Genomic DNA, 56,332 nt, shown 5'->3' on the forward strand with positions numbered 1-56,332 from the left:
CGCCTGGAAGAGGCCATCGGGCTGTCCCGTGGCGCGATCTTCCACCACTTCCGCGACAAGGACGCGCTGTTCTTCGCCCTGGCCAAGGACGACGCCGAGCGCATGGCCGAGGTCGCCGCCAACCAGGGCATCGTCCAGGTGATGCGCGATATGCTCGCGCGCCCCGAGGAATTCAACTGGTTGGGCACCCGCCTCGAGATCGCCCGGCGCGTGCGCACCGACCCCGAGTTCCGGGCCGGCTGGACCCAGCGCTCCGCCGAACTCACCGCCGCCACCCTGGCCCGCCTCGAGCGCCGCAAGGCCGCGGGCGCCCTGCGCGACGACGTCCCCACCGACGTGCTCCTCGGCTATCTCGACCTGGTCCTCGACGGCCTCATCGCCCGCATCGCCTCGGGCCACACCAACGAAAACCTTTCCGCCGTATTGGATCTGGTGGAAGCATCCGTGCGGCGCAAGGAATCCTGAGCCGCTCGACGTGGCCGGTCAGTCGGCCCATCCGCTGAGCAGGGTGCGTGAGATCCGGTCCAGGGCGGCGCGATCGGCGGGGTCGAGGACCGACAACATCGCCGTCTCGTTCTCGGTGTGCGCGACGACGACCCGGTCGACGAGTGCGCGACCTTCCTCGGTGAGCGCCACCCGCACCGCGCGTCGATCCTGACGGTCGGCGATGCGGTGGACCAGGCCCGCCGCCTCGAGGCGGTCGATCCGGCCGGTCATGCCCGCACGCGAGAGCATCAGTGTATCGGCGAGCACCGAGGGGTTGAGTTCGAACGGTGCGCCCGAACGGCGAAGGGCCGCAAGCACATCGAACTCGCCGCGCTGCAAACCGTGTGCGGCGAAGACGGATTCGACGCGCGCGGTGCCCAGGGCCATCAGTCGGGCGAGCCTGCCGAAGACCCCCATCGCCTCGAGGTCGAGGTCGGGTCGTTCGCGCTGCCACTGCGCGGTGATCGCATCGACGACATCCGGTTCGCGTTCATCCATGGACACGATTCTATTCGCTGAGATATAGTTCGGTGACGAATTATCAACCGGCGAATGGAATCAGTCATGACCGACACCCGCGAGATCGCCCTGTGCCTGCCCGATGACGCCGAGACCCTCGGCACCGAGAACGTGCGCCTGCGCCTGCTCACCGACGCCGACGTCACCGACGGCGCGGTCAGCACCCTGGAAGTCACCATGGCGCGCGGCGCCGACGGCGCCGCGCCGCACTTCCACACCCGCTCCGACGAGCTGTTCTATGTCGCCGACGGCGAACTCCAGGTCATGGCCGGTGACCGCCTCCTCACCGTCGGCGCGGGCGGATCGCTGGTGGTGCCGCGCCACATGCCGCACGCCTTCGGCGCCACCCCCGACAGCGGCGCGCGGATCCTCATCGCCCTGATGCCCGGCGTGCGGCGCTTCGAGTACTTCCGCCTGCTCGATCGACTCCTGCGCGGCGAGGCGGGACACGCCGAATTCGTCGCCGCCCAGGAGGAATTCGACAATCACTTCGTCGACGCGCCCGCGTGGTGGGCCGAACGCGAGGCCGGGCGCCGCTGAGATCGGTCATACGCGCGGGCCGCGGCTGTGGTCGAGATTGCACCCGCATCGGGAACAATCGGCCCGAAGCCGCCAGTTGTACAGCGTATGACGTTCTCCGTACCGGTCCTCGTCCGCGGCTACGAGCTCGACACCCAGGGCCACCTCAACCACGCCGTCTACCACCAGTACGGCGAGCACGCCCGCTGGGAGCTGCTGCGTGCGGCGGGGATCGCCCAGGACAAGTTCATCGCCAGCGGCGTCGGCGCGGTGGTGCTCGAGTCGACCATCAAGTACCGGCGTGAACTGCGCGGCGGTGACGAAGTGACCGTGACCTGCGCGTTCGACTGGAACGACGGCGCCAAGGTGTTCCGCTTCCACCACGAGATCATCAAGCTCGACGGCACCGTCGCCGCCGAGATCACCGTGGTGGCGGGCGCGATGGACCTGACCACCCGCAAACTCGTCGCGAACCCGGCCGAGCACTTCCGCGAGCTCGCCGACAACCCCGAGCTGCTCGGACTCTAGAACTCCCGCACGGCGCGGTGGACATCGCTCGAGATGCCCGCCGCGCCGTTGCCGTCCGCGTTAGCTGCCGGATTGCCGGTGCCTGGGTCGTCTTCGCATCCGAGTTGTCCGAAATTCTCGGTCCTCGAGGCGATCACGCGCCGCTCGGCGGTTCGCCCGGCACTCCGCAAATCTCGCGAACCCACTCGGATGCGCGTCGCGTCACGTTATGATCCGAAGCACCTCGAGGGGTCCTGGCAAATCGCGAGCAGACGAGCAGATCGGAGTGAGTGCCCATGACCGACGCCATCCACCTCCCCGCTACCGCGTCGCGGGAGGACAGGGGTCCCGCACTGCGCGGACTACTGGTGGCCGAGTCCGATCACGACATCTCGGTGCGTGTCGACGGGGGTACCTGGACTTTCGATCGCCGTGACGTCCTTCGCCTCACCGAGGACCGCGCGAGCGCGGGCGAACGGCAGGTGCGCGTCGACATCCGCCCCGGCGCCACCGCCGATTTCACCCGCCGCATGCGCGTGGAACTCGTCGACCGGCCGATCACCCTGGCCCCGCAGCCGTCCGAAGCCCTCGGCGACGACCAGCTCGCCGCGGCCACCCGGCACTGGGCCAGCACACTGCGCATCGCCGAACGAGGTGGTGTCACGGGAGCGACGTTCACCTTCCACGACGGCATCAACTGCGACAGCCTCGACTGAAAGCGGCCCGCGGTCATGGAAGGCGCTACCGACGCCGTGCTCATCGTCTCCGAGACCGACGATCTGCACGCCGACGCGCTGGCATCCACCCTGCGAGAACACCACCGGCTCGACCCGATTCGCCTCGACCTGCGCGACTTCCCCACGCAGACAGGCAGTTTCCGACTCGACAAGACCGGGACCAATCGCGCGATGTCGCATATCCACGGTCTCGACGACGTGCGGGCGGTGTGGTGGCGCAGGCCGCACCCGTGTCGGGTGCCGCACGGGGTGCGCGCCGCCGACGACGCGTTCCGCCAGGCCGAATGCGACGGGTTCCTGCAGGGCATGCTGTGGTCGATCCCGGCGTACTGGGTCAACGATCCGGCGGCCGAGCGCACCGCCAGCCGCAAGATCGTGCAGCTGGAAACCGCGCAACGCGCCGGGTTCGTCATCCCGGAGACGCTGATCACCAACGACCCGGACGAGGCCCGCAGTTTCGTCGAATCCCGTTCCGGCCCAGTGGTATACAAGCGCACCGGCACCGGGCGTGGCGAGTTCTCCGAGACCCGGATCGTCACCGGGTCCGACCTGCACCGGCTCGACTCGATCCGCTCCACCCCCACCACGTTCCAGGACTACGTGGAGGCCAGTTGCGATCTGCGGGTGGTGTGGGTCGACGGGGTCGAGTGGAGCGTGCGCATCGACTCCCAGGCCGGGGTGGGGCGCATCGACTCGCGCCTGGACACCTCGGTGGGGTTCACCCGCGAACGGTTGCCCGCCTCGGTGAGCAAGTCGTTGTCGACCCTGATGGGCGCGCTGGGACTGAGCTTCGGCGTGGTCGATCTACGCCTCGGCGTCGACGGCGAGTACTACTTCCTCGAGGTGAACCCGCAGGGACAGTTCGCCTACCTGGAGATCAAGACGGGGCTGCCGCTGTTCACCAGCCTGGCGAATCTGCTCGTGCGCGGCGACGGCGCGGTCCCCGGCTGGTAGCCCTAGTCGGCGGCCGGATTCTTGCGCCGGTTCGCGCCACCGCGCCCGCGCAGTTCGACGTGTGATTCGACGAGCACATTGTGGATGAAGCCGTACGAGCGGCCGGTGGAGCGGGCCAGGGTGCGAATACTCGCGCCCGCCTCGTACTGCTTCTTCAACTGGGTCTGCAACCGGTCGCGGGACTTGCCCGTGACGCGCGTGCCCTTACCCAACGTGGTCGATTTACCCTTGGCCGACCTAGCGGCCTGTCTGGCAGTGTCGCTCATGGCTTCCTCCGAGTCGCCGAGCACTGCTTCCAGGCTAGACACTCCGCCCCCGGTGATCAACGAAAACAGTGATCGAACTCACCCGATCCGCGCGAGTTCCACCCCGACACAGCGTTTCACGCCGCGACACACCGGGCCCGGGGCCGGATCAGGCGAGATCGATCAGCTCCGCGTACTCGGCCGACCAGTGATCCTCGGTGCCGTCGGGCAGCAGGATGACCCGCTCGGGGTTCAGCGCCTCGGCCGCGCCCGGGTCGTGGGTCACCAGCACGACCGCGCCCGCGTAGGTGCGCAGCGCCTCGAGGACCTGCTCGCGCGAGACCGGGTCGAGGTTGTTGGTCGGCTCGTCGAGCAGCAGCACGTTCGCCGCCGAGGACACCAGCCCGGCCAGCGCCAGGCGGGTCTTCTCACCGCCGGACAGGGTGCCGGCCGGCTGGTCGAGCTGCGGGCCGGTGAACATGAACGCGCCCAGCAGGCTGCGCAGTTCCTGTTCGCCGGCGTCGGGCGAGGCGTGGCGGATGTTCTCCCACACCGAGGCCTGATCGTCGAGGGTGTCGTGTTCCTGGGCGAAGTAGCCGACCTTGAGCCCGCGACCCTGCTCGACGCCACCGGCGGTGGGCGTCTCCACCCCGGCCAGCAGTTTGAGCATGGTGGTCTTACCGGCGCCGTTGAGGCCGAGCACGACCACGCGGCTGCCCTTGTCGACGGCGAAGTTCACACCGGTGAAGATCTCGAGCGAGCCGTAGAGCTTGGTCAGGTCCTTGACCATCAGCGGGGTCTTGCTGCACGGGGCGGGCTCGGGGAAGCGGATCTTGGCGACCTTGTCGCTCACGCGCACTTCGTCGAGATCGTTGATCAGGCGTTCGGCGCGTCGCACCATCTGGTGTGCCGCAGCGGCTTTGGTGGCCTTGGCGCCGAGCTTGGCGGCCTGCTGACGCAGCGCGCCGGCCTTCTTCTCGGCGTTGGCGCGTTCGCGCACGCGACGCTGTTCGTCGGTGGCGCGAGCGTCGAGGTACTTCTTCCAGCCCATGTTGTAGACGTCGGGCTCGCCGCGCACCGCGTCGAGGAACCACACCTTGTTCACCACGTCACCGAGCAGTTCGACATCGTGGCTGATCACGATCAGGCCGCCGTCGTGGTTCTGCAGGAACCCGCGCAGCCAGGTGATGGAGTCGGCGTCGAGGTGGTTGGTCGGCTCGTCGAGTAGCAGGATGCGATCGGAGCGACCGCCGGAGCCGTCGGAGGCGGAGAACAGGATGCGCGCGAGTTCGATGCGGCGACGCTGACCACCGGACAGGGTGCGCAGCTGCTGGCCGAGCACCCGGTCGGGTAGGCCGAGGCTGTTGCAGATGCGGGCCGCCTCGCTCTCGGCCACGTAGCCGCCGAGCGAGGAGAACTGGTCCTCGAGGCGCCCGTAGCGGCGGATCGCCTTGTCGCGGGCGGCGTCGTCGGCGACCTCGGCCATCTCGAGCTGGGCCTTCTCCATGTCGCGCAGCAGCACGTCGAGGCCGCGCGCGGACAGGACCCGGTCCTTGGCGATCACATCGAGATCGCCTTCCTTGGGGTCCTGGGGCAGGTAGCCGATCTCGGTGGAGCGGGTGATCTTGCCGGCGTAGGGCTCACCCTCACCCGCGAGAATGCGCAGGGTGGTGGTTTTACCCGCACCGTTGCGCCCGACCAGACCGATCCGGTCGCCCGCCTGCACGCGCAGCGCGGGTCCAGGGGCGGAGAGCAGGGTGCGGACTCCGGCCCGGACCTCCAGGTCGGTCGCCGTGATCACAGAGTTCTCCTCAGAGTAAGACAATCGGAAAGGGCATATCGGCAAGAACCACTTATTTTACCGCCGCCGAATCAGGAAGCCGAACTCGGCGCCGTCGGATGTGAGCGTGGTTACTCTCGTGCCATGACTACCGATCTTCTCGGCCGCACTGCCCTCGTCACCGGAGCAAGTCGCGGCATCGGCCTTGCCACCGCCGCCGAACTGATGCGCCGCGGCGCGAACGTCGTGATCACCGCGCGCAAACCCGAACCGCTCGAGGCCGCCGCGGACGAGTTGCGCGCGCTGGGCCACAAGGGTCAGGTGAGCGCCTTCGCGGGCAACGCCGGCGATGCCGAGGCGCGCGCCGGAGCCGTGGCCAGGGCTGTCACCGAGTTCGGATCGCTGGACATCCTGATCAACAACACCGGCATCAACCCGGTCTACGGCGCGCTCATGGACGCCGATCTGGGCGGGGTGAGCAAGATCTTCGACGTGAACGTGGTGGCCTCGCTGGGCTATGTGCAGCAGGCGTACCGGGCGTGGATGGCCGAGCACGGCGGCGCCGTGGTGAACGTGGCCAGTGTGGCGGGCATCCGCTCGTCGGGGGTGATCTCGGCCTATGGCGCGTCGAAGGCGGCGCTGATCCGGCTCACCGAGGAACTGGCGTGGCAGCTCGGCCCGAAGATCCGGGTGAACGCGGTGGCGCCGGGCGTGATCAAGACCAAGTTCGCCGACGCGCTGTACTCCCACGACGAGGAGGCCGCCGCGAGCGTGTACCCGATGAAGCGGCTCGGGGAGCCCGCGGATGTGGCGCGGTTGATCGCGTTCCTGGTCTCCGACGAGGCCGCGTGGATCACCGGTGATTGCGTGCGGGTCGACGGCGGGTTGCTGGCCACCGGCGGTCTCTGACCGGTGTCGGGCGGCACCGGATCACCCGGTGCCGCCGCGACTTGTCACCTGGCGGTCGCGGTGTCCTCGACGCGCGCGGACTCGGTCTGTGCCGATGTCGCTCGTGGGCCTTCGGCCTTGCGCCGGGCGCCCTCGGCCCGCGCTGATTCCGTCCGCTTGCCGTCGCGCGTGCTGGTGCCTTCCGCCTGCGTGCCCTCCGCCTCGGCGCGCGCCGCTTCGGCACGGGCGGCTTCGGCGCGGGCGAGCGGGTCAACGACGACGATCTCCTCGGCGCGGGTGACGCCGAGCGGGTCACGCACCGGGCGATCGCGTGATCGGCCCTCGTCCAGGCCCCACCGGTCGTGCAGGCGGTGCAGGAATTCCGGTGCGTACCAACTGGTTTCGCCGAGCAGCTTCATCGCGGCGGGCAGCAGCACCCCGCGCACCAGGGTGGCGTCGACGAGCACGGCCAGCGGCAGGCCGATGCCGAAGGCCTTCATGAAGGTGATGTCGGAGGCGAGGAAGCCGAGGAACACCAGCGAGATCAGGATCGCGGCGGCGGTGACGATGCGTCCGACCCGTTCCAGGCCGAGCGCGACGGCGGTCTCGTTCTTGCCGGTGCGGTCGTATTCCTCGCGGATGCGGGCCAGCAGGAACACCTGGTAGTCCATCGCGAGCCCGAAGGCGACGGCGAACAGCATCACCGGGACCGTCGCGGCCAGATCGCCGGTGACGGAGAAACCGAGCACGCCGGACAGGTGGCCGTCCTGGAAGATCCACACCAGCGCGCCGAAGGTGGCGGTCAGGCTCAACGCGCTGAGGATCACCGCGAGCACCGGGAGTACCACACTGCCGGTGAGCGCGAACAGCACGATCAGCATCAGGATCACCACGAACCCGAGCGCCCACGGGACCCGGTGTTCGATGGCGGTGATCGAATCCACCTGTGCCGCGGCGACGCCGCCGACGAGCAGTTCGCTCGGGGTCGGCACCGCGCGCACCTGCTCGACCAGGCCGGTCAGGGCGTCGGTGTCGCCGGTGGCGGGCACGATCGACAGGTAGACCGCGCGGTCGACCCGGAATCGGCTGTTGGCCGCGGTGGGTTCGACCAGCAGGCCGCCCTGGGCGTAGCTGCCGGTGGCGGTGTCGACGCGGCGCACGTCGGGCAGGTCGGAGAATCGCCGGGCGATGGTGTCCAGGCCCGCCGCGCTGTAGGCGCTCTCGGGCAGCACGGCCACGAGGGTGTGCTGGTCGACCATGCTGAAATCGCGGGCCACGATCTCGGTGACCTGGCGTGAACTCAACGATTCGGGCAGGGCGCGCTCGTCCGGGAAGCCGAGTTTCACGCCGAGGAACGGTGCGCCGAGCAGCAGCAGGATCGCGGTGACGGCCAGGCCGATCGGGATGGGTTTGCGCATCACGGCGGTGGCCAGGTCGTGCCAGAAACCCTCGCCGGGGGCGGGGCGGGGCGCGCGCAGGAACCACCAGCCGAGCTGGCCCTTGTCGATGCGGGTGCCGATCAACAGCAGCGCGGCGGGCAGCACGGTGAGCGCGACCAGCGCGGCCAGGGCCGCGACGGCGATACCCGCGTAGCCCATCGACCGGATCGCGGGCAGCGGGAAGAACAGCAGTCCGGCCAGTGCCACCGCGACGGTGAGCGCGGAGAACGCGACGGTGCGACCGGCGGTGCGCAGGGTGGTGGCCACCGCGCCTGCCGGGGCGCGGCCCTCGGCGAGTTCGTCGCGGTAGCGGTTGACGATCAGCAGGCTGTAGTCGATCGCCAGGCCAAGGCCCAGCAGCGACGCCACGTTCGCGGCGGTGACCGCGAGCGGGGTGAACAGCGTGACCGCCCACAGCACGCCCATCGTGGTGATCACCGTGACGGCCGCGACGAGCAGCGGCAGACTCGCGGCGACCAGGCCGCCGAAGACGAACATCAGCGCGATCAGGGTGAGCGGGAAGGCGATGAGTTCGCCCTTGGCGATGTCGGTCTTGCTCTGCTCGACAGTCTCGTGCATGAGCATGGCGTAACCGCCGACACGGACCTGGATGACACCGCGATCACCGGCGAGGTCCTCGGCGATGGCGGCGACGCGCTGGTCGATCTCGCGTTCGCTGCCGAGCAGACTCGCCACGATCAGGCCCTGCTTGCCGTCGACGCTGCGCAGCGCGGGCTGGTGGGTCGTCCAGTACGACGCCACCTCGGCGACGCCGTCGCGCTCACGCAGATTGGCGACCAATCCCGTTGCGGCGGCGGTGGATTCGGGGTCCTCGACCGTGGTCTGGGTCTCGACGAGCAGCACCAGGTTCGGCGGGGCCTGACCGAATTCCTCGCGCAGCACCGTCAGCGCGCGACTGGACTCGCTGCCGGGGTCGGAGTATCCGCCGCCCTCCACCCGCTCGAACAGCGTGGCGCCCAGTGCACCGAGCACCACCGTCAACGCCGCGAAAACGCCGAGCACCCAGCGACTGCGCCGCCTGGTGAATTCGAACACCGGATATTCCCCTAACTAGTCACGCCACTGCGCGCGCACATCGACGCGCGGGGGTCCCGGCTCGTCTCACCCGATCCTGTTGTCGGGTCGGCGCGTTCGCCCGGCGATGGTAGCAACTCCGTGGCGGTACCGCCGGGCCTCGGACAGAGGATCTTCGGACCCGATCAGCTACCGGTCTCGACGGTGTTCGGGTCGGTGCTGGAAGCGGTTCGTCCGGGCCCGGCGGGACCGGCTCGACGCGCACGGGCACGCGGTGGGCGGATCAGGGGATGTCCGCGATCGCCCGCACGATGGCCGAGGAACTCGCGGTCGTCATGGCCGGTATGCGCCCGGCGGTCACGGTGATCGGGTGAGGCCCAGGACCGCGGTGGCGAGGGTTCGGCGGATCGATGGTGGGGCGGCGGTGAACAGGGTGCGCATGGCGGTGGCGGTGCCGCGCAGGTCGTCGTGGCCCGACAGGTACGACTTCTGCAGGGCGGCAGGCACAGTGAAGAAGGTGTCGAAGAAGACGGGGACCTCCCGGGGTGGCAGTGCCAGCAGCGCGCGCAGGCCCGCGCGGCGCAGGGCGGCGACGGCGCGGGTGCGCGGGGTCGACCACGGGGCGCCCGCGGCGACGGTGTCGGCGGNNNNCGCGGCGGCGACGCTGTAGCCGGTGGCGGGGTGCGTCATCCCGCCTGCCGCGCCGAAGCGGCCGTGGCCGGGTGTGCCGCCCTCGACCGGAAACCGCACGCGCTCAACAGGTTCGGCGCCGGTGAGCGCGATTCCGCGTTCGCGCAGTCGATATTCCAGTCTGCGGCGCAGGACGTCCGGGGTGAGCGCGGGTCGCCCGGCCAGGCAGGTCTCCTCGAACAACATGGTGTCGGGGCCCAGCGGAACCGCGTAGAGGAACGAGGGCGCCTCGTCCGGTCCGGCACCGTTGTCGCGCCGCCAGTCCATGAACAGGGTCGGTTCGTCCGCGCGCGCGAGCACCACCCCGTACGCGGTCTGCTCGGCCCGTCGCGCCGAACGCCCCAGCCCGCGCGCGTCCACCACCCGACCGACACACTCGAGCCCACTCGCCGTCCGCACCCGACCCGCCCGCGCGTCCACCGCCACCGCCCGCTGCGCGATCACCGTCACCCCGTCGAGCGTCAACGACGCCTGCAACCGCGCACTGTCGAACACCTGATACGTCCGCTCCACCCGATGCTCCCCCACCGCCCACGCCACCGGCCGATCAACCGACGCGGCCACCACCGCACCATCCACCCACCCCGGCAACTCATCACTCCACGCCCCATACGTCGCCCCCCACCCCCGCCCCGGCGCCGGATCGATCCCGATCACCGAAAGCCCCGCCCCCACCGCCCGATGCGCCACCGCCCGCCCCGCCGGCCCCAACCCACACACGATCACATCCGCACGCATTCCACGATTGGATCAGAAGCGGCAGCCCGCGACCTCACCGGACAGCCACACATCACGTCACGACTGTCTGTCGTCGACCACACTCGAAGCCGTGAATCGCGGTCATGTCACCGGCGACCAGCCCGCCCTGCCTTCGCACTCGCGTCGACGGTGGAGATACTGGGCGACATGAATGATGTTGTGCGACAGCTAGCCCGCGACGTGGACCGCACCTGCCGACTGTCGGGCACGTTCACCCTCCGGTCAGGGGTAGTCGCGACGGAGTACTTCGACAAATACCTGTTCGAATCCGATCCGCTCCTGCTTCGTCGAGTGGTCGATCTGATGGTTCCACTCGTTCCCGAGGACACTGAGGTGTTGGGCGGACTCGAGATGGGCGGCATACCCCTGGTCACCGTGCTGAGCCAGGCAACCGGTCTTCCTGCGGTGTACGTGCGTAAGGACGCGAAACAGTACGGGACGACCAAACTCGCGGAAGGCGTGAGCGTCGAAGGGAAGTCGGTCACTCTCATCGAGGATGTGATCACCACGGGTGGCGCGGTGCGCAACGCGGCTCTTGCGCTCCGCGCGCTCAACGCGCACGTTTCGGTCGTGCTGTGCGCGATCGACAGGTCGAACTCGGACGGCACGGCACTGGCCGATACTCAGCTGACGATTCGGTCGGTCCTTACGAAATCGCTACTGGACGCGTCCCTCGTCGACTGAAAGAACGGCCGACTACCGGTCCAGTGGTTGCCGCTGTTTCAAGCTCTGCGCGATTACGGACCGGATTCGATTCGGGCGCGCATTCTCGCCCCCGCGCGGCCTATCGATCATGATGGGTGGCATGAGGTCGATCTGGAAGGGCTCGATCGCTTTCGGGCTGGTGAATGTGCCGGTCAAGGTCTATACGGCGACCGAGGATCATGATATTCGGTTCCATCAGGTCCATGCCGCGGACGGTGGGCGGATCAAGTATGACCGGGTGTGTCAGGTGTGTGGGAATTCGGTGCAGTTCGCCGATATCGACAAGGCCTATACCTCGCCCGACGGGGATCAGGTGGTGTTGACCGATCAGGATTTCTCGAAGTTGCCCGCGGCGGAGAAACACGAGATTCCGGTGTTGGAATTCGTGCCGTCCGAGCAGATCGACCCGGTGCTGTTCGACAAGAGCTATTACCTGGAACCGGATTCGGCCACGCCCAAGGCCTACCAGTTGTTGGCGGCCACGCTCGAGCGCATCGACAAGACCGCGCTCGTGCACTTCACGCTGCGGCAGAAGACCCGGTTGGCGGCGTTGCGGGTGCGCGACGGGGTGCTGGTGTTGCAGACGCTGCTGTGGCCCGACGAGGTGCGGGCGGTGGAGTTCCCGGCGCTCGAGGACGCGGCGACTCCGCGCCCGCAGGAGTTGAAGATGGCCGAGACGCTGGTGGAGTCGATGTCGGGCGATTTCGACCCGTCCGAATACACCGACGAGTATCAGATCGAGCTGCAGAAACTGCTCGACGAGGCGATCGCGGCCGGCGACGGCAAGGTCGTGCCCGCCGCCGAGACCGAGCCCGTCGAACAGGCCGACGCCGAGGTGGTCGACCTGGTCGCGGCACTGCAACGCAGCCTCGAGGCCAGCGGCAAACGCGAGGCGGCCCCGGCGAAACCGGCGAAGAAGGCCGCGAAGAAGGCCGCCCCCCGCAAGGCGGCGAGCAAATCCACCACCGCCAAGACCCAGACCCGCAAGGGCGCCTAGTGCCGTCGACCGTGGCGATCGTGCCGATGGGCTTGGGACACCTGCGTCAAGTCCTCGACCTGGGCCATCAGGTCTTCGACACCACCATCAAGCCGTATACGTCCTGGTCGCTCACCGCGGTCGCCGAGCACCTCGACAGCCCGGACAACGCCTGCTGGGTGGCCCTGGACTCCGACCGGGTGGTCGGGTTCGTGCTCGGTTCGATGGAGTTCGAGAATCGCGACGACTGGGCGTATCTGGAGTGGATCGCGGTCGCGCCGGACATGCAGGGGCACGGGATCGCCCGGCGCCTGGTCGACGCGTGTTCGGAGGCGCTGTTCACGCGCGGGGCGCGCCATATCGTCACCGATGTCGAGGACCGCAACAGCGCCTCGGCCGCGCTGATGACCAGCAGCGGTTTCGTGCCCGCCGCGACCGTGACCCTGCTGGTGCGGGCCAATCCGGCCGAAGCGAGCGAGGAACCCGCGCTGCCGCCGATGACCAAACGCGATCTGGTGCGCCGCGGCAGGCTCTCGGTCGAGCATCCACTGCCCTGATCCCCGGAGCGCCTCGGCCACATCGTCGCAGGTCGGGCCTATTGTCGACGGGTGGCTGCCACTGCGCGAGACGAGCACGACAACACCGAACTGACCGTAGTCGCCGATATGTGGTCACCGGCGTGCACCGCGATCCGAACCTTCCTGGCCCGCAACGAGATAGCGTGCCGCTGGCTGCAACCCACCGAGGCGGCCGGGCGCGAACTGCTCGACGCGCACGGGTTCGGCGTCGAGGACACCCCCGTGCTGTTCGAGGGCAAGCGCGCGCTCAAACCCACCGGCGAGGAGGAACTCGCCCAGTGGGTGGGCCTGCACGCCCAACCCAGCACCGACCACTACGACCTGCTCATCGTCGGCGGTGGACCGGCGGGCATGGCGGCGGCCGTCTACGGCGCGTCGGAGGGTCTGCACACGGTGCTGCTCGAGCGGTGGGCGATCGGCGGACAGGCGGGCCTGAGCTCCAATATCCAGAACTACCTGGGTTTCCCCGACGGCATCACCGGCTCCGACCTCACCGACCGGGCCCGCAGGCAGGCCCGCAAGTTCGGCGCGGAACTGGTGATCAGCCTGTACGCCGACCGGCTGCGCCCGGTCGAGAGCGGTTTCGCGGTGCACTGCACCGACGACCGCACCGTGCACGCGCGCTCGGTGATCGTCGCCACCGGCGCGACCTTCCGCACCCTCGACATCCCCAGCGTGGACAAGTTCAACGGGCGCGGGGTCTTCTACTTCTCCGCGCTCACCGAGGCGCCGCTGTGCTCGGGTTCGGATGTCTACATCGTCGGCGGCGCGAACTCGGCCGGTCAGGCCGCGGTCTACTTCGCCTCCTGCGCGCGCAAGGTGATCATGCTGGTGCGCGCGAAGTCCCTGGCGACGGAGATGTCGAGCTATCTGATCGAGCAGATCTCGCGCACGCCCGGCGTCGAGGTCCGCACCGGGGTCGAGGTCGTCGACGCCGCCGGCGACACCCACCTCGAACAGCTGACCCTGCGCGACCGCGAAACCGGTGCTGTGGAACAGGTTTCGGCGAACTGGTTGTTCGCGTTCATCGGCGCCGATCCGGCCACCGACTGGCTCGACGAGTCCTTCGCCCGTGACGATCACGGCTATCTGCTCACCGGCCCCGATATCGCCACCGTCGAGGGCGCGAAGTCCCCGTGGCCGCTGACCCGGCCGCCGCTGCATCTCGAGACCACCGTGCCGGGGGTGTTCGCGGCGGGTGATGTGCGCGCGTTCAACGGCCATCGGGTCGCCGCGGCGGTCGGCGAGGGTTCGATGGCGGTGATGCTCGTGCACAAGTTCCTGCACGACTGACCCCCGCTACCACAATCTGGACGCACGTCCAAATATTTGCCAGGGTTTCGCTCACCGCAAGCTAAACCATTGTCGAGGGTTGCTCGCGGCGGCTTGGATGACCGAGTTCAATTTCTGCGAGAAACTCGGGAGTACACGTGAAGTTCCGTCGGACACTGGCGATCCCAGTGCTGGTCGCCACCGCCGCCCTGACCCTGACTGCGTGCGGTTCCGACGATGCCGAGTCCGGCACCGTGGTCCGCATCGGCACCACCGACTACGACCGGGCCTTCGAGGTCTTCGAACAGAAGGCCAAGGAGAACGGCATCACGCTCGAGGTCACCAACTTCTCCGACTACAAGCAGCCCAACGCGGCGCTGGCGCAGAAGCAGATCGACCTCAACCTGTTCCAGCACCTGCAGTTCCTCGGCCAGTACAACGTGGCCAGCTCCGACACCCTGACCCCGATCGGCTCGACCTACATCGTGCCGCTGGGCCTGTACTCCAAGAAGCACAAGACCCTGGCCGACATCCCCGCCGGTGGCGAGATCGCGATCCCCAACGATCCCACCAACCAGGCCCGCGCGCTCAACGTGCTCGCGGCCGCCGGACTGGTGAAGCTCAGCGGCACCCCGGCGCAGCCGTCCACCGCCGACATCGACCGCGGCGCGTCCAAGGTCACCGTGACCACCGTCGACGCCGCCCAGACCGCGCTGTCGCTGGCCTCGGTCGACGGCGCGATCATCAACAACACCTTCCTCGAGCGCTCGGGCGTCGACCCGAAGTCGGCGCTGTTCAAGGACGACCCGAAGGATCCGGGCGCCGAGCCCTACATCAACGTGATCGTCAGCCGCGCCGAGGACAAGGACAACGCCACCTACCGCAAGCTGACCGAGATCTGGAAGGACCCGGCCGTGGCCGCCGCGCACGCCGAGACCACCAAGGGCACCGCGGTGGCGGTGGACCGTCCCGCCGCCGAGCTGGAGCAGATCCTGGACCGGGTGCAGCAGGGCATCCGCTCCGCCAAGTGAGCACCGCACCCGCCGCGGTCGAATTCCGTTCGGTCACGAAGGTCTTCGGCCGCGGCGAGGACGCGCACACCGCCCTCGACAGCATCGATCTGCGCATCGAACACGGTGAGATCTTCGGCGTGATCGGCTACTCCGGCGCGGGCAAGTCCACGCTGGTCCGGCTGATCAACGCCCTGGACAAACCCACCTCGGGCACCGTCACGATCTCGGGCACCCCCATCACCGGGGTGCCGGAGTCGGCGGTGCGCACGCTGCGCCGCGATATCGGCATGGTGTTCCAGCAGTTCAACCTGTTCCGCTCCCGCACGGCGGCGGGCAATATCGAATACCCGCTCAAGGTCGCGGGCTGGAAGCGGGCGCGGCGCAAGGCCAGGGTCGCGGAGTTGCTCGCGTTCGTCGGACTGTCCGACAAGGAGCGGGCCTACCCCGATCAGCTCTCCGGCGGGCAGAAGCAGCGCGTCGGGATCGCGCGGGCGTTGGCGACCTCGCCCTCGCTGCTGCTGGCCGACGAGGCCACCTCCGCGCTCGACCCGGAAACCACCGCCGACGTGCTGCGACTGCTGCGCAAGATCAACACCGAATTGGGGGTGACGATCGTGGTGATCACCCATGAGATGGATGTGATCCGCGCCGTCGCCGACCGGGTGGCGGTGCTGGCCGAGGGGCGCGTCGTCGAATTGGCCTCGACCTTCGACGTCTTCGCCGCGCCCAAGGCCGCGCCGACGCGCTCGTTCGTCTCGACCGTGCTGCACAACCGGCCCGACGCGGCCGAGCTCGAGCGGTTGGGCGAGCTCCACGGCGGGCGCCTGGTGACCGTGGACATCGACGACGAGAGCGGGCTCGGGGCGGCGCTGGCCGCCGCGGCCGCCGCGCAGGTGCGGTTCGAGATCGTCTACGGCGGGGTGAGCACCCTGCAGGACAAGACCTTCGGCAGCGTCACCCTGGCGCTGCACGGGCCCGCGGCCGCGGTGGATCGGGTGGTCGCCGACCTGGAACGGAAGGCGGGCTGATGGACACCAACTGGGAGCGGCTGCGGCCGCTGCTGTTCGAGGCGATCGGCACCACCGTCTACCTGGTCGGCATGACCTTCGTGGTGGCGGGGGCGATCGGGCTGGCGCTGGGCACCGCGCTCTACACGACGCGCAAGGGCGGGTTGCTGGCGAACGCGCCGGTGTACTTCGTGCTCAATGTGTTCGTCAATGTGGTGCGTCCGATTCCGTTCATCATCCTGCTCGCCGCGCTCGGGCCCGTCACCCTCGAGGTGGTGGGCACGACGATCGGGTCGGAGGCGGCGCTGTTCGTGATGATCGTGGCGGCCTCGTTCGGGATCGCGCGGATCGTGGAACAGAACCTGGTGACCGTGGATCCCGGGGTGATCGAGGCGGCGCGCGCGATCGGCGCGGGACCGCTGCGGATCATCTTCACGCTGCTCATCCCCGAAGCGTTGGGGCCGTTGATCCTGGGCTACACGTTCGTGGTGATCGCGATCGTGGACATCTCCGCGATGGCCGGCACGGTCGGCGGCGGCGGACTCGGCGATTTCGCGATCGTGCAGGGGTATCAGCAGTTCAAGTGGGAAGTCACGCTGGTGGCGGTGTTGATCATCGTCGTCGGGGTGCAGGGCGTGCAGTTCTTCGGCAACTGGCTCGCTCGAAAAGTGATGCGACGCTGAGGTTCCCGACGAGGGGGCACGGACCTGGTCCGTGCCCCCTTTTCTCACACGTTGCCGGTGCAGGCCGACAGGATGACGCTCGCCGCGCGCGGGGAGGCCGAACCCGGGTCGGGGAACGGCCGGGCGCTGATGCCCAGCACGTCCACCGCGGAGCGCTCGGCCGCGGCCAGGGAGCGATCCCACGACCAGCCGAACCGGTAGTCCGCGCCCTGGGCTACCGCACCGCAGGCATTGCGGAACTCGACCACGATCTGGCAGTCGCGCACCCCGCACTCGTCGAGCGCGGCGCGCTTGGCCGCACTCCAGCTGCCGTAGTTCACCGCCGAGGCCACCACGGCCTGCCCCGGCGACAACGCCAGCGCACCGTAGAGGTCACCCGCGGCGGCCTGGAACCCACCATCACGTGACACCGCGGTGTAGCCCGGCACCTCCGCGATCGCCACCCCGCTGGCCCCGGCCGAAGCCGGCGCCGCGGCCACCACGGTGGCCACGGCCACCGCGCCCATCGCCGCCACACCAAGGGCGTATTTGCCCACCAAAGACATCAGAGAGTCTCCCCATCAACCGATCCGCAACGGCCGCCCTGTCGACGACCGCCCGACGACGCCGTCACAGCATCGAGAAATCCTCGGCGACAACACCTTCCGCCACCGAAGACCCCCGATTCCTCCCGAAGCATCCGTCGCTCACACCCTAACAACGCCCACCGACAACAACTGCCCCCCAACCGATCCGACGGCCGAGCTTCTTCGCCTGGCTCGGATGAGCGACCCCGAGCACCTCGGCCGCCGTGGCCGCGTCGTCGAACAGCAGCGCCTTGCGCCACATCATGTAGTGCTCGGCGGTGGCGAATTCCGTCCCGTCGACGACGAAAGGCGCGGGCCACCGGAGGGGCGGGGTGTCTACGCCGAGCGGACCGCGGACAGTTCGGGGGTGTAGGGGGTGCGGCGGGCGAGGGTGGGGTCGGCGGGGGCGGGGCCGGTGTGGAAGCTGCGGGCGATCATGGAGGAGCGCAGTTGCCACAGGCCCGAGGACTGGGCGGGGTCGAGGCCGGTGAGTTGGGCGACGCGGCGCAGGCGGTAGTCGACGGTGTTGGTGTGGATGTGCAGCAGGCGGGCGGTGCGCTGGCGGTTCATGTTGTTGGCGATGTGCACGCGCAGGGTTTCGTAGAGCTCGGGGTGGTTGTCCAGGGGGGCGAGCAGCTCGCCGAGGCGGGCGCGGCCGGGGCCGGGGCGGGTGAGCTGGTATTCCAGGGCCAGGTCGCCGAAGCGGTAGAGGCCGGGGGCGCAGTCGAGGCGCTCGACCATGTCGAGCAGTTCGTGGGCGCGCTGGGCGGCATCGGGGATCTCGTCGGTGGTCGCGGGGACCAGAGCGGCGGTCACCTCGACGCGGGCCGCGCGCGAGAGCGCCTCGATCAGGGCGTCGAGCTGCTCGTCGACCAGCAGATCCGACGGGATCAGCAGCGTGCCGCCGTCGACCGAGAGCAACGAGAGCACCTGCTCCCCGCACCGGTGCGCCAGCGCCGTCTGTACCCGACGCAGCTTGCGGCGCGCCACCACCGCGCCGTTCACCCGCGGATCGCGCTCGTCGGGATGGGCCCCGATCGACAGCGCCAGCACCGAGTACGCCTCGGCGACGGTGATGCCGACCTCGCGCGCCATGGTGACCGTGGACTGCCCGGCCAGCAGCGCCGAGGTGAGCGTGTGCACGGCGGTGTGATGCTCGCCCACGGCCTCGCGGTGCTCGCGGATGTAGGCGCGAGTCACGGTGGTGCACAACAGATCCGAGATCTCCACGGTGCGCCGGAATCCCTCGAGTAGGCTCGCGTGGTCGACCTGGGCCACCTCTTTGTGGACCGCGTCGAAGGCGAGCCGGAAGCCCTCGTGGAAGGCGTGCAGGATGGTGTCGATCGGCACGCCCTCGCGCGCCCACCCCGCCGCCGCGAGGCCGAGCCGGTTCAGCTTGGCCTCCTCGTCGCGCCCGTCGAGGATGCCGCCGACGATCTCGAGACACATGCGGGTGACCGCGGTGACATCGCCGGAGATCACGTCGCCCGGTAGCGTTCGGCAGGTCGCGACATTGTCGACGAAGTGTCCGACGAGCGTGCCCGTCAAGGTGCGAACGTCGCGCAGTGGCTGCCACATGGCCGTGTCGTTCACTGGGATAGTCATCGTCGACTCCTCCTCCTACACCCCGGCGGTGCCGGTAGTGGTTGTGCTTCCGTGAGGTCGACCCCTGTGATGGCCTACACTCCGGTTTCTCTGTGATCATGACTCTAGGGTGAGCAACCGCTCACCTTCTACTCCTCTTTCCACCGAGGTCGACAGATGCCACCGCAAGCCGATAAGCAGCGAAAACGCCCCAAGCAGGATCGGGCGAAGGAGACCAGAACACGCATTCTCACGGTATCCGCTCACCTTTTCGGCACCCGCGGCGTCGGCAATACCTCGACCAACCGGATCGCCACCGAGGCGGGCATGAGCATCGGCACGCTCTACCGGTACTTCACCGACCGCGACGAGATCGTCAAGGAGCTCACCGACAGCCTGTTCCTGCAGGTGGAGGAGCGATACAGCCGCCTGCTCGGCGGCGCGGTGGACAAGACCCCGCGCGACTCGGTGGCCGAGGTGATCCGCATCGCGGTCGAGATCCTGGTGGCCAACGGACCCCTGGTGCGCGCGCTGGTGGCCGATCTGCAGTTCTACGGCAGCGGCATCCCCGAATTCGAACCCCGGCTGCGGATGATCATCAAGCTCTACCTGATCCAGATGCTCGGCCCGACCCGCGTCGCCGATATCGACACCATGGCCTTCATCGTGCTCAACGCCGGTTTCGCCACGGCGTTGCGGTCGGTGGAGATGGACACCGAGGGCCTCGACCGCGACAAGGTGATCGACCAGACCGCCGACATGATCGGCGCGTGGATCGACTCGGTCGCCGAGGCCGAGAAGAGCCGGTAGTACGCGACGGGCCCGGCTCCGAGACTCGGAACCGGGCCCGTGGGCGGTGCGTCGATCAGCCCGCGTTGGCCGTGCAGATGACCTCGACGATGGAGGTGCCCGCCAGGTTCGCCGAACCCGACGAGGCCAGCACCGCCTTCGGGTACACATCGGCCAGGCTGGTGTAGGCCTGCGCCTCGGCCTCGGCGCGGGTGGTGCCCGTGCCGACGCCGACCGGGCCGTCGTCGCCGGCGACGATGACGCCGCAGCCGTTGGACCAGGAGGCCCAGATGTGGCAGTCGGCGGCGGTGCAGTCGGCCAGCGCCGCGTCGGCGGCGGCCTGCGCGGACGGCTCGTTCACGCTGTAGGAGTAGGTCCACTCCTCGTCGCTGAACGAGATGGCCGCGTGCAGGCCCTGCGCGTTCGACGCGCCCGCGCCGAACACCGAACCGGCCGCGAGCGCCACTGCGGCAACGGCGAATCCGGCCTTACCCTTGAAACTCATTCGAAAGCTCTCCTCTGGAAACAGTTCCGAAGTCGGAACTTTCATGATCATTACCGAAATTCATGGTCCGTGCCAATCCCGAAGAATGAGGTCACAGCCCGCGCGAGCGCCGATGACCGGGTCGCACGCGAAAAGGCCCGGACCACTTCGGATCCGGGCCTTTCCTCAGGCGAGGCTCAGCGCGCGTTGGCCGTGCAGATGACGTCGATGATCTCGGTGCCGCTCAGGTTCGCCGAACCCGTGTTGGCCAGGATCGCGGTGGGCGTCACCGTCGACAGCTTCTCGTAGGCCAGACGCTCGGCCTCGGCCCGGTTGGCCGCGACGGCCCAGGCGAAGGCGTCGTCGCTCTGGATGAGCGCACCGCAACCGTTGGCCCAGGTGGTGATGACCTCGCAGTCGGCGTAGTGGCAATCGGCCAGCGCGATCGCCTCGGCCGCGGCGGCATCGGCTTCGTTGGCGCTGGTGCCGTAGATCAGCTCGCTCTGGCTCACCGCGATCGACGCCCACTGATTGCCCGCCGCGTTCGCCGCACCGGCACCGAGTACCGACGCGGCCGCAAGACCCATCGCCGCCACCGCGAAGCCGGCCTTACCCTGGAAACTCATTCGAAAGATCTCCTCTGTCAACAGCTCCGGAATTCCGGAACTCAAAAGAAGATCACGAATTGTCCGGATCACCAAATCGACTGGGACAGAACACAACGGGCCCGGATCCACACAGGATCCGGGCCCGAAGTAGCGATGTCTAGACGGTGAAGCCCAGGGCGCGCAATTGTTCACGACCGTCGTCGGTGATCTTGTCAGGACCCCACGGCGGCATCCAGACCCAGTTGATCTCGAGGTCGTCGACCAGGCCGCTGCGCACCAGCGCGTTGCGCGACTGGTCCTCGATCACGTCGGTCAGCGGGCAGGCCGCCGAGGTGAGCGTCATGTCGAGGCGACAGACGTTCTCCTCGGTCACCGACATGCCGTAGACCAGGCCGAGATCGACCACGTTGATGCCGAGTTCGGGGTCGACCACATCGCGCATGGCCTCCTCGAGGTCCTCGATGTGTTTGATCTGCTCGGGCGTCAGTTCGACAGCCTCGACAGCCTCGGCGGCTTCGGTGACCTCGGCGGCTTCCGGGGTCTGTGCGGTATCGGTGCTCTCACTCATGTGGCAGACTCCCCATTTCCCATCGGCGCCGTGGATTCCTCGGCGGAACTGATCTGCACGACAGCGTCTTTGAACGCCATCCAGCCCAGCAGCGCGCACTTGACCCGCGCCGGGTACTTGCTGACACCGGCGAGGGCGATGCCGTCGCCGATCACGTCCTCGTCGCCCTCGATCGCGCCGCGGCTCGAGATCATCTCGCTGAACGAGTCGACCACCTTCAGCGCCTGCTGCACCGGCAGCCCGATCACCTGATCGGTGAGGATCGAGGTGGCGGCCTGGCTGATCGAGCAGCCCTGGCCGTCGTAGGAGACATCGGCGATCTCGCCGGCGTCGTCGATCTGCACGCGCATCGTCACCTCGTCACCGCAGGTCGGGTTCACGTGGTGCACCTGGGCACCGAACGGTTCCCGCAGCCCGCGGTGATGCGGGTGCTTGTAGTGGTCCAGGATCACTTCCTGGTACATCTGCTCCATACGCATGACTTACGCGACTCCGAAGAAGCTCTTGGCCTTGCGCACGGCCGCAACCAGCGCGTCGACCTCGTCGAGGGTGTTGTAGACGGCGAACGAAGCGCGCGCCGTGGCGGCGACACCGAACTTGCGGTGCAGCGGCCACGCGCAGTGGTGACCCACGCGGATCGCGACACCCTGGTCGTCGAGGATCTGGCCCACGTCGTGGGCGTGGATCCCGTCGACCACGAACGACACCGCACCACCACGATCGACGGTGTCGGCGGGTCCGATGATCCGCACCCCGTCGATCCCGGCCAGGCCCTCGAGCGCCGCGCCGGTGAGCGCGTGCTCGTGCGCGGCGATCGCGTCCATGCCGAGGTCCTCGAGATAGCGCACCGCGGCGGCCAGCCCGATCACCTGCGAGGTCATCGGCGTGCCCGCCTCGAAGCGCTGCGGGGGCGGCGCGTAGGTGGTCTTCTCCATGGTGACGGTCTCGATCATCGACCCGCCGGTGATGAACGGCGGGGTCTGCTCGAGCAGCGCGCGCCGCCCGTACAGGCCGCCCACACCCATCGGGCCGAGCATCTTGTGACCGGAGAACGCCGCGAAGTCGACCCCGAGCTCGTGGAAGTTCACCGCCATGTGCGGCACCGACTGGCACGCGTCGAGCACGACCAGCGCGCCGACTTCGCGGGCCCGCCGGACCAATTCGTCCACCGGGGCGACGGCGCCGGTCACGTTCGACTGGTGGGTGAACGCGAGAACCTTGGTCGCGGACGACAGTTCGAGCGAATCCAGGTCGATGCGGCCGTCGTCGGTGATCCCGTACCACCGCAGGGTGGCACCGGTGCGCCGCGCGAGCTCCTGCCACGGCACGAGATTGGCGTGGTGCTCGAGCTCGGTGATGACGATCTCGTCGCCCGGACCCACCGCGAACGGGAACCGGTCGTCGCCGAAGGCGTTGGCCACCAGGTTCAGCGACTCGGTCGCGTTCTTGGTGAACACGATCTCGCCGGGATCGGCGCCGACGAAGCGGGCGATGTCGACGCGCGCCTGCTCGTAGGAGTCGGTCGCCTCCTCCGCCAGCTGATGGGCACCACGGTGCACCGCGGAGTTACGGGTGAGCAGGAATTCGCGCTCGGCGTCCAACACCTGCAGCGGACGCTGCGAGGTCGCACCCGAATCCAGGTACACCAACGGTTTCCCGTCCCGCACCGTGCGGTGCAGGATCGGGAAGTCGGCCCGGATCCGGGCGACGTCGAGGGCGGGCACCGTAGCGGTCATATCAGGCTCCAGCGGTCGCGGCGGTGAAGCGCTCGTAGCCGTTCGCGTCGAGTTCCTCGGCCAGCTCGGAGCCACCCTCGGCGACGATCTTGCCGTTGACGAACACGTGCACGAAGTCGGGCTTGATGTAGCGCAGGATGCGGGTGTAGTGCGTGATCAGCAGCACGCCGCCGTTCTCGCGCTCCTTGTAGCGATTCACGCCTTCGGAGACGATGCGCAGCGCGTCGACGTCCAGGCCCGAGTCGGTCTCGTCGAGGATCGCGATCTTCGGCTTGAGCAGACCCAGCTGCAGCACCTCGTGACGCTTCTTCTCGCCACCGGAGAAGCCCTCGTTCACCGAGCGGTCGGCGAAGGCCGAGTCGATATCGAGCTCCTTCATCGACTCCTTCACCTCCTTGACCCAGGTGCGCAGCTTGGGGGCCTCGCCGCGCACGGCGGTGGCGGCGGTGCGCAGGAAGTTCGACATCGAGACGCCGGGGACCTCGACCGGGTACTGCATGGCCAGGAACAGGCCCGCGCGGGCGCGCTCGTCGACCGACATCTCGAGGACGTCCTCGCCGTCGAGGGTGATGGTGCCCTGGGTGACGGTGTACTTGGGGTGGCCCGCGATCACGTAGGACAGCGTGGACTTGCCCGAGCCGTTGGGCCCCATGATGGCGTGCGTCTCGCCCGAGCGCACGGTGAGGTTCACACCGTTGAGGATCTGCTTGCGCTCACCCTCGGGGGTGGTGATCTCGGCGTGCAGGTCCTTGATTTCCAAGGTGGTCATCGAATCAGAATCCTTACGGGAAGTAGTGGGTGTCAGATACCGACAGTGGCGAGTTCGGCCTCGATGGCCGCCTCGAGCCGCTCTCGGACCTCGGGAACCGTGACCTTCTGGATGATCTCGAAGAAGAAACCACGCACGACCAGGCGGCGGGCGACGTCCTCGGGGATGCCGCGAGCGCGCAGGTAGAACAGCTGCTCGTCGTCGAAACGGCCGGTGGCACTGGCGTGTCCGGCACCGGCGATCTCGCCGGTCTCGATCTCCAGGTTCGGCACCGAATCGGCGCGCGCGCCGTCGGTGAGCACCAGGTTGCGGTTGGCCTCGTAGGTCTCGGTGCCCTCGGCGGCGGCGCGGATCAGCACGTCGCCGATCCAGACCGTGCGCGCGTCACCCTTGGCCGAGGCCGGATCACCCTGCAGCGCACCCTTGTAGAGCACATTGGACTTGCAGTTGGGCTCGGCGTGATCGACCAGCAGCCGCTGCTCGAAGTGCTGGCCGGCGTCGGCGAAGTACAGGCCGAACAGCTCGGCCTCGCCACCGGGACCGGCGTAGCGCACGGTGCCCGACAGGCGAACCAGGTCGCCGCCCAGGGTCGCCGACACGTGGCGCAGGTTCGCGTCACGGCCCAGCTTCAGGTGGTGCGCGGTGACGTGCACGGCGTCTTCGTTCCATTCCTGGACCGCGACGACGGTGAGCTTGGCGCTGTCACCGAGCACGAATTCGACGTTCTCGGCGTAGGTTCCGCTGCCGCGCTGGTCGATGACCACGGTGGCGACGGCGAAGTTGTCCAGGCGGATCTGCAGGTGACCGTAGGCGGTCTTGCCCTCGCCGGGACCGGTGATGGTGACGGTGACCGGGTCCGAGACCTCGGTCTCCTTGCCCACGGTGAGCACGGTCGCGGTCTCGAAGCCCGAATAGGCTTGCGCGGCAACACGATCAGCGGGGGTACCGGCCTGACCCAGGCGCGCGTCGGCGCGGCCCACCGTCTCCACGGTGACACCGGCGACCTCGCTCACCTCGACGGTGGCCACACCGTCGGCCACGGCGGTGCCGTCGTGCAGGCCGCGCAGGCGACGCAGCGGGGTGAACCGCCACGCCTCGTCGCGACCGGACGGGATCTCGAACTGATCCACGTCGAACGAGGTGAAGACCTCGCCCTTGTTGACCGCGGCGCCCGCGCCCGGGTTCTGGGTCGGCGTCTCGAGCGTCGACATCAGCCCACGGCCCCTTCCATCTGCAGCTCGATGAGCCGGTTCAGTTCCAGTGCGTATTCCATCGGCAGTTCCTTGGCGATCGGCTCCACGAAGCCGCGCACCACCATCGCCATCGCCTCGTCCTCGGTGAGGCCACGGCTCATCAGGTAGAACAGCTGCTCCTCGGAGACCTTGGAGACGGTCGCCTCGTGACCCATCGTCACGTCGTCCTCGCGGATGTCGACGTAGGGGTAGGTGTCGGAGCGGCTGATCGTGTCGACCAGCAGCGCGTCACACTTCACGGTCGACTTCGACCCGTGCGCGCCCTTGTTGATCTGGACCAGACCGCGGTAGGACGCGCGACCGCCACCACGCGCCACCGACTTCGACACGATGGTCGAGGAGGTGTGCGGGGCCAGGTGCAGCATCTTGGCACCGGTGTCCTGGTGCTGGCCGGGGCCGGCGAACGCGACCGAGAGGACCTCGCCGTGCGCGTGCTCGCCGGTCATCCAGACCGCCGGGTACTTCATGGTGACCTTGGAGCCGATGTTGCCGTCGACCCACTCCATGGTGGCGCCCGCCTCGGCCTTGGCCCGCTTGGTGACCAGGTTGTAGACGTTGTTGGACCAGTTCTGGATGGTCGTGTAGCGGCAGCGGCCGCCCTTCTTCACGATGATCTCGACCACCGCGGAGTGCAGCGAGTCGGACTTGTAGATGGGGGCGGTACAACCCTCGACGTAGTGGACGTAGGCGTCCTCGTCGACGATGATCAGCGTCCGCTCGAACTGGCCCATGTTCTCGGTGTTGATCCGGAAGTAGGCCTGCAGCGGGATGTCGACGTGCACGCCCGGCGGCACGTAGATGAACGAGCCACCCGACCACACGGCGGTGTTGAGCGCGGAGAACTTGTTGTCACCGGCGGGGATCACCGAGCCGAAGTACTTCTGGAAGATCTCCGGGTGCTCCTTCAACGCCGTATCGGTGTCGAGGAAGATCACGCCCTGCTGCTCGAGATCCTCACGAATGGAGTGGTAGACGACCTCGGACTCGTACTGCGCGGCGACACCGGAGACCAGACGCTGCTTCTCGGCCTCGGGGATGCCCAGCTTGTCGTAGGTGTTCTTGATGTCCTCGGGCAGGTCTTCCCAGCTCTCGGCCTGCTTCTCGCTCGAGCGCACGAAGTACTTGATGTTGTCGAAGTCGATGCCGTCGAGGTTGGAGCCCCAGTTCGGCATGGGCTTGCGATCGAAGATGCGCAGCGCCTTGAGGCGCACGTCGAGCATCCACTCGGGTTCGCTCTTCTTCGCCGAGATATCGCGGACGACGGCCTCCGACAGGCCACGTTGGGCGCTGGCGCCGGCCACATCGGAGTCGGACCAGCCGTAACCGTAGGTGCCCAGCGAGGCGATGGTTTCGTCCTGGGTGAGCGGTTGCACCTGGTCGGTAGGGGTCGTCATTCGGCACTCCTTCCGGAGTCGTTCGTTCGTCCCGCCGCGGGCTGTGCGGCGGATGGGATCTTCGGCACCGCGACCAGCGGTACGTGGGTGGTACAGGCGCAATCGCCGTTGGCGATCGTCGCAAGTCGCTGCACGTGGGTGCCGAGCAGGTCGCGGAAAGCGTCCAGTTCGGCGGCGCACAACTGGGGAAACTCCTCGGCCACGTGCGCGACCGGGCAGTGGTGCTGGCAGATCTGCACACCGGTGCCGACCTGACGGGTGGTGGCGGCGAAACCGGCCTCGGCGAACGCCTCGGCGATCTCGGTGACCTTGGCCTCGATCACCGGCGCGGTCTGATCGGCGACGGGTTCGATCCCGTCGACGATCGTGCGCACTCGCCTGCGAGCGAATTCGGCGATCGCCGCGTCGCCGCCGATCTCGCCGAGCTGGCGGATGGCCGCCCCGGCCAGATCGTCGTAGGCGTGGCCGAGATTGCCGCGACCGGCCGCGGTGAGCTGATACTGCTTGGCCGGACGACCGCGCCCTTTCTGCTGCCACGGCGCCGACCGGCTCGCCCGAGCCTGACCGGCGTCGATGAGCGCGTCGAGGTGCCTGCGCACCCCGGCGGGCGCCAGGCCGAGTTCGGTGCCGATCGCGGTGGCGGTGATCGGTCCCTGCTCGAGCAGGAGTTGGACGATGGCCGCCCGCGTCTGCCCTTCGTGCGCGACCGCCGCGGGGGCAGCCGAGGACCGAGCGCCGGTCGTCGTACGACCGTCACTTTCCACGCCTGTCCGCAAACCCACGGTTTTCACAACACCAGTGTGGCGGAATTACTTCCCTAAATCTAATAAGGGTCACCTTCCCAAGGGTGCCCTGACCTGCGACATCCCTCGACCCACTCCCCCAACCCCCGACAAAACCCCAGGTACCGCACCCCTCCCCCGATCAATTCCACCCCCCGAGGTGACCCATCGCACACCCCCACCCCGATAGCCGCCCGATCGCCCAGCGACCTGGTCAATTGATCACCACGCTGTGGTGGCGTGAATATCCCCCGCACGCGCCACCACAGCGTGGTGATCAAACGTCCAGCGCGGCGGCGGGGTCTGGCACGATGGCGGGGTGTCCACTTCGCCTGTTTCGACGTGTGTTCGCCATCCTGATCGTGCCACCGGGCTCGCGTGTACGCGGTGCGGGCGGCCCGCTTGTCCCGAGTGCCTGCGGCCCGCGGCGGTGGGGCAGCACTGTGTCGACTGTGTGCGGCAGGGGCAGCAGGACGTGCGGCCGGTGCGGACCGTCGGCGGGGGGCGGGCCGGAACCGGGGTTCCGTTGGTGACGTACGGGTTGATCGCGGTCAATGTGCTGGTCTACGTGATCACCGCGGCCCAGGCCGGTAGTCCGATGGACAACTATCGCGGGTCGTCGGTGTTCCGGGAGTTCGTGCTGGTGCCGCTGCTGGTGGCCGATGGACAGTGGTGGCGGCTGCTCGGGTCGGGCTTCCTGCACTACGGGGCGATCCACCTGCTGGTCAACATGTTCGCGCTCTACATCGTGGGGCGCGACCTCGAGCAGGCGCTCGGACGGGTCCGCTACAGCTGCGTCTACCTGATCTCGCTGCTCGGCGGCTCGGCCGCGGTGATGCTGCTGTCGGACTCGATCACCCAGACCGCGGGCGCCTCGGGGGCGGTGTACGGCCTGTTCGGCGCGGTCACCGTGACGCTGATCCGGTTGCGGCGGAGTCCGACGCCGATGCTGGTGGTCATCGGCGTCAATGTGCTGATCAGCTTCTCGCTGCCGGGGATCTCGCTGTGGGGACACCTGGGTGGGCTGGCCGCGGGCACGCTGAGCGCGCTCGGGATCCTGTTCGTGCCGGGCTGGCTCGGGGCGCGCGATCAGCGCGCGGGGCAGCGCATCGGGTGGGTCGCGCTGGGGGCGGTCGCGCTGGCCTGCCTCGCCGTGATCGTCGCCGCGGTGTTCTGGATCCGGTCGCAACCGCCGTTCACCGCGCCGATGGTCATCACGAATGCCGCGACGAGCGCTGTCGACGGGTCGGGGGTCGTCGCGAGCGGCGTCGCGCCGGCCGCCCTCGCCGGGTCGGTGTAGTCCGCGCTGGTTGTCGCGGCGCACGACGCGCCCGCGAGCGCACCCACTAGGCTCCGTGTTCGTGGCAGTACTGGAGGGCGCGGCGCGCAAGACGTTGGCGTTCGGGCGGCGGGCTCTCGGGCTCGATGTGTCGACGCCCGATCACACGGTCGCGGTCCTGCATCGCGACGAGACCGAAGTCCCCGGACTCGACAAACGCGAACGCGCGCAACTGGATCGGATCCGCCTGATGGGCGCCACCGGCGCGGTCCTGATGGCGATCGCGGCGCTGGGCATCGGCGCCCAACCGGTGCACCAGAATCCGGTCTCGGGTGTGCGGGTGCTCGGCATCTTCGCCCGCGCCCACACCGGATCGCTGGCCATGTGCATGTTCGGCACCGCCCTGGTGATCGGCGCCTGGCTGCTGCTGGGCCGCTTCGCGGTCGGCGGGCTGGCCGGTTCGCCGCTGCACCGGCTGAGCCGCTCGCAACTCGACCGCACCCTGCTGCTGTGGATCATTCCGCTGTCGGTGGCGCCGCCGATGTTCAGCAACGACGTCTATTCCTATCTGGCCCAGAGCGAGATCGCCGCGCGCGGCATCGACCCCTATTCCGAAGGTCCGGTGGCCGGGCTCGGAATCGACAACGTGCTCACCAACAATGTGCCGACCATCTGGCGCGACACCCCCGCGCCCTACGGGCCGCTGTTCCTGTGGATCGGCCGCGGGATCGCGGAACTGACCGGGGACAACATCATCGCCGGGGTGTGGGTGCACCGACTGTTGGCGCTGGCGGGCGTCGCGCTGATCGTGTGGGCGCTGCCGCGGCTGTCGGTGCGCTGCGGGGTCGCGCCGGTGAGCGCGCTGTGGCTCGGCGCGGCCAATCCGCTGGTGCTGTTCCACCTGGTCGGCGGCGTGCACAACGACGCGCTCATGCTCGGACTCATGCTCGCGGGCATGGAGCTGATGCTGCGCGCGATCTACGGCGAGGGCCGTCGACCCGACCGCCTCACCCCGACGAATCCGGCCCCCTTCGACACCCGTGCCTGGGCCTATCTGATCGGCGGCGCGGTGGTGATCACGCTGTCGTCCTCGATCAAATTCACCTCCATCATCGCGCTCGGTTTCGTCGGCATGGCCCTGGCCCGGCGCTGGGGCGGCTCGTTCACCGCGATCGTCAAGGCGGCCCTGCTGCTCGGCGCGGTCGCCGTGGTGACCACGCTGTTCATCGGGGTCGCCAGCGGACTCGGCTTCGGCTGGGTGCACACCCTCAGCGTCGCCAACGCGGTGCGCAGCTGGATGTCACTGCCGACCATCATCGGCATCGTCACCGGATTCGGCGGTGTCCTACTGGGATTGGGCGATCACACCACCGCCCTGCTCTCGATCACCCGCCCGATCGCGGCGCTGGTGGCCGCCTACATCACCGTGCGGATGCTCGTCGCCACCGGTCTGGGCCGCCTGCATCCGGTCGGCGCGCTGGGTGTGTCGCTGGCCGCGATCGTGCTGCTGTTCCCGGTGGTCCAGCCCTGGTACCTGCTCTGGGCCATCGTGCCGCTGGCCGCGTGGGCCACCCAGCCGGTGTTCCGGGTGCCCGCGGTGGCGTTCTCGGCGGTGGTGTCGATGCTGGTGATGCCGCGCGGCGCGGAATTCCAGGTCTTCCAGATCATCGGTGCCGCGTTGGCCGCCGTCGTGTGCTTCGCGTTGTTCTTCGCGCTCACCCGCCACACCCTGCCCTGGCGGGCGCAGGCGGGGGTGTCGGCTCCGTCACAGGGGGGCACGGCTTACCGTGTGACATCGTGAGAAGTCGCTCAGGACCCGCTGTTCGTGTCGACGGCGTGGTCAAGCGCTACGGCGAGACCACCGCGGTGGACGGGCTGCGGTTCGAGGTCGAACCCGCCCAGGTCTTCGCGCTGCTCGGCCCCAACGGCGCGGGCAAGACCACCACGGTCGAGATGTGCGAGGGCTTCGTCCGCCCCGATTCCGGCACCGTGCGCGTGCTGGGCCTGGACCCGATCGCCGACTCCGAGCAATTGCGTCCGCGCATCGGTGTGATGCTGCAGGGCGGCGGCGCCTACCCCGGCGCGAAGGCCGGCGAGATGCTCGACCTGGTCGCCGCCTACGCCGCCGACCCGATCTCCCCCGACTGGCTGCTGTCGACGCTGGGCTTGCGCGACGCCCGCCGCACCCCCTACCGCCGTCTGTCCGGTGGCCAGCAGCAGCGGCTCGCGCTGGCGTGCGCGCTGGTCGGCAGGCCCGAGATCGTCTTCCTCGACGAACCGACCGCCGGCCTGGACGCCCAGGCCAGGGTGCTCGTCTGGGAACTCATCGACGCGCTGCGCCGCGACGGGGTCACCGTGGTGCTCACCACGCACATGATGGACGAGGCCGAACAGCTCGCCGATCAGCTCGTCATCATCGATCACGGGCAGGTCGTGGCCGAGGGCACCCCGGCCGAGGTCACCGCGCACGGCGCCGCGGGCCAGTTGCGGTTCTGCGCCCCACCCAAACTCGATCTCGCGCTGCTGAAATCGGCACTGCCCGAAGGCTTCACACCGCACGAGACCACCCCGGGCACCTACCTGCTCGAAGGCGAGATCACCCCGCAGGTGCTGGCCACGGTCACCGCCTGGTGCGCCAGGATGGACGTGCTCGCCACCGACATCCGCATCGACCAGCGGCGCCTGGAAGACGTTTTCCTCGAACTGACCGGACGGGACCTGCGCGGATGACCGAGAGTGTGAGCCGGTTCCTGCCCGGCACCTTCACCCCCGACCCGCGCCCGGCCTCGCGCGCGGCGATGCTCACCGCCCAGACCGGGCTCGAGCTGAAACTGTTGCTGCGCAACGGCGAACAGCTGCTGCTCACCATGTTCATCCCGATCACCCTGCTGATCGGACTCACCCTGCTGCCGTTCGGCGACCTGGGTGAGCACCGGGTGGACCGGATCGTGCCGATGGTGATGATGACGGCGGTGATGTCGACCGCGTTCACCGGTCAGGCCATCGCGGTCGGTTTCGATCGACGCTACGGCGCGCTCAAACGCCTCGGTGCCACCGCGCTGCCCCGCTGGGGCGTGATCGCGGGCAAGTGCGCGGCGGTGCTGATCGTGGTGGTGTTGCAGGCGATGCTGCTCGGGGCGATCGGGGTCGCGCTGGGCTGGCGGCCGGGTCTGGGCGGGCTCGCGCTCGGCGCGCTGGTGATCGCGCTCGGCACCGCCACCTTCGGGGCGATGGGCCTGCTGCTCGGCGGCACGCTCAAGGCCGAGATCGTGCTGGCACTGGCCAATATCCTGTGGTTCATCATGCTCGGCGTGGCGGGCCTGGTGCTGGTGGACGGCCTGCCCACCGCGGTCACCACCCTGGTCCACCTCGTGCCCTCCGGCGCGCTGGCCGTCGCCCTCGATGCCGCCCTGACCGGGTCGATCGACTGGTTCGGGGTGGCGGTCCTCGCCGCGTGGGGCCTGGTGTGCGGGTGGCTCGCCACCCGGCTGTTCCGCTTCCACTGACGTGACCAACGACGCACTGTAGTAGCCCTGGTCATAGGGTCGAAATTCCGGCCGGTACCATTCGTGACGTGCTGTATCGCGCCTTCGTTGGCCTCGTCGACCGGCTGCCGCTCCCCTCGCTGCGGGTGCAGCGGCTCCTCGCGCTCGCGGTGATCCTGAGTCAGGCCGGAATCTCGGTGACCGGCGCCATCGTGCGCGTCACCGCCTCCGGCCTCGGCTGCCCCACCTGGCCCCAGTGCTTCCCCGGCAGTTTCACCCCCGTCGGGGTCTCGGAAGTGCCGGTCATCCACCAGACCGTCGAATTCGGCAACCGCCTGCTCACCTTCGCGGTGACGCTGTGCGCGGCGCTGATCGTGATCGCCGTCGTGCGCGCGCGCCGACGCAGGGAAGTGCTGGTCTACGCGTGGCTGATGCCCGGCGGCACGGTCGTGCAGGCGATCATCGGCGGCATCACCGTGCGCACCGGACTGCTGTGGTGGACCGTGGCGGTGCACCTGCTGGCCTCGATGGTGATGGTGTGGCTGGCCGTGGTGCTCTACGCCAAGATCGGCGAACCCGACGACGGCATCCCCACCGTGCAGGTGCCCGCCCCGCTGCGCTGGCTGACCGCGCTCAGCGGCGTCGCGCTGGCCGGGGTGTTGATCGCGGGCACACTGGTCACGGCCGCGGGTCCGCACGCGGGCGACAAGAGCATCGAACGACCGGTGGCGCGCCTCCAGGTCGAGATCGTCACCCTGGTGCACCTGCACTCCCAGCTGCTGATCGGCTACCTGGCGCTGCTGATCGGGCTCGCCTTCGGCCTGTTCGCCGTCGGGATCACCCCCGCGATCCGCCGGCGGCTGTTCGTACTGCTCGGGCTGGTCGTCGCGCAGGGTCTGGTGGGTGTGGTCCAGTACTTCACCGATGTGCCCGCGGCACTGGTCGCGATCCACGTCGGCGGGGCCGCGGCCTGCACCGCCGCGACCGCCGCGCTGTGGGCCTCGCTGCGCACGCGCGAGACGATCGACGTGCCCGCCCTGTCACACACCCACTCCTGACCGCGACAAAGCCCGCGTCGCACTGCGATTCGCGGGCTTTGTCATGGGTTCGGGATTACGCCCCCGCGAACAACTTCCAGTTGCGCGCCTTGGGGAACTTGGTCTGATGGGCCACCCAGCCGGCCATCTTGTCCCAGTGCTCGGCGGTGGGGGTGACGATCGAGCCGATCTCGCGGCTCCACTCGTCGGTCTCGGCCAGGCCCTCGACCCGCTCGACGACGGCCTTGGCGGTGGCCATATCGGCGACCACGCGGTCACCGAGGATGCCGTCGGCGCCGACCAGGGTGATCCGCACGCCCTGCTTGCCGAGATACTGCAACACGGCCGTGCCCGAACCACCGTGCTGCGCGACGAATTTCACGATGGACTTCTCGACCTCGGCCGGCACCTTCACGGCCTCGGGGGCGGCGGTTGTACTCATGGGCGCTAGTTTACCGGCCGGTAGTTTTTCGTCCACCCCCGAGTGAGCGCCCGCGCGAGGTGTAGAAAGAGAACCCATGCGCGCGATTCAGGTTTCCGAGCACGGCGGTCCCGAAGTCCTGCGGTACGTGGAGGTGCCCGACCCGCAGGCCGGGCCCGCTCAGCTGCTGGTCGATACCCAGGGTGTGGGCGTCAACTTCATCGATATCTATTTCCGCACCGGCCAGTATCCGCAGGCCACGCCCTATATCCCCGGGTCGGAGGGGACCGGGCTCGTGGTGGCGATCGGCTCCGATGTCACCGAGTTCGCCGTCGGCGACCGGGTCGCGTGGGCGTCGGCGAAGAGCAGCTACGCCGAGTTGGTGGCGGTCGACGAGGCCGTCGCGGTGAAGGTGCCCGACGAGGTCGAACCGACCGTGGCGGCGGCCGCGCTGCTGCAGGGCATGACCGCCCACTACCTGACCGAGTCGGTGTTCTCCCCCGAACCCGGCGACCCGGTGCTCATCCACGCCGGTGCGGGCGGAGTGGGGCTGCTGCTCACCCAGATGGCCGTCGCCAAGGGTGCCAGGGTGATCACCACCGTCTCCACCGACGCCAAGGAGAAGCTGTCACGCGAAGCGGGCGCCGCCGACGTGCTGCACTACGGAGACGACCTGGCCGACCGGGTCCGCGAGCTCACCGACGGGATCGGCGTCGCCGCGGTCTACGACGGAGTCGGCGCGAGCACCTTCGAGGCCAGCCTGGCGTCGTTGCGCGTGCGTGGGACGTTGGCCCTGTTCGGTGCGGCCAGCGGGCCCGTTCCCCCGTTCGACCCCCAGCGCCTCAACCCCGCGGGCTCGCTGTGGCTCACCCGCCCCTCCATCGGCGCCTACACCCGCGACCGCACCGAATTCCTGTGGCGCGCAACGGATGTGTTCGACTGGATCGCGGCGGGAACACTGAAGTTCCGCATCGGCGCCACCTACCCGCTGGCCGATGCCGCACAGGCACAACGGGATCTGGCCGATCGCAAGACCACCGGGTCGATCGTGCTGCTGCCCTGATCGACACCATGTCCCCTGACCTCGCGCGAATCACGCACGCGCCGTTCAGTAGTCGCGGCCGGTGAGCCCTCGGTAGACGAAGCGGGTGATCGACTCGATCGCCTCGTCGTCGGTGAGGGTGACCGCGCCGTCCTCGACCATGCGCAGCATGCCGTCGACCGCGGCGAACATCATGGCGAGGCTGGCGTCGGTCGTGCCCGGTAGGCGTAGGCCGCGCGCGGGGAAGTCGGCGACGTGGTCGGCGATGTCGGCGCGCTGCTCGGTGCCGAAATCGGCGACGATCCGGGCGAATTCGGGGCTGACCTGGGCGGCCTGTCCCATCGCGCGCAGGACCGCGGCGTGCTCGCGGGCGAAGGTCCAGTAGCCGCGCACGTGGTAGCGCACGGCCGCCGGGTCGGCGAAGTCCCCGCTGTGGGCGGGGTCGGCCGCGCGCTCGTCACCGGCGGCGGCCATCTCGCGCAGGAGTGCTTGCAGCAGTTCCTCTTTGCTCGCGAAGTGGTTGTAGAACGAGCCGGCGGCGCGACCGGCGGCGGCGGTGATGTCGGTGATCTTCGCGTTCAGGTAGCCGTGTTCGGCGAAGACCTGCCGGGCGGCGACCTTGAGCGCCTGCTCGGTCTCCGCGGACTTCTCGCGTCTGCCCACCATCGGACACCACCTCCTTGACAAGCACCGTACCAAGACTGAAACTGAATTCACTTTCACTGAATGTGAATTCAGATCTCGTCGCAGGAGGTACTTCCCCATGTCCGACCAGGTACTCGTCGTCGGCGCGGGCCCGACCGGCCTCACACTCGCCCTCGATCTCGCCCGACGCGGTGTCGGCGTTCGCGTCGTCGACCGGGCCGATTCCCCGTTCCAGGGGTCGCGCGGGGACGGTCTGCAACCGCGCACCCTCGAGGTGTTCGACGACCTCGGCGTGATCGACGCCGTCCTCGCCACCGGGCGCGAACTGCCGGTGATGCGGGCGTACTTCGCGGGTGCGTTCGCCGGTGAGCACCGCATGGCCGAGCCGGTCGCGCCGAGCGCGCAGGTGCCGTATCCGAATGCGTGGGTGCTCGGCCAGTCCGAGACCGAGGCGATCCTGCGGGGCCGGCTCGCCGAGTTCGGGGTGACGGTCGAATTCGGTACGGCGCTGGACGATTTCGCCCACGACGACACCGGGGTGACGGCGACACTGCGACGCGATGGGCGCACGGAGACGGTGCGGGTGGACTATCTGGTCGGCGCCGACGGAGGCGCGAGCACCGTGCGCAAGCGGTTGGGCATCGCGTTCGAGGGCAGCACCGACGACTCGATCCGAATGCTGCTCGGCGACGTGCGCGTCGACGCCCTCGACCACGAGTACGGCTACTGGTTCGCCGCCGCGGCCGACCAACCCATGACCGGTTTCGCGCTGTCCCCGCTTCCCGGCGGCCGACGTTTCCAGTTCGCCGCACCGCTGCCCGGCGACCGACCCGTTCTCGGCGAACAACCGGCCCCCGATCTCGCCGCCCTGCAAGCCCTCGCCGACCGACACACCTCGGGTCTGACGCTGACCGACCTCTCGTGGATCACGGTGTGGCGCCCCAACATTCGACTCGCCGCCCGCTTCCGCGACGGCCGGGTGTTCCTGGCGGGCGACGCCGCCCACGTCCACCCACCCACGGGCGGCCAGGGCCTCAATACCGGTGTCCAGGACGCCTACAACCTCGGCTGGAAGCTCGCGGCCGCCCTCGACGGCGACCCCACCGCCCTGGACACCTTCGAGGCCGAACGCCGCTCGGTCGCCGCCCGCGTCCTCGGCCTGAGCACCGACCTGCTCGACAAACTCGTCGACGGCGACCCCGACGCCCTGCGACGCGGCCCCGAAACCCGTCAGCTCACCATCACCTACCGCTCCCCCACTGCCCACGGCGCCCTCGTCACCGGCGACCGCGCCCCCGACGCCGTCCTCCACGACCACACCGGTCGCCCGATCCGACTCTTCGACCTCTTCCGAGGCCCCCACGCCACGCTCCTCCGCTTCGCGCCCACCATCGAAACCCCCGCCTCGACCCCGCTGTCACCTCCCCGCCCCACAGCCGCCTCCTCGACACCGGGCGCGGATTCCGCGAAGCCCGAGCGCGCCGCCCGCACGCCCGACGCGGAATACCGACACGCCGCGACCCTGGTACATTCCGGCCTCCACACGGTCGATATCCACCGCACCACCGCCACCGGCACTACTTACCTCGACCCCGACGGCCACGCCTTCACCGCCTACGACGCCACCCCCGGCACCGAGATCCTGATCCGCCCGGACGGACACGTCGCCGGTCGCCGATAAACCGCCGGCGGACGCTACCTGCCAGGGGCGGACCCGAAAAACGACGATGGCCGGGCAATCCCTGCCCGGCCATCGCGCGAAATCTCCTGCTTACAGCCCGATCAGGCTGCCGACCGTCTCCCACCCGAGCACCGAGTCCACGGCCAACCCGCAGAACACCACCGCCAGGTAATTGTTCGACTGCAGGAACAGCTTCAGGGGCTTCACCGACTCGCCGCGGCGCACGCCGGAGTAGAGCTGGTGGGCCATCAGCAGGAACCAGGCGCCGGCCACCAGCGCGACCGCCGCGTAGATCACGCCCGTCGCGGGGACGAGCGCCATCGTGGCGAGCACGGTCAGCCAGGTGTAGATGACGATCTGCTTGGTCACCACCTGCTCGGTGGCCACCACGGGCAGCATCGGCACCCCGGCCGCGCGGTAGTCCTCCTTGTAACGCATGGCCAGGGCCCAGGTGTGCGGCGGTGTCCAGAAGAAGATGACCGCGAACAGCACCAGCGCGGGCCAGCCGATGTCGCCGGTCACCGCGGACCAGCCGACCAGGGCGGGCATGCAGCCGGCCGCGCCGCCCCAGACCACGTTCTGCGAGGTCCGGCGCTTGAGGCCCTTGGTGTAGACGAAGACGTAGAACAGGATCGTGGCCACGACCAGCGCGCCGCTGAGCAGGTTGGCCTGCCACCACAGCCAGGCGAAGGAGAGCACGCCCAGGGTGACGCCGAAGACGAACGCGTGCGAGGTCGGCACGGCGTCGCGGGCCAGCGGCCTGCGCGCGGTCCGCTTCATCACCTTGTCGATGTCGGCGTCGGCGACACAGTTGAGGGTGTTGGCGCTGGCCGCGCCCATCCAGCCACCGAACAGGGTGACCAGGATCAGCCGGATGTCGACGGTGCCGCGATCGGCCAACAGCATCGTCGGGATCGTGGCGACGAGCAACAGCTCGATGACGCGCGGCTTGGTGAGCGCGATGTAGGCCAGGGGTTTGCGCACGATGCGCGCGCCGAGACTGTCGCCCGCGAGGCGGTCGGCCAAGGCCGTCGACGAAGTTCCGTGCGCACCGCTACTACCCGGCTCGTGACCGATCCGCACTGTATCTCCTCGCACGCTGTGCTTCGCTTCGCATCCGGTAATGGAACGAGCAGCGCGCGGCTGCGGCGCGGCCACTACTACAGAGGATGGTAGACCCCTCACCAGCCGCTGTTCGCCAGGCCCCCGCCACCGTGGGCCCGGTCACCATGTCCGGCGCCCGCCCACCGACCGGTGAACCGGCCTCGACACGCAGGTGAACGCCACCGCGACCCCGCCGCGCGCACCCCGCGCGATCACCCGTGGCCGGGCACCGCCGAATCGCCGCGATCCGAACTAGACTCATGCCAGGGTTCGCGCCAACCGGGTCTGCCAGCACCACTAGGGTATTCATGTATATCGGTACGCATCCGGCCGCGTAGGACCCGTACGACATCACCGCCGCTGCCGAGCTATCGCCGTCGACGAAACCTAGGTCAGGAGAACCACGGTCGTGCCAGTCACCAGCGACATTCACGCCCTCACTCAGCGGAACTACCCCAGCGACTGGACGGACCTCGACACGAAGGCCGTCGACACCGCCCGCGTCCTGGCCGCCGACGCGGTGCAGAAGGCGGGCAACGGGCACCCCGGCACCGCGATGAGCCTCGCGCCGGTCGCCTACACCCTGTTCCAGCGCACCATGCGTCAGAACCCGGCCGATCCGTGGTGGACCGGTCGCGACCGCTTCGTGCTCTCGTGCGGACACTCCAGCCTCACCCTCTACATCCAGCTCTACTTCGCCGGTTTCGGCCTCGAGCTCGAGGATCTGGAATCGCTGCGCCAGTGGGGTTCGCTGTGCCCGGGTCACCCGGAGTACCGCCACACCAACGGTGTCGAGATGACCACCGGCCCGCTGGGTCAGGGTCTGGCCTCCGCGGTCGGCATGGCGATGGCGGCGCGTCGTGAGCGCGGCCTCTACGATCCCGCCGCGGCCGAGGGCGAGAGCCTGTTCGACCACTTCATCTACACCATCGCCTCCGACGGCGATCTCGAGGAGGGCGTCACCTCCGAGGCGTCCTCGATCGCGGGCACCCAGCAGCTGGGCAACCTCGTGGTGATCTACGACGACAACGAGATCTCCATCGAGGACGACACGCTGATCGCGTTCAACGAGGACGTGGCCGCGCGCTACGAGGCCTACGGCTGGCACGTGCAGACCGTCGAGGGCGGCGAGGACGTGGTGGCGATCGAGGCCGCGCTGGCCGAGGCCAAGGCGGTGCGCAACAAGCCGTCGCTGATCATCCTGCGCACCATCATCGGCTACCCCGCGCCGACCAAGATGAACACCGGCGCCGCGCACGGTGCCGCGCTGGGCGCCGACGAGGTGGCCGCGATCAAGAAGGAGCTCGGTTTCGACCCCGACGCCTCCTTCCAGATCGACCCCGACGTCATCGCCCACACCCGCAAGGCGCTGATCCGTGGCGCCGAGGCCGCGGCCAAGTGGGAGCTCGAGTTCGCGGCGTGGGCGCTGAAGAACCCGGACAACCACACCCTCTACAAGCGCCTGCAGGCCCGTCAGCTGCCCGAGGGCTGGGAGAAGGCGCTGCCCGAGTTCGAGCCCAGCGCCAAGGGCATGGCCACCCGCAAGGCCTCCGGCGCGGTGCTCGCGGCGCTGGCCGATGTGCTGCCCGAGCTGTGGGGCGGTTCGGCCGACCTGGCCGAGTCCAACAACACCACGATGCCCGGCCAGCCCAGCTTCGGCCCGACCGACATCTCCACCAGCCACTGGAAGGCCGAGCCGTTCGGTCGCACGCTGCACTTCGGGGTGCGCGAGCACGCGATGGGTTCGATCCTCAACGGCATCGCCCTGCACGGCCCGACCCGCCCCTACGGCGGCACCTTCCTGGTGTTCAGCGACTACATGCGCCCGCCGGTGCGCCTGGCCGCGATGATGCGCACCACGGTCACCTACGTGTGGACCCACGATTCCATCGGTCTGGGCGAGGACGGCCCGACCCACCAGCCGATCGAGCACCTGGCCTCGCTGCGCGCCATCCCGGGTCTGAACGTGCTGCGCCCGGCCGACGCCAACGAGACCGCCTACGTGTGGCGTTCGCTGCTCGAGCGCGGTTCCGACGAGCACCACTCGCACTACCCGGTCTACGAGCCCGCCAAGCAGGACGGCCCCTCGGCGCTGGCGCTGACCCGCCAGGACGTGCCGACCCTCGAGGGCACCAGTTACGAGGGCGCGTCCAAGGGCGGCTACGTGCTGGCCGACGCCGCGAACGGCACCCCGCAGGTCGTGCTGATGGCCACCGGTTCGGAGGTCCATCTGGCGCTGGCCGCGCGCACTACCCTGGAGGGACAGGGCATCGCGACCCGCGTGGTCTCGCTGCCGTGTGTGGAGTGGTTCGACGCCCAGGACAAGGCGTACCGCGATTCGGTGCTGCCCCCGTCGGTCCGCGCCCGCGTGTCGGTCGAGGCCGGTATCGCGATGCCGTGGCACCGCTTCCTCGGCGACGCCGGCGAGCATGTCGGCATCGACCACTTCGGTGCGTCGGCGCCGTACCAGAAGCTGTACAACGAGTTCGGGATCACCGCCGATGCCGTCGTCGCCGCCGCACAGCGTTCGCTCGACAATGTGAAGGGGTAAATCCATGGCACAGAACGAGAATCTCGCCGCGCTCTCGGCCGCGGGCGTCTCGGTGTGGCTCGACGATCTCTCGCGTGATCGCATCCAGTCCGGCAATCTCGCCGAACTGATCGCGACCCGCAGCGTCGTCGGTGTCACCACCAACCCGAGCATCTTCCAGGCCGCGCTCAGCGCCGGGCACGCCTACGACGCGCAGTTGAAAGACCTCGCGTCCCAGGGCGCCGACGCCGACGCGGCGATCCGCACCATGACCACCGACGACGTGCGCGCCGCCTGCGACGTGCTGGCGCCGGTGTTCGAGGCGACCGGCGGCGTGGACGGGCGGGTGTCGATCGAGGTCGACCCGCGCTTCGCCTTCGACGCCGACAAGACCGTCGCCCAGGCGATCGAGCTGTGGAAGATCGTCGACCGCAAGAACCTGTTCATCAAGATCCCGGCCACCGAGGCGGGCCTGCCCGCCATCACCTCGGTGATCGGCGAGGGCATCAGCGTGAACGTGACGCTGATCTTCTCGGTGCCGCGCTACCGCGCGGTGATGGGCGCCTACCTCGACGGCCTGCGCAACGCCAAGATCGGCGGCCACGACCTGGCCAGGATCCACTCGGTCGCCTCGTTCTTCGTCTCCCGCGTGGACACCGAGATCGATGCTCGGCTCGAGGCGATCGGCACGCCCGAGGCGCTGTCGTTGCGTGGCAAGGCCGGTCTGGCCAACGCGCGACTGGCCTACGCCGAGTACCAGGACGTGTTCGACGGTGGCGCGCACACCTCCACCTACAACCACCTGGCCTCCCAGGGCGGTAACCGGCAGCGGCCGCTGTGGGCGTCGACCGGGGTGAAGAACCCCAACTACCCCGACACCCTCTACGTCTCCGAGCTGGTCGGGCCGAACACGGTCAACACCCTGCCGGAGAAGACGCTGCAGGCGTTCGCCGATCACGGTGAGGTCGCCGGCGACACGCTCAGCGGGCGCGGTGCCGAGGGCGCCGCCGTCTTCGCCGAACTGAGCGCTGTCGGTATCGATCTCGACGATGTGTTCGCGGTGCTGGAGCGCGAGGGTGTCGACAAGTTCGAGAGCGCCTGGAACGAACTGATCGAGGCCACCACCGGCGAGCTGGCCGGCGCGGCGGAGGGCAACTGAGGCGATGGCCGGCACAGCGACGACGGATCAGACGGCGGGGCTGTGGCACAACCCGCTGCGCGACGAACGCGACAAGCGGGTGCCCTTCATCGCGGGCCCGTGCTGCCTGGTGATCTTCGGTGTCACCGGAGACCTGTCCCGTAAGAAGCTGATGCCGGCCATCTACGACCTGGCGAACCAGGGGCTGTTGCCCCCTGGTTTCGCCCTGGTCGGGTTCGCGCGACGCAACTACGCCGACGAGGATTTCGCCTCGGTGGTGCTGGAATCGGTGAAGAAGCACGCGCGCACCCCCTTCCGCCAGGAGGTCTGGGACCACCTGGCCGAGGGTTTGCGGTTCGTGCAGGGCAGTTTCGACGACGACACCGCCTTCGCCACCCTGGCCCAGACCCTGAAGGGCCTGGACGAAACCCGCGGCACCGGCGGCAATTACGCCTTCTACCTGTCGATTCCGCCGAACATGTTCCCCGTGGTGCTCGATCAGCTCTGCGAGCACGACCTGGCCGAGGCCAAGCCCGACCCCGACGGGTACACCCCGTGGCGGCGGGTGGTGATCGAGAAGCCCTTCGGCCACGACCTGGCCAGCGCCAAGGAACTCAACGCCCTGGTCAACCGGGTGTTTCCCGAGGAGCAGGTCTTCCGGATCGACCACTACCTGGGCAAGGAAACCGTCCAGAACATCCTGGCGTTGCGGTTCGCCAACGAGCTGTTCGAGCCGATCTGGAACGCCAACTATGTCGACAGCGTGCAGATCACCATGGCCGAGGACATCGGCCTCGGTGGTCGCGCGGGCTATTACGACGGGATCGGCGCCGCGCGCGACGTCATCCAGAATCACCTGTTGCAGCTGTTGGCGTTGACCGCGATGGAGGAGCCCACCTCCTTCGAGCCGATGCAGCTCACCACCGAGAAGATCAAGGCCCTCTCGGCCACCAAACTCGTCGCGCCCCTGGACGAGACGACCGCGCGCGGCCAGTACACCGAGGGCTGGCAGGGCAGCGAGCACGTGGTCGGCCTGCACCAGGAGGAGGGTTTCGATCCGCAGTCGCGCACCGAGACCTACGCCGCGCTCACCCTGCACGTCGAGAACCGGCGCTGGGCGGGCGTGCCGTTCTACCTGCGCACCGGAAAGCGGCTGGGCCGTCGGGTCACCGAGATCGCGGTGGTCTTCAAACGCGCGCCGCACCTACCCTTCGACCAGACCATGACCGAGGAACTGGGCCAGAACGCCCTGGTCATCCGGGTGCAGCCCGACGAGGGCATCACCCTGCGGTTCGGCTCCAAGGTGCCCGGTTCGGGTATGGAGGTCCGTGACGTGAACATGGACTTCAGCTACGGCGAAGCCTTCACCGAGTCCTCCCCCGAGGCCTACGAGCGCCTCATCCTCGACGTGCTGCTCGGGGTGCCGTCGCTGTTCCCGGTCAACGCGGAGGTCGAATTGTCCTGGCGCATCCTCGATCCCGTGCTCGCGCACTGGGCCGCGGGCGGCAAACCCGAACCCTACGAGGCGGGCACCTGGGGTCCCACCTCGGCCGATGAGATGCTCGCGCGCAGCGGGCGGGAATGGCGGCGCCCGTGATCGTCGACATGCCCGACACGAACACCGTCGAGGTCGGCAAGCGGATGGTGCAGTTGCGCGAGACCAACGGCGTGATCACCCAGGGCCGCGTGCTGACCCTGGTGGTGTGCACCCTGGACTCCTCCGAGGCCGAGGACGCGATCGACGCCGCCAACGACGCCAGCCGCGAACACCCCTGCCGGGTGATCGTGCTGGCCCGCGGCGACCGCGACGCTGAGACCCGCCTCGACGCCCAGATTCGCGTCGGCGGCGACGCCGGGGCGGCCGAGGTGATCGTGCTACGGCTACAGGGCGCGCTGGTCAATCACGAGAGCAGCGTGGTGACCCCGTTCCTGCTGCCCGACACCCCGGTGGTGGCGTGGTGGCCGCGTGGCGCGCCGGAGTTCCCGTCCATGGACTCGGTGGGCAAGCTGGCCAAGCGCCGCATCACCGACGCCACCTACGCCCCCGACCCGCAGGCCGCGATCAAGAAGCGCGCCTACACCTACGCCACCGGCGACACCGATCTGGCGTGGAGCCGCATCACCTACTGGCGCGCGCTGCTCGCCGCGGCACTGGACGAACCGCCGTTCGAACCGGTCACTTCGGTGACCGTGTCGGGCCTTGCCGGGGAACCCGCGCTCGATACCCTGGCGGGGTGGCTGGCTTCGCGCTTGCACTGCCCGGTGATTCGCAAGACCGGGGAGTTGAAGGTGCAGATCCAGCGCGCCACCGATTCGATCGCCATCGAACGCCCGCAACTAGGAAGGACCGCAACGCTGACCCGCACCGGCGAACCCGACCAGCGGATCGCGCTGGCCCGCCGGGAAACTCGCGATTGCCTCGCCGAGGAACTGCGTCGACTCGATGCCGACGAGATCTACGCCGAGGCGCTCGCCGGAATCGAGAAGGTGACCTATGAGTGACCATATCGACAGTCGCGAAGACCTCGACAACGAGTTCCCCGCCAACACGATCGAGATCCACGACGATCCCGAGTTGCTCGCCGACGCCGCCGCGGAACGTTTCGTGGGAGTGGTCGTCGCGGCGCAGGCCGAACGCGGCAGCGCGTCGGTCTCGCTCACCGGCGGCAGCGACGGCATCCGCCTGCTGGAGAAGGTTCGCCAGGCCCCCGGTGACATCGACTGGTCCACGCTCTACGTCTACTGGGGCGACGAGCGTTTCGTGCCCGCCGACGACAAGGACCGCAACGAACTCCAGGCCCGCGAGGCGCTGCTGAACTTCGTGCCGCTCGACCCCGCGCACGTCTTCCCGATGGCCCCCTCCGACGGCCCCTACGGTTCCCCCGAGGAAGCCGCCGCCGCCTACGCCCAGATCCTGCACACCGAGCTCGACGAGCGCGGCGACATCGACCTCACGGTCCTGGGCATGGGCCCCGAGGGTCACATCGACTCCATTTTCCCGCACTCTCCCGCCGTCCGGGAGACCAAGGATTACGTTGTCGCGGTGCACGATTGCCCCAAGCCCCCGCCGACGAGGGTCTCGCTGACCCTGCCCGCCGTCCACCGCTCGCGCCACGTGATGCTGGTGGTCAGCGGCACCGGCAAGGCCGCCGCCGTGGCCGCCGCGGTCAACGGCGCCTCCCCCGACGATGTCCCGTCGGCCGGTGCGATCGGCACCGAATCCACCACCTGGGTCATCGACGAGGCCGCGGCCTCGGACCTGCTGCTCGACGACGAATAGAGCTGGTACGCGCGAAGGCCGGGTCCGTGTTCACGGGCCCGGCCTTCGCGTGTCATCCACCCAGGCGTTCCAGCGTCCGATCGAAAACCGTGCGCAGCACCTCGGATTCGGCCTCGATACTCGCCTCGGTCAGCGTCTCCCCCGGCCGCGCGAGCACCGTCACCGACATCGACACGAGGTACTCCCCCGCCCGACCCACCAGTCGCTGCTGCTGCATCGGCGTCTCCACCATCTGCTGCTCGTGCCGAACCCCCTGGGTTCCCCGGTACCGGTACCCGACCGTGGTCGCCGTCGCCGGCGTCACCGTGCCCCTGGTCAGCGCCAAGCTCCGCTGGTGCGAACTCGCCCTGATCTCACCACATTCCGCCACCGCGCTCGCCACCTCGGACACCGTTCGATCCGACTCGACGATGTGAAGCAGATACACCCCCGCCCCCACTCCCGACGCCACCGATTCCCCCGCCCCCGGTCCGGCCGGGGGTTCGATCAACACCCGACACCGCTCATCCCCGAACGCCATCCGGTCATCCGGCGCGGGCAACGCCGACTCGAAGGACTCCGGCGCCCCGAGCAGGCTGTACCCCGCCGGAAAGTCACCGAGCGACGGCAACGCGCCGAGCGCCCCGACCGCCCCCTCCGCACCCGAAGCACAGCCCACCGCCACCACCCCGACGCCCACCAGCGCCGCCATCCGCGTTCCCACACTCACCGTGCTGATCTCATTCCGTTCGCCGAACATACACTCAGGACAGGGGGTTTCGAGCCGACCGCACGGGCGGGATGGTGTCGCAGGAGTCGAAGAAGGCCTGTCGGGCGACACCGATGTCTTCGAGCTTCTGGGTCATCACCGGGATGTCCCCGTCGCCCTCCTTCTTGTCCGCCCGTCCGATGAACTCCGCCCCCGCACGAAACGGCTGCACCATCCCGCGCGTGGCCTCACGAACCGCACCCGCGGACATCGACTCCGCACCCTTTTCCGCTATCTGAGCGAGCTCGTTGTACCCGGCGGCAACAAAGTCGTCCCGAACGTCATAGTCGGCGAACTCAGGGTTGTTCGGATCCATGGCCACGTTGATCCGACCGAGCACCACTTCGCTGTCCTGATACACCTGCTCGGCGATCCCACAGTCCGTCGTCGCCGACGTCTCACCGCAGGCCGCTGAAAACACGAACAGACACAACACCACCGCACCCGGAAGTGTCGGCCGTCGAGCCATGATCCCCCTTCGCCCCGAGTTCATCAGGCAGCAACGCTATCGACAACGGCCAACCGCCGCAAGGCATTCGCGTTCGGTGGCACCCGGCTGACCGCGGTGTGATCGATGAGATCCTGGCGGGCAGTACCGTTCCCGCCGATGCCACCTCGAAGGACCCGCACCGGGTTCGAGGCTCAGCCGAGGACCGCGCGGGGGTCGGGGAGGTAGGTGGCCGCTTTGCCTCGGACGGTGCTCCACAGGGCCAGGCCCAGCATGGGGGTGTTCTGGGCGATCAGTATTCGGCGGTTGGTGAGGTCGATGACGGCGGGGACTACGACGGTGCCGTAGCTCATCGCTTTGTTGGTGACGGCGGCGAAGCTGGCCGGGTGGACGCGGTCGGAGAGGAGGGCGGCGACGGCGCAGGCGCCGCCTTTGACGACGAAGGCGCTGGGGCGGCGGATCGAGCGGGCGAATTCGTCGACCTGCCTGGTGAAACCGGCGACGGTGGCGGGTGAGATCTCGCCCGCGTGACCGACGCAGACGGCCAGTTCGATGGGGTTGAGGGCGCTCTTGATCACCGCGCCGACGCCGATCAGGGACAGGACCGGGCCCAACCAGTTGCGGCTGACCTGGAGGCCGCCCATGGACATGTGCTGGGCGACGGCGGCCAGGTAGGCCTGCACGGCCGGGCTCTCTTCCGGACCGGCGGGTGGGAGTTGTTGCGGGGCCGCGTAATTCGGCTGCGGTGCGCCGTAGTGCGCGGGCGGTGGCTGCTGCGGCGGATAGTGCGGTTGCCCGTACGGCGGCGAGCCGTACTGCTGCTGTGGATACCCCCACGAACCTGGCGTCGTCATGGCCCCCTCTTTCGCCGTCCGAACTGACCTTCGGACACTACCGGCCCAGCGAACTCGGCCCGCGCGCGACCGCGTCCCACGGTGCGGGCCAGGGATTCCCGAGCCCGAGAACGCGCCGATCGCGCGATCGACGGCTGTACCGAGCACCTCCGTACCGTCCTGATCAGCGCGGCCGGCGACGTCGTGGGGCGATCGAACTGTCAGCAGCCCACAACACGTCCGCCCCACGACCGGCGAAATTGCCCGCTTCCCCCGCTGATCGCAGTAGTTTTCTCCCCATGGCGACGGTTGTGGCCGTCGACTCGACCGTAGGCGAGGAGTGGTGGCGGTGGGTTCGTTCGACCTCGATGGGGCTTTCCGGGCCGCGATGACGACGCTGAGCGTGCCCGAGCGGATCGACGCGGTCGAGGGGATCGACGCCGAGTTCGGGATCGAATTGTTCGAATCGCAGGTCACCAGTAGGCATCTCGATCTGGCGGCGCGACGGCTCGGGGCGGCTCGGCAGGGTTTCTACAGCATCGGGTCGTCGGGGCACGAGGGGAACGCGGCGGTGGCGGCGGCGTTGCGGGTCGATGACCCGGCGCTTCTGCACTACCGGTCGGGGGCGTTCTTCGTGCAGCGGTGTCGGCGGATTCCGGGGGCGGATCCGATTCGGGACGTGCTGCTGGGGGTGGTCGCGGCGGCGACCGATCCGATTTCGGGTGGGCGGCACAAGGTGATCGGGAGTGCGGCGGCGTCGATCATTCCGCAGACCTCGACGATCGCCTCGCATCTGCCACGGGCGGTGGGGTTGGCGTTCGCGCTGGATAGGGCTGCGCGGCAAGGCGTTTCGTGTCCGTGGCCCGCCGACGCGGTGGTGGTGTGCAGTTTCGGGGATGCCTCGGCCAATCATTCGACGGCCGTCGGTGCAGTCAATGCGGCGTTGCACGCGGCGCATCAGGGGGTGCCGATGCCGGTGCTGTTCGTGTGCGAGGACAACGGGCTCGGCATCAGCGTGCCCACCGCGCCGGACTGGATCGAACGCGCGTACGGGCCGCGTCCGGGGTTGACCTATCTCGCCGCCGACGGGTGCGATCTGCCCGACGCGCTCGGGGCCGCCCAGGACGCCGCGCATCTGGCGCGCACGTGGCGCACGCCGGTGTTCCTGCATCTGCGCACGGTGCGCCTCGGCGGGCACGCGGGGTCGGATATGGAGTCGGCCTATCGCGGTCCGGCCGAGATCGCCGCGGATCTGGCCCGCGACCCGCTGCTGGGCACGGCCCGCTATCTGATCGGGGCGGGAGTGGCCGACGCGGCCGAGTTGCTCGAGCGCTACGAGCGGATCGGGGCGCGGGTGCGGGAAACGGCCGCGCAGGTGGTCGAGGAGAAGCGGCTGGATTCCGCCGAGGCCGTGATCGCGCCCCTCGCCCCGGCCCGCCCCGCAGCCGTCCGCGAGGATGTCGTCCGAACCGCCGCGGGCCGCGAATCATCTTCCGGCGCAAGCCAACCGTCACCTCCGCTGACCCTGGCCCAGGCGATCAACCACACCCTCGACGAACTCCTCACCCGCGACCCCGACATCCTCGTCTTCGGCGAGGACGTGGCCCGCAAAGGCGGCGTCTACGGCGTCACGAAGGGCCTGCGCAAACGCTTCGGCGCCCGCCGCGTCTTCGACACCCTGCTCGACGAACAGGCGATCCTCGGCACCGCGCTCGGCACCGCCCTGGCCGGGTTCATCCCCGTCCCCGAGGTCCAATACCTCGCCTACCTGCACAATGCCGCCGATCAGATCCGTGGCGAAGCGGCCACCCTCGGTTTCTTCTCCAATGGCGGCTACCGCAACCCGATGGTCCTGCGCATCGCCGGGCTCGCCTACCAGAAGGGCTTCGGCGGCCACTTCCACAACGACAATTCCCTGGCCGCCCTGCGCGACATCCCCGGTGTGATCGTGGCGGTCCCGTCGCGCGCCGACGACGCCGCCGCGATCCTGCGCACGTGTGTCTCCGCGGCCAGGGTCGACGGCCGCGTCTGCGTCATCATCGAACCGATCGCGCTCTATCACACCCGCGACCTGCACCCCGGCGACGAAGCCTGGCTCGCCTCCCCCACCATCGACCACGTCCCGATCGGCAGCGCCCGCGTCCACGGCACCGGCACGGACCTGACCATCGTCACTTTCGGAAACGGCGTCCCGATGAGCCTGCGCACCGCGAAAAACCTTGCCGCCCAGGGCATCAGCACGCGGGTACTCGACTTGCGCTGGCTGAACCCACTCCCCCTCGACGACCTGCTCCACCACGCCGAGGCGACCGGCAGCGTGCTGATCGCCGACGAAACCCGTAGCAGCGGAGGGGTTTCGGAGTCCGTCTACGCGGCCCTGATCGACGCGGGGTATCGCGGCGCCCTCGCCCGCGTCACCAGCGCCGACAGCTTCATCCCGCTGGGCCCGGCGGCCGACACGGTCCTGCTGACCGAGTCGATGATCGAGTCAGCGGCCCTTCGCCTGGTGCGACGGTAGACACGTCGAGCCAAGAAGATCGCCCCACCGGCCTGCGGTGGGGCGAACGGGGAGCGGGATCAGGCGAACTTGATCTCGAGGCCGATGCCGAGGATCGCGATGAACCAGACGATGCCGACGAAGATGGTGATGCGGTCGAGGTTCTTCTCGACGACGGTGGAACCGGACAGGCTCGACTGCACGCCGCCACCGAAGAGGCTGGACAGGCCGCCGCCCTTGGCGCGGTGCAACAGCACCAGCAGCACCAACAGCAAGCTGGTGATCACAAGGAGGATATCGAGGAACAGCGACATGGTGTTCATCCTAGGTGGTCGAGGACCGCGGGGTCTAACCAGCCTCCACGGCCACCAGGTGGGAGACCGTGTGGGCGCCCGCGGCGTACTGGACGACGGTCTGTTCGATCTCGCGGTCGCGGGCGGTCAGCCGGACCTGATGCTGGTGCATGTGCTCGGCCCAGGAGCGCACGACGAAGGCTTCGACGAACCGGTCGACGGTGCCGACGTCGCGGTAGAGGCGCCATTCCATCGCGCCGGTGCGCTGGCGCGAGCGTCCGACCAGCGCCATCGAGTCGGTGAAGGCGGCCACGTCGGCGGGCGGGACGTCGTAGCCGCGCATGACCAGCACGGGTCCGTCGGCGGGATCGGGTTCGACGACGAGTTGCGGTTCGGGCCAGTAGGCCGCCGGGGACAGGTCGATGTCCTCGACGTTGTGTCGGATCGGCCACCACAGCGTGGTCACCGCGCAGGCCACCAGCAGCGCCGCCGCGAGCAGCAGCGCGCTCACCGCACCGTAGGCGCCGGCGACCAGGCCCCAGACCAGCGAGCCGATGGCCTGCCCGCCCATGAACACCAGCATGTACACCGACAGCCCGCGGGCGCGCACCCACGCGGGCAGCAGCAGCTGCATGGTCGAGTTCAATGTCGACATGGCCAGCAACCAGGCCAGCCCGGCCCCGACCAGCAGCACGATCACCAGCACCACCTGCTCGACCAGGGCGGTGGCGACCGCGCCCATCGCGAACAGCACCGCGGCCAGCGCGAGCCGCTGGGTGGGCGTGAACAGCGTCCGCAGCCGGGACAGGCCGAGCGCGCCGCAGACCGCGCCGAGCCCGAGCGCGCCGAGCAGCAACCCGTATCCGGCCGAGGACAGGCCGAGTCGGTCGTGCGCGATCACCGGCAGCAGCGACCACACCGCGCTCGCGGGGGCGATGAACAGGATCGCCCGGAACAGCACCCGCCGGATCGCGGGCGCGGCGCGGATGAACCGGGTCCCGGCCTGGAGGGCGGCCAGCGGGCGCTCGCTGGGCAGTGGGCTGGTGCGCGTGGGCCACTTCGACACCAGCAGCACCGCCACGATCCCGATGAACGAGAGCGTGTTGAACCCGAACACCACCGTCGGTCCGGCGATCGAGACGATCACGCCCGCCACCGCTGGGCCGACGGCCCGACCGATGTTGACGCTCATGCTGCCCAGCGCCGCCGCCGAGGCGATCTGATCGCGCGGTACCAGTTCCGGCTGGACCGCCTGCCACGCGGGCGCGGTGAGCGCCTGCCCGCAACCGAGCAGGAACAGCAGCGAGAGCAGGACCGCGGGGGTGGTGTGGCCGGTGGCGGTGAACACGGTGAGGGTGAGCGAGGCCACCGCCATGCCCGCTTGGGCGCCGATCAGCAGCCGCCGCCGATCCACCAGGTCGGCCAGCACCCCGGACGGGATCGACAGCAGCATCACCGGCAGCGCGATCGCGGTCTGCACGAACGACACCAGCGCCGCCGCGTTCGGCTGATCCACCAGGATCCACTGCGCGCCGACCGTCTGCATCCAGGTGCCCAGATTCGACACCAGCTGCGCGATCCACAGCGCCCGGAACACCGGCGAGCGCAACGGCGCCCAGGTCGAGATCCGGTCCGCCGCCACGCTCGTCACCCGCCGAGCATATCCGTGGCGACTCCCAACCGGCGCGCCGCGACGACTGTGCCGCGCACCCGGATCCGGGCCCGCTGTTAACCCCGTGGCGCGGGCCGACGATCTCAGAGAGCTCCCGTTCGGTTCGGGGCAGTTCGTATGACACGGAGGAATTTCCATGACAGTCCCGTCCGGCTACCCGCAGCAGCCCTACGGCCAGCAACCCCAGGGCAGTGGTTACCCGCCGCACGGGGGCTACCCGCAGCCGCCGCGCAAGAAGAAGGTGTGGCCGTGGGTGCTCGGTGGCGTCCTGGTCGTGCTGTTGCTGATCGTGGGTGGATGTGTCGCGCTCGTCGGCACGGTGGCCAACGAGATCGAGAACGAGGTCAACCGCGAGGTCACTGTGTCCTATCAGGCGGGTGGCACCGGCACGTCGACGGTCACCTACAGTGACGGCAGCCTCGAGGTGGCCCAGGACTCCGATGTGGCCCTGCCGTGGTCGAAGGACGTGACGGTGACCGGGCTGGTGAAGTACGTGTCGCTGAGCGTGCTCGCCGGCGCCGAGGGCGGCACGGTGTCGTGCAAGATCACCGTGGGCGACAAGGTGATCGACGAGGATCAGGCCACCGGCCAGTTCGCCAGCGCCATCTGCTCGGGTGACGCGGCCAAGTAGTTCCGCGCCCGCCCCGAACGCCGCCGGTCGGTGTTCGGGGCGGGCCGTACGATCGAGCGCATGCGGATCACCCCTGCGCGTCTGGCCGTCCTCGCCCTGATCGGCACGGGAGTCCTCGGGTGCGGCTCCCCGGAGCAGTCGCCGGAGCCGAGCACGGCGACGCCGATGGGCAAGACCTATATCTCCACCGCCGTCGACGGCGACCCGATTCCCGGCGGCGGCCCGCTGACGCTGAGTTTCACCGACGGGCGGATCTCGGCGAACTCGGGCTGCAATTCCGCCAGCGGCAGCGTAGACCTGAGCGACCACACGATCCGCACTTCCCCGCTGGCCGGCACGTTGATGGCGTGCCCCGGGGATCGCGGCGAGGCCGACGCGTGGCAGCACGGTTTCCTGGAATCGGCGCCCACCTGGCGTCTCGACGGCGACGAGCTCACGCTGACCGGCGAGAACAGCACCGTGCGCCTGACCGATAAGAAGGTCCTCACCCCGGACAAGCCGCTGACCGGCACCGACTGGGTGGTGACCGGGATGCTCACCCCCGACGCGCAGGTCCGCTCGACCGCGCTCGACGAGGCGGGCCCGAACCTCACGATCAGCGCGGACGGCACCCTCACCGGCTCGACCGGCTGCAACCGGATGACCGGCACCGCGCTCGTCGACGGCGCCACCGTCACCTTCACCGTCGCCACCACCCGGATGATGTGCGCCGAGGACGTGATGGAGATCGAACAGAACGTGCTGCGAGCCCTGGACGGCCGCGCCACCGCCACCGTCGACGCCGACCAGCTCACCCTGCGCAACGACAACGGGTTCGGGCTGTCCCTGCGGGCGCGATAGGCCCCGAATGACGAAGGGCCGGAAACCGATTGCTCGGTTCCCGGCCCCGCGAGTCACACCCCGCGATCAGGGCAGCGGACCACCCGCGGCGATCGCCGAGAGGGTCGCGAACTCGTCGCCCTTGAGCGACGCGCCGCCGACCAGCGCCCCATCGATGTCGGGCTGACGGATCAGCTCACCGATGTTCTTGGCGTTGACCGAGCCGCCGTAGAGCACGCGCACACCGGCGGCGATCTCCGGGGAGGCCAGCTTCTCGAGCTCGCCGCGGATCGCGCCGCACACTTCCTGCGCGTCGGCCGCCGAGGCGACCTTGCCGGTGCCGATGGCCCAGACCGGCTCGTAGGCGATGACGACCTGCGAGATCTGTTCGGCCGTCAGACCTTTGAGCGAACCGCGCAGCTGCTCGAGGTTGTACTCGACGTGCGTGCCCGCCTCGCGGACGCCGAGACCCTCACCGATGCACACGATCGGGGTGATCTCGTTCTTCAGCGCCTGCTTGGCCTTGGCCAGCACGGTCGCGTCGTCCTCGTGGTGGTACTGGCGACGCTCCGAGTGCCCGACCACCACGAAGGTGCAACCGAGCTTGGCCAGCATCGACCCGCTGATCTCCCCGGTGTAGGCGCCGGAGTCGTGCGCGGACACGTCCTGCGCGCCGTAGGTGAGCAGCAGCTTGTCGCCGTCGACGATGGACTGCACACTGCGCAGGTCGGTGAACGGCGGGATCACCGTCACGTCGACCTTGGCGAAGTACTTCTCGGGCAGCGCGAAGGCGACCTTCTGCACCAGCGAGATGGCCTCGAGGTGGTTGAGGTTCATCTTCCAGTTGCCCGCGATGAGCGGTTTGCGTGCTGCCATCGCTCAGCCCTCCAGTACCGAAATACCGGGCAGCTCTTTGCCTTCCAGGTATTCCAGGGACGCGCCACCACCGGTGGAGATATGCGAGAAACCGTCCTCGGGCAGGCCCAGGGCGCGCACGGCGGCCGCCGAGTCGCCACCGCCGACGACCGTGAACGCACCCTTGGCGGTGGCGGTCACGATGGCCTCGGCGACGCCGCGGGTGCCGTCGGCGAACTTCGCGAACTCGAACACGCCCATCGGGCCGTTCCAGAACACGGTCTTGGCCTCGGTGAGCAGCGCGGAGAACCGGGCCACCGACTCGGGGCCGATGTCGAGACCGAGCCAGCCGTCGGGGATCTCGGTCGAGGCGACGGTCTTGCTGTCGGCGTCGGCGGCGAACTTGTCGGCCACCACGATGTCGACCGGCAGGTGCAGCACGTCGCCGAAGCGCTCGAGCAGGTCCTTGCAGGTGTCGATCATCTCGGCCTGCAGCAGCGAGCCGCCGACCGGAAGCCCTTGCGCGGCAAGGAAGGTGAAGCACATGCCGCCGCCGATCACCAGGGTGTCGACCTTGGGGGCCAGCGCCTCGATCACCGCGAGCTTGTCGGAGACCTTGGAACCGCCGAGCACGACCGCGTACGGGCGAGCCGGATCCTGGGTGAGCTTGCGCAACACCTCGACCTCGGCCGCGACCAAGCCGCCCGCGTAGTGCGGCAGCTGCTGGGCCACGTCGTAGACCGAGGCCTGCTTGCGGTGCACGACACCGAAACCGTCGGAGACGAACGCGCCGTCGTCGCCGACCAGCTCGACGAAGGCCGCGGCCAGCTTGGCCCGGTCCGCGTCGTCCTTGCTGGTCTCGCGCGGGTCGAAGCGCACGTTCTCGAGCAGCAGCACGTCGCCGTCGGTGAGGCCCTCCGAGCGCGAGAGCGCGTCGTAGCCCACCACGTCACCGGCCAGCTGGACATTGCGGCCCAGCAGCTCGGCCAGCTTCGCCGCCACGGGGGCCAGCGAGTACTTGGCGTCGGGCTCGCCCTTGGGGCGGCCCAGGTGTGCCATCACGACCACCTTGGCACCGGCCTCGACCAGTGCCGCGATGGTGGGGACCGAGGCGACGATGCGGCCGGGGTCGGTGATCTGACCGTTGTCGTCGAGCGGGACGTTCAGGTCGGAGCGCACGAGCACGCCCCGGCCCTCGACGCCCTCGGCCAACAGGTCCTGAAGAGTCTGAACTGTCATCGCGGTCAGAGCGACTTGCCGACGAGATCGACCAGGTTGGCCAGGCGGTTGGAGTAGCCCCACTCGTTGTCGTACCAGGACACGACCTTGACCTGGTTGTCGATGACCTTGGTCAGCGGCGCGTCGTAGATCGAGGAGTGCGGGTCGGTGACGATGTCACTGGACACGATCGGGTCCTCGTTGTACTTGAGGATGCCCTTCATCGGGCCCTCGGCGGCGGCCTTCATCGCGGCGTTGATCTCCTCGATGGTGGCCGGCTTGGCCAGGGTCGCGGTGAGGTCGGTGACCGAGCCGGTCGGGACCGGGACGCGCAGCGCGTAGCCGTCGAGCTTGCCCTGCAGCTCGGGCAGCACCAGGCCGATGGCCTTGGCGGCACCGGTGCCGGTGGGGACGATGTTCAGGGCCGCGGCGCGGGCGCGACGCAGGTCCTTGTGCGGCGCGTCCTGCAGGTTCTGGTCCTGGGTGTAGGCGTGGATCGTGGTCATCAGACCGTTCACGATGCCGAACGAGTCGTTGAGGACCTTGGCGATCGGGCCGAGGCAGTTGGTGGTGCACGAGGCGTTGGAGATGATGTTCTGGCTGCCGTCGTACTTGTCGTCGTTGACGCCCATCACGATGGTGATGTCGTCGCCGGTGGCGGGCGCGGAGATGATGACCTTCTTGGCGCCGGCGGACAGGTGACCCTTCGCCTTCTCGGCGGCGGTGAAGATACCGGTGGACTCGACGACGACGTCGACACCCAGTTCGGCCCACGGCAGTGCCGAGGGGCCTTCCTTGATCGCGAGCGCCTTGATGCGCTGCTCGCCGACCACGATGGTGTCGCCCTCGACGGAGACGTTCTGCGGCAGCCGACCCAGGATGGAGTCGTACTTCAGCAGGGTCGCGAGGGTGTTGATGTCGGTGAGGTCGTTGACCGCGACGATCTCGATATCGGTCTCGCCGACGGCCTTCAGCGCCTCCACCGCACGGAAGAAATTACGTCCGATACGACCGAAGCCGTTGATACCTACCCGGACAGTCACGTTATCGCTCCTCAGCTTTCAAGCGGATTCATTCCGACCGTCACCACACTAGTAGCCGTGGCTGACATCACGACAGCCACCTGTGAATAGTGAGCTCCCCGGCCGTCCTGAGTTCAGTGCTCCCAGAGTAAGGGGCAGAGCGGTCGAACATGACCGCTCTGCCCCGATTCGTCGACGCGAAATCCGCGCTACGCGTCGTCGAGCAGCTCGGCGGTGACCGCCGACTCGGTGTCGGGAATGCCCAGATCCTTGGCCCGCCGGTCGGCCATCGACAGCAGGCGCCGGATCCGGCCCGCCACCGCGTCTTT

The 56,332-nt window shown here is 68.9% G+C and carries 57 protein-coding genes and 1 pseudogene (2 of these 58 cut by a window edge); 29 read left to right on the forward strand and 29 right to left on the reverse strand.

Features of this window, described 5'->3' with window-relative positions:
• Positions 1–465, forward strand: partial view of a TetR/AcrR family transcriptional regulator gene (locus tag ACFP3H_RS14815; RefSeq protein WP_378605699.1) — the 3' portion only. The gene continues 105 nt to the left of window position 1, outside the view; only the last 465 of its 570 coding nucleotides appear in the window; its start codon lies off the left edge, out of view; it ends in the stop codon at positions 463–465.
• Positions 466–483: 18 nt separating this feature from the next.
• Here ACFP3H_RS14815 and ACFP3H_RS14820 read toward each other — a convergent pair whose 3' ends face one another.
• Positions 484–984: a MarR family winged helix-turn-helix transcriptional regulator gene (locus ACFP3H_RS14820; RefSeq protein ID WP_378605702.1), complete on the reverse strand. Its 501-nt coding sequence runs from the start codon at positions 982–984 to the stop codon at positions 484–486.
• A gap of 66 nt (positions 985–1,050) precedes the next feature.
• On the opposite strand from ACFP3H_RS14820, the gene ACFP3H_RS14825 reads away from it, so the two are divergent.
• From ACFP3H_RS14825 to ACFP3H_RS14840, 4 genes are all read left to right on the forward strand, one after another.
• Positions 1,051–1,545 carry a cupin domain-containing protein gene (locus ACFP3H_RS14825; protein WP_378605705.1) on the forward strand — a complete coding sequence of 165 codons (495 nt, stop codon included), beginning with the start codon at positions 1,051–1,053 and terminating at the stop codon, positions 1,543–1,545.
• 87 nt (positions 1,546–1,632) lie between these two features.
• Positions 1,633–2,052: an acyl-CoA thioesterase gene (locus tag ACFP3H_RS14830; protein WP_378605708.1), complete on the forward strand. Its 420-nt coding sequence runs from the start codon at positions 1,633–1,635 to the stop codon at positions 2,050–2,052.
• Between the two features lie 275 nt (positions 2,053–2,327).
• The gene (locus ACFP3H_RS14835) at positions 2,328–2,747 is read left to right on the forward strand and encodes a hypothetical protein (protein ID WP_378605711.1); all 420 of its coding nucleotides are present in this window, start codon (positions 2,328–2,330) and stop codon (positions 2,745–2,747) included.
• A 15-nt stretch (positions 2,748–2,762) separates the two neighbouring features.
• On the forward strand, positions 2,763–3,722 hold the full coding sequence (locus ACFP3H_RS14840; protein ID WP_378605714.1) for an MvdC/MvdD family ATP grasp protein: 960 nt from the start codon (positions 2,763–2,765) through the stop codon (positions 3,720–3,722).
• 2 nt (positions 3,723–3,724) lie between these two features.
• On the opposite strand, the gene ACFP3H_RS14845 is transcribed toward ACFP3H_RS14840, so the two are convergent.
• On the reverse strand, positions 3,725–3,988 hold the full coding sequence (locus ACFP3H_RS14845) for a helix-turn-helix domain-containing protein (protein WP_378605717.1): 264 nt from the start codon (positions 3,986–3,988) through the stop codon (positions 3,725–3,727).
• A gap of 148 nt (positions 3,989–4,136) precedes the next feature.
• Positions 4,137–5,768 carry an ABC-F family ATP-binding cassette domain-containing protein gene (locus ACFP3H_RS14850; protein WP_378605720.1) on the reverse strand — a complete coding sequence of 544 codons (1,632 nt, stop codon included), beginning with the start codon at positions 5,766–5,768 and terminating at the stop codon, positions 4,137–4,139.
• Between the two features lie 123 nt (positions 5,769–5,891).
• Here ACFP3H_RS14850 and ACFP3H_RS14855 point away from each other — a divergent pair, with 123 nt between their 5' ends.
• Positions 5,892–6,656, forward strand: coding sequence for an SDR family oxidoreductase (locus ACFP3H_RS14855; RefSeq protein WP_378605723.1), 765 nt, complete (start codon positions 5,892–5,894; stop codon positions 6,654–6,656).
• A 44-nt stretch (positions 6,657–6,700) separates the two neighbouring features.
• Here the strand turns inward: ACFP3H_RS14855 and ACFP3H_RS14860 are convergent, their stop codons facing one another.
• Positions 6,701–9,130 carry an MMPL family transporter gene (locus ACFP3H_RS14860; protein ID WP_378605726.1) on the reverse strand — a complete coding sequence of 810 codons (2,430 nt, stop codon included), beginning with the start codon at positions 9,128–9,130 and terminating at the stop codon, positions 6,701–6,703.
• Between the two features lie 336 nt (positions 9,131–9,466).
• Positions 9,467–10,537, reverse strand: coding sequence for a lycopene cyclase family protein (locus ACFP3H_RS14865; RefSeq protein ID WP_378605729.1), 1,071 nt, complete (start codon positions 10,535–10,537; stop codon positions 9,467–9,469).
• 150 nt (positions 10,538–10,687) lie between these two features.
• Between ACFP3H_RS14865 and ACFP3H_RS14870 the strand changes: the two genes are divergently transcribed.
• The 7 genes from ACFP3H_RS14870 (at position 10,688) to ACFP3H_RS14900 (ending at position 16,792) form a co-directional block, all read left to right on the forward strand.
• A complete protein-coding gene (locus ACFP3H_RS14870) occupies positions 10,688–11,242 on the forward strand; it encodes an orotate phosphoribosyltransferase (protein WP_378605732.1) in 555 nt (184 codons plus the stop codon).
• Between the two features lie 121 nt (positions 11,243–11,363).
• The gene (gene ku / locus ACFP3H_RS14875) at positions 11,364–12,260 is read left to right on the forward strand and encodes a non-homologous end joining protein Ku (RefSeq protein ID WP_378605735.1); all 897 of its coding nucleotides are present in this window, start codon (positions 11,364–11,366) and stop codon (positions 12,258–12,260) included.
• Complete coding sequence (locus ACFP3H_RS14880) at positions 12,260–12,796, forward strand: GNAT family N-acetyltransferase (RefSeq protein WP_378605738.1); 537 nt, start codon at positions 12,260–12,262, stop codon at positions 12,794–12,796. Before ku ends, ACFP3H_RS14880 begins: the two co-directional genes overlap by 1 nt.
• Positions 12,797–12,847: 51 nt before the next feature.
• A complete protein-coding gene (locus ACFP3H_RS14885) occupies positions 12,848–14,110 on the forward strand; it encodes an NAD(P)/FAD-dependent oxidoreductase (protein WP_378605741.1) in 1,263 nt (420 codons plus the stop codon).
• 137 nt (positions 14,111–14,247) lie between these two features.
• Positions 14,248–15,120: a MetQ/NlpA family ABC transporter substrate-binding protein gene (locus ACFP3H_RS14890; protein WP_378605744.1), complete on the forward strand. Its 873-nt coding sequence runs from the start codon at positions 14,248–14,250 to the stop codon at positions 15,118–15,120.
• Positions 15,117–16,130 carry a methionine ABC transporter ATP-binding protein gene (locus ACFP3H_RS14895; protein ID WP_378605747.1) on the forward strand — a complete coding sequence of 338 codons (1,014 nt, stop codon included), beginning with the start codon at positions 15,117–15,119 and terminating at the stop codon, positions 16,128–16,130. The genes ACFP3H_RS14890 and ACFP3H_RS14895 overlap by 4 nt, the downstream gene beginning before the upstream one ends.
• Positions 16,130–16,792 carry a methionine ABC transporter permease gene (locus ACFP3H_RS14900; protein ID WP_378605750.1) on the forward strand — a complete coding sequence of 221 codons (663 nt, stop codon included), beginning with the start codon at positions 16,130–16,132 and terminating at the stop codon, positions 16,790–16,792. The genes ACFP3H_RS14895 and ACFP3H_RS14900 overlap by 1 nt, the downstream gene beginning before the upstream one ends.
• A 44-nt stretch (positions 16,793–16,836) precedes the next feature.
• On the opposite strand, the gene ACFP3H_RS14905 is transcribed toward ACFP3H_RS14900, so the two are convergent.
• The 3 genes and pseudogenes from ACFP3H_RS14905 to ACFP3H_RS14915 form a co-directional block, all read right to left on the reverse strand.
• Positions 16,837–17,337: a DUF4189 domain-containing protein gene (locus ACFP3H_RS14905; protein WP_378605753.1), complete on the reverse strand. Its 501-nt coding sequence runs from the start codon at positions 17,335–17,337 to the stop codon at positions 16,837–16,839.
• Positions 17,338–17,485: 148 nt separating this feature from the next.
• Positions 17,486–17,653: pseudogene (locus tag ACFP3H_RS14910) on the reverse strand (NADAR domain-containing protein); the annotation flags it as partial.
• A gap of 41 nt (positions 17,654–17,694) precedes the next feature.
• Positions 17,695–18,963 carry a PucR family transcriptional regulator gene (locus ACFP3H_RS14915; RefSeq protein WP_378605756.1) on the reverse strand — a complete coding sequence of 423 codons (1,269 nt, stop codon included), beginning with the start codon at positions 18,961–18,963 and terminating at the stop codon, positions 17,695–17,697.
• A 156-nt stretch (positions 18,964–19,119) separates the two neighbouring features.
• On the opposite strand from ACFP3H_RS14915, the gene ACFP3H_RS14920 reads away from it, so the two are divergent.
• Positions 19,120–19,752, forward strand: coding sequence for a TetR/AcrR family transcriptional regulator (locus ACFP3H_RS14920; protein ID WP_378605759.1), 633 nt, complete (start codon positions 19,120–19,122; stop codon positions 19,750–19,752).
• Positions 19,753–19,807: 55 nt separating this feature from the next.
• On the opposite strand, the gene ACFP3H_RS14925 is transcribed toward ACFP3H_RS14920, so the two are convergent.
• From ACFP3H_RS14925 to ACFP3H_RS14965, 9 genes are all read right to left on the reverse strand, one after another.
• Entirely contained in the window at positions 19,808–20,236 is a 429-nt protein-coding gene (locus ACFP3H_RS14925) for a DUF4189 domain-containing protein (protein ID WP_378605762.1), read from the reverse strand.
• A gap of 176 nt (positions 20,237–20,412) precedes the next feature.
• Positions 20,413–20,841: a DUF4189 domain-containing protein gene (locus ACFP3H_RS14930; RefSeq protein WP_378605765.1), complete on the reverse strand. Its 429-nt coding sequence runs from the start codon at positions 20,839–20,841 to the stop codon at positions 20,413–20,415.
• Positions 20,842–20,980: 139 nt separating this feature from the next.
• The gene (locus ACFP3H_RS14935) at positions 20,981–21,391 is read right to left on the reverse strand and encodes a metal-sulfur cluster assembly factor (RefSeq protein ID WP_378605768.1); all 411 of its coding nucleotides are present in this window, start codon (positions 21,389–21,391) and stop codon (positions 20,981–20,983) included.
• Positions 21,388–21,870 carry a Fe-S cluster assembly sulfur transfer protein SufU gene (sufU, locus tag ACFP3H_RS14940; protein WP_378605771.1) on the reverse strand — a complete coding sequence of 161 codons (483 nt, stop codon included), beginning with the start codon at positions 21,868–21,870 and terminating at the stop codon, positions 21,388–21,390. Before sufU ends, ACFP3H_RS14935 begins: the two co-directional genes overlap by 4 nt.
• Positions 21,871–21,873: 3 nt before the next feature.
• Positions 21,874–23,127, reverse strand: coding sequence for a cysteine desulfurase (locus ACFP3H_RS14945; RefSeq protein WP_378605774.1), 1,254 nt, complete (start codon positions 23,125–23,127; stop codon positions 21,874–21,876).
• A gap of 1 nt (position 23,128) precedes the next feature.
• Positions 23,129–23,896, reverse strand: coding sequence for a Fe-S cluster assembly ATPase SufC (sufC, locus tag ACFP3H_RS14950; protein WP_378605777.1), 768 nt, complete (start codon positions 23,894–23,896; stop codon positions 23,129–23,131).
• Positions 23,897–23,928: 32 nt separating this feature from the next.
• On the reverse strand, positions 23,929–25,107 hold the full coding sequence (gene sufD / locus ACFP3H_RS14955) for a Fe-S cluster assembly protein SufD (RefSeq protein ID WP_378605780.1): 1,179 nt from the start codon (positions 25,105–25,107) through the stop codon (positions 23,929–23,931).
• Positions 25,107–26,543, reverse strand: coding sequence for a Fe-S cluster assembly protein SufB (sufB, locus tag ACFP3H_RS14960; RefSeq protein WP_378605783.1), 1,437 nt, complete (start codon positions 26,541–26,543; stop codon positions 25,107–25,109). Before sufB ends, sufD begins: the two co-directional genes overlap by 1 nt.
• On the reverse strand, positions 26,540–27,325 hold the full coding sequence (locus ACFP3H_RS14965; RefSeq protein ID WP_378606400.1) for a helix-turn-helix transcriptional regulator: 786 nt from the start codon (positions 27,323–27,325) through the stop codon (positions 26,540–26,542). The genes sufB and ACFP3H_RS14965 overlap by 4 nt, the downstream gene beginning before the upstream one ends.
• 319 nt (positions 27,326–27,644) lie before the next feature.
• On the opposite strand from ACFP3H_RS14965, the gene ACFP3H_RS14970 reads away from it, so the two are divergent.
• The 5 genes from ACFP3H_RS14970 (at position 27,645) to ACFP3H_RS14990 (ending at position 33,147) form a co-directional block, all read left to right on the forward strand.
• Complete coding sequence (locus tag ACFP3H_RS14970; RefSeq protein ID WP_378605786.1) at positions 27,645–28,625, forward strand: rhomboid family intramembrane serine protease; 981 nt, start codon at positions 27,645–27,647, stop codon at positions 28,623–28,625.
• Between the two features lie 61 nt (positions 28,626–28,686).
• Positions 28,687–30,405, forward strand: coding sequence for a polyprenol phosphomannose-dependent alpha 1,6 mannosyltransferase MptB (gene mptB, locus ACFP3H_RS14975; RefSeq protein WP_378605789.1), 1,719 nt, complete (start codon positions 28,687–28,689; stop codon positions 30,403–30,405).
• Positions 30,402–31,334 carry an ABC transporter ATP-binding protein gene (locus ACFP3H_RS14980; RefSeq protein WP_378605792.1) on the forward strand — a complete coding sequence of 311 codons (933 nt, stop codon included), beginning with the start codon at positions 30,402–30,404 and terminating at the stop codon, positions 31,332–31,334. The genes mptB and ACFP3H_RS14980 overlap by 4 nt, the downstream gene beginning before the upstream one ends.
• The gene (locus ACFP3H_RS14985; RefSeq protein ID WP_378605795.1) at positions 31,331–32,110 is read left to right on the forward strand and encodes an ABC transporter permease; all 780 of its coding nucleotides are present in this window, start codon (positions 31,331–31,333) and stop codon (positions 32,108–32,110) included. Before ACFP3H_RS14980 ends, ACFP3H_RS14985 begins: the two co-directional genes overlap by 4 nt.
• Positions 32,111–32,178: 68 nt before the next feature.
• Positions 32,179–33,147: a COX15/CtaA family protein gene (locus tag ACFP3H_RS14990; protein WP_378605798.1), complete on the forward strand. Its 969-nt coding sequence runs from the start codon at positions 32,179–32,181 to the stop codon at positions 33,145–33,147.
• Between the two features lie 55 nt (positions 33,148–33,202).
• Here the strand turns inward: ACFP3H_RS14990 and ACFP3H_RS14995 are convergent, their stop codons facing one another.
• Positions 33,203–33,568, reverse strand: coding sequence for a hypothetical protein (locus ACFP3H_RS14995; RefSeq protein ID WP_378605801.1), 366 nt, complete (start codon positions 33,566–33,568; stop codon positions 33,203–33,205).
• 76 nt (positions 33,569–33,644) lie between these two features.
• Here ACFP3H_RS14995 and ACFP3H_RS15000 point away from each other — a divergent pair, with 76 nt between their 5' ends.
• On the forward strand, positions 33,645–34,610 hold the full coding sequence (locus ACFP3H_RS15000; protein ID WP_378605804.1) for a quinone oxidoreductase family protein: 966 nt from the start codon (positions 33,645–33,647) through the stop codon (positions 34,608–34,610).
• A 45-nt stretch (positions 34,611–34,655) separates the two neighbouring features.
• On the opposite strand, the gene ACFP3H_RS15005 is transcribed toward ACFP3H_RS15000, so the two are convergent.
• On the reverse strand, positions 34,656–35,255 hold the full coding sequence (locus ACFP3H_RS15005) for a TetR/AcrR family transcriptional regulator (protein WP_378605807.1): 600 nt from the start codon (positions 35,253–35,255) through the stop codon (positions 34,656–34,658).
• Positions 35,256–35,352: 97 nt separating this feature from the next.
• On the opposite strand from ACFP3H_RS15005, the gene ACFP3H_RS15010 reads away from it, so the two are divergent.
• Positions 35,353–36,915 carry an FAD-dependent oxidoreductase gene (locus tag ACFP3H_RS15010; RefSeq protein ID WP_378605810.1) on the forward strand — a complete coding sequence of 521 codons (1,563 nt, stop codon included), beginning with the start codon at positions 35,353–35,355 and terminating at the stop codon, positions 36,913–36,915.
• A gap of 90 nt (positions 36,916–37,005) precedes the next feature.
• On the opposite strand, the gene ACFP3H_RS15015 is transcribed toward ACFP3H_RS15010, so the two are convergent.
• On the reverse strand, positions 37,006–37,998 hold the full coding sequence (locus tag ACFP3H_RS15015) for a heme o synthase (protein WP_378605813.1): 993 nt from the start codon (positions 37,996–37,998) through the stop codon (positions 37,006–37,008).
• A 430-nt stretch (positions 37,999–38,428) separates the two neighbouring features.
• Between ACFP3H_RS15015 and tkt the strand changes: the two genes are divergently transcribed.
• From tkt to pgl, 5 genes are read left to right on the forward strand one after another with little or no spacing between them, the layout of a single operon-like run.
• Positions 38,429–40,570 (forward strand): transketolase, encoded by a 2,142-nt coding sequence (gene tkt, locus ACFP3H_RS15020; protein ID WP_378605816.1) that lies wholly within the window; start codon positions 38,429–38,431, stop codon positions 40,568–40,570.
• 4 nt (positions 40,571–40,574) lie between these two features.
• A complete protein-coding gene (tal, locus tag ACFP3H_RS15025) occupies positions 40,575–41,708 on the forward strand; it encodes a transaldolase (protein ID WP_378605819.1) in 1,134 nt (377 codons plus the stop codon).
• A gap of 4 nt (positions 41,709–41,712) precedes the next feature.
• Entirely contained in the window at positions 41,713–43,284 is a 1,572-nt protein-coding gene (gene zwf / locus ACFP3H_RS15030) for a glucose-6-phosphate dehydrogenase (protein ID WP_378605822.1), read from the forward strand.
• Positions 43,281–44,189 carry a glucose-6-phosphate dehydrogenase assembly protein OpcA gene (opcA, locus tag ACFP3H_RS15035; RefSeq protein WP_378606403.1) on the forward strand — a complete coding sequence of 303 codons (909 nt, stop codon included), beginning with the start codon at positions 43,281–43,283 and terminating at the stop codon, positions 44,187–44,189. The genes zwf and opcA overlap by 4 nt, the downstream gene beginning before the upstream one ends.
• Positions 44,182–44,967 carry a 6-phosphogluconolactonase gene (pgl, locus tag ACFP3H_RS15040; RefSeq protein WP_378605825.1) on the forward strand — a complete coding sequence of 262 codons (786 nt, stop codon included), beginning with the start codon at positions 44,182–44,184 and terminating at the stop codon, positions 44,965–44,967. Before opcA ends, pgl begins: the two co-directional genes overlap by 8 nt.
• A gap of 52 nt (positions 44,968–45,019) precedes the next feature.
• Here pgl and ACFP3H_RS15045 read toward each other — a convergent pair whose 3' ends face one another.
• The 3 genes from ACFP3H_RS15045 to ACFP3H_RS15055 form a co-directional block, all read right to left on the reverse strand.
• Positions 45,020–45,676 carry a hypothetical protein gene (locus tag ACFP3H_RS15045; RefSeq protein ID WP_378605828.1) on the reverse strand — a complete coding sequence of 219 codons (657 nt, stop codon included), beginning with the start codon at positions 45,674–45,676 and terminating at the stop codon, positions 45,020–45,022.
• Between the two features lie 34 nt (positions 45,677–45,710).
• Positions 45,711–46,154, reverse strand: coding sequence for a hypothetical protein (locus ACFP3H_RS15050; protein ID WP_378605831.1), 444 nt, complete (start codon positions 46,152–46,154; stop codon positions 45,711–45,713).
• Positions 46,155–46,357: 203 nt separating this feature from the next.
• On the reverse strand, positions 46,358–47,017 hold the full coding sequence (locus ACFP3H_RS15055) for a hypothetical protein (protein ID WP_378605834.1): 660 nt from the start codon (positions 47,015–47,017) through the stop codon (positions 46,358–46,360).
• Between the two features lie 367 nt (positions 47,018–47,384).
• Here ACFP3H_RS15055 and ACFP3H_RS15060 point away from each other — a divergent pair, with 367 nt between their 5' ends.
• A complete protein-coding gene (locus ACFP3H_RS15060; RefSeq protein ID WP_378606406.1) occupies positions 47,385–49,514 on the forward strand; it encodes a dehydrogenase E1 component subunit alpha/beta in 2,130 nt (709 codons plus the stop codon).
• Between the two features lie 59 nt (positions 49,515–49,573).
• On the opposite strand, the gene secG is transcribed toward ACFP3H_RS15060, so the two are convergent.
• Together secG and ACFP3H_RS15070 are read right to left on the reverse strand one after the other, a co-directional pair.
• Positions 49,574–49,807, reverse strand: a complete 234-nt coding sequence (gene secG, locus ACFP3H_RS15065) for a preprotein translocase subunit SecG (protein ID WP_101468684.1) — start codon at positions 49,805–49,807, stop codon at positions 49,574–49,576.
• A gap of 34 nt (positions 49,808–49,841) precedes the next feature.
• The gene (locus ACFP3H_RS15070; RefSeq protein WP_378606409.1) at positions 49,842–51,428 is read right to left on the reverse strand and encodes an MFS transporter; all 1,587 of its coding nucleotides are present in this window, start codon (positions 51,426–51,428) and stop codon (positions 49,842–49,844) included.
• Between the two features lie 166 nt (positions 51,429–51,594).
• Here ACFP3H_RS15070 and ACFP3H_RS15075 point away from each other — a divergent pair, with 166 nt between their 5' ends.
• Both ACFP3H_RS15075 and ACFP3H_RS15080 read left to right on the forward strand, forming a co-directional pair.
• The gene (locus tag ACFP3H_RS15075) at positions 51,595–52,089 is read left to right on the forward strand and encodes an MmpS family transport accessory protein (RefSeq protein ID WP_378605838.1); all 495 of its coding nucleotides are present in this window, start codon (positions 51,595–51,597) and stop codon (positions 52,087–52,089) included.
• A 60-nt stretch (positions 52,090–52,149) separates the two neighbouring features.
• The gene (locus ACFP3H_RS15080; RefSeq protein ID WP_378605841.1) at positions 52,150–52,929 is read left to right on the forward strand and encodes an META domain-containing protein; all 780 of its coding nucleotides are present in this window, start codon (positions 52,150–52,152) and stop codon (positions 52,927–52,929) included.
• A 66-nt stretch (positions 52,930–52,995) separates the two neighbouring features.
• On the opposite strand, the gene tpiA is transcribed toward ACFP3H_RS15080, so the two are convergent.
• The 4 genes from tpiA to whiA form a co-directional block, all read right to left on the reverse strand.
• Positions 52,996–53,784 carry a triose-phosphate isomerase gene (gene tpiA / locus ACFP3H_RS15085; protein WP_378605844.1) on the reverse strand — a complete coding sequence of 263 codons (789 nt, stop codon included), beginning with the start codon at positions 53,782–53,784 and terminating at the stop codon, positions 52,996–52,998.
• Positions 53,785–53,787: 3 nt separating this feature from the next.
• Positions 53,788–55,002, reverse strand: a complete 1,215-nt coding sequence (locus tag ACFP3H_RS15090) for a phosphoglycerate kinase (RefSeq protein WP_378605847.1) — start codon at positions 55,000–55,002, stop codon at positions 53,788–53,790.
• Positions 55,003–55,007: 5 nt separating this feature from the next.
• Positions 55,008–56,024, reverse strand: a complete 1,017-nt coding sequence (gene gap, locus ACFP3H_RS15095; protein ID WP_378605850.1) for a type I glyceraldehyde-3-phosphate dehydrogenase — start codon at positions 56,022–56,024, stop codon at positions 55,008–55,010.
• Between the two features lie 188 nt (positions 56,025–56,212).
• Positions 56,213–56,332, reverse strand: the end of a protein-coding gene (gene whiA / locus ACFP3H_RS15100) for a DNA-binding protein WhiA (RefSeq protein WP_071928885.1). Its footprint extends 864 nt past the window's final position; 120 of the gene's 984 nt are visible here — the last part of the coding sequence; its start codon lies beyond the right edge, outside the window; it ends in the stop codon at positions 56,213–56,215.

The sequence above is a fragment of the Nocardia lasii genome, assembly GCF_042658545.1.
Lineage (GTDB): Bacteria > Actinomycetota > Actinomycetes > Mycobacteriales > Mycobacteriaceae > Nocardia > Nocardia lasii.

Coding starts and splice junctions, on each gene's coding strand:
- ACFP3H_RS14820 (WP_378605702.1), bottom strand. CDS start 984: ATGGATGAACGCGAACCGGATGTCGTCGATGCGATCACCGCGCAGTGG.
- ACFP3H_RS14825 (WP_378605705.1), top strand. CDS start 1,051: ATGACCGACACCCGCGAGATCGCCCTGTGCCTGCCCGATGACGCCGAG.
- ACFP3H_RS14830 (WP_378605708.1), top strand. CDS start 1,633: ATGACGTTCTCCGTACCGGTCCTCGTCCGCGGCTACGAGCTCGACACC.
- ACFP3H_RS14835 (WP_378605711.1), top strand. CDS start 2,328: ATGACCGACGCCATCCACCTCCCCGCTACCGCGTCGCGGGAGGACAGG.
- ACFP3H_RS14840 (WP_378605714.1), top strand. CDS start 2,763: ATGGAAGGCGCTACCGACGCCGTGCTCATCGTCTCCGAGACCGACGAT.
- ACFP3H_RS14845 (WP_378605717.1), bottom strand. CDS start 3,988: ATGAGCGACACTGCCAGACAGGCCGCTAGGTCGGCCAAGGGTAAATCG.
- ACFP3H_RS14855 (WP_378605723.1), top strand. CDS start 5,892: ATGACTACCGATCTTCTCGGCCGCACTGCCCTCGTCACCGGAGCAAGT.
- ku (WP_378605735.1), top strand. CDS start 11,364: ATGAGGTCGATCTGGAAGGGCTCGATCGCTTTCGGGCTGGTGAATGTG.
- ACFP3H_RS14900 (WP_378605750.1), top strand. CDS start 16,130: ATGGACACCAACTGGGAGCGGCTGCGGCCGCTGCTGTTCGAGGCGATC.
- ACFP3H_RS14905 (WP_378605753.1), bottom strand. CDS start 17,337: ATGTCTTTGGTGGGCAAATACGCCCTTGGTGTGGCGGCGATGGGCGCG.
- ACFP3H_RS14915 (WP_378605756.1), bottom strand. CDS start 18,963: ATGACTATCCCAGTGAACGACACGGCCATGTGGCAGCCACTGCGCGAC.
- ACFP3H_RS14920 (WP_378605759.1), top strand. CDS start 19,120: ATGCCACCGCAAGCCGATAAGCAGCGAAAACGCCCCAAGCAGGATCGG.
- ACFP3H_RS14925 (WP_378605762.1), bottom strand. CDS start 20,236: ATGAGTTTCAAGGGTAAGGCCGGATTCGCCGTTGCCGCAGTGGCGCTC.
- ACFP3H_RS14930 (WP_378605765.1), bottom strand. CDS start 20,841: ATGAGTTTCCAGGGTAAGGCCGGCTTCGCGGTGGCGGCGATGGGTCTT.
- ACFP3H_RS14935 (WP_378605768.1), bottom strand. CDS start 21,391: ATGAGTGAGAGCACCGATACCGCACAGACCCCGGAAGCCGCCGAGGTC.
- sufU (WP_378605771.1), bottom strand. CDS start 21,870: ATGCGTATGGAGCAGATGTACCAGGAAGTGATCCTGGACCACTACAAG.
- ACFP3H_RS14945 (WP_378605774.1), bottom strand. CDS start 23,127: ATGACCGCTACGGTGCCCGCCCTCGACGTCGCCCGGATCCGGGCCGAC.
- sufC (WP_378605777.1), bottom strand. CDS start 23,896: ATGACCACCTTGGAAATCAAGGACCTGCACGCCGAGATCACCACCCCC.
- sufD (WP_378605780.1), bottom strand. CDS start 25,107: ATGTCGACGCTCGAGACGCCGACCCAGAACCCGGGCGCGGGCGCCGCG.
- sufB (WP_378605783.1), bottom strand. CDS start 26,543: ATGACGACCCCTACCGACCAGGTGCAACCGCTCACCCAGGACGAAACC.
- ACFP3H_RS14985 (WP_378605795.1), top strand. CDS start 31,331: ATGACCGAGAGTGTGAGCCGGTTCCTGCCCGGCACCTTCACCCCCGAC.
- ACFP3H_RS14995 (WP_378605801.1), bottom strand. CDS start 33,568: ATGAGTACAACCGCCGCCCCCGAGGCCGTGAAGGTGCCGGCCGAGGTC.
- ACFP3H_RS15000 (WP_378605804.1), top strand. CDS start 33,645: ATGCGCGCGATTCAGGTTTCCGAGCACGGCGGTCCCGAAGTCCTGCGG.
- ACFP3H_RS15005 (WP_378605807.1), bottom strand. CDS start 35,255: ATGGTGGGCAGACGCGAGAAGTCCGCGGAGACCGAGCAGGCGCTCAAG.
- ACFP3H_RS15010 (WP_378605810.1), top strand. CDS start 35,353: ATGTCCGACCAGGTACTCGTCGTCGGCGCGGGCCCGACCGGCCTCACA.
- tal (WP_378605819.1), top strand. CDS start 40,575: ATGGCACAGAACGAGAATCTCGCCGCGCTCTCGGCCGCGGGCGTCTCG.
- zwf (WP_378605822.1), top strand. CDS start 41,713: ATGGCCGGCACAGCGACGACGGATCAGACGGCGGGGCTGTGGCACAAC.
- pgl (WP_378605825.1), top strand. CDS start 44,182: ATGAGTGACCATATCGACAGTCGCGAAGACCTCGACAACGAGTTCCCC.
- ACFP3H_RS15055 (WP_378605834.1), bottom strand. CDS start 47,017: ATGACGACGCCAGGTTCGTGGGGGTATCCACAGCAGCAGTACGGCTCG.
- ACFP3H_RS15060 (WP_378606406.1), top strand. CDS start 47,385: ATGACGACGCTGAGCGTGCCCGAGCGGATCGACGCGGTCGAGGGGATC.
- secG (WP_101468684.1), bottom strand. CDS start 49,807: ATGTCGCTGTTCCTCGATATCCTCCTTGTGATCACCAGCTTGCTGTTG.
- ACFP3H_RS15075 (WP_378605838.1), top strand. CDS start 51,595: ATGACAGTCCCGTCCGGCTACCCGCAGCAGCCCTACGGCCAGCAACCC.
- ACFP3H_RS15080 (WP_378605841.1), top strand. CDS start 52,150: ATGCGGATCACCCCTGCGCGTCTGGCCGTCCTCGCCCTGATCGGCACG.
- tpiA (WP_378605844.1), bottom strand. CDS start 53,784: ATGGCAGCACGCAAACCGCTCATCGCGGGCAACTGGAAGATGAACCTC.
- ACFP3H_RS15090 (WP_378605847.1), bottom strand. CDS start 55,002: ATGACAGTTCAGACTCTTCAGGACCTGTTGGCCGAGGGCGTCGAGGGC.